The 57,671-nt window shown below is 61.5% G+C and carries 46 protein-coding genes, 6 tRNA genes and 4 pseudogenes (1 of these 56 running past the window's edge); 43 read left to right on the forward strand and 13 right to left on the reverse strand.

The features are described 5' to 3' along the window. On the forward strand, positions 1-1,198 hold the 3' portion of the coding sequence (gene trpE, locus ACEUKI_RS04545; RefSeq protein WP_080784761.1) for an anthranilate synthase component I. 359 nt of this gene lie to the left of the window's left edge; the window shows 1,198 of its 1,557 coding nt (coding positions 360-1,557); its start codon lies beyond the left edge, outside the window; the stop codon is at positions 1,196-1,198. Positions 1,199-1,262: 64 nt separating this feature from the next. Here the strand turns inward: trpE and ACEUKI_RS04550 are convergent, their stop codons facing one another. The 3 genes and pseudogenes from ACEUKI_RS04550 to ACEUKI_RS04560 form a co-directional block, all read right to left on the reverse strand. Then, positions 1,263-1,466, reverse strand: a complete 204-nt coding sequence (locus ACEUKI_RS04550; RefSeq protein ID WP_251847826.1) for a peptidase — start codon at positions 1,464-1,466, stop codon at positions 1,263-1,265. After that, the gene (locus tag ACEUKI_RS04555; protein ID WP_260847459.1) at positions 1,454-1,765 is read right to left on the reverse strand and encodes a 5-oxoproline transporter, DUF979 family subunit; all 312 of its coding nucleotides are present in this window, start codon (positions 1,763-1,765) and stop codon (positions 1,454-1,456) included. Before ACEUKI_RS04555 ends, ACEUKI_RS04550 begins: the two co-directional genes overlap by 13 nt. 58 nt (positions 1,766-1,823) lie before the next feature. Continuing rightward, positions 1,824-1,991 (reverse strand): annotated as a pseudogene (locus ACEUKI_RS04560) (5-oxoproline transporter, DUF969 family subunit); the annotation flags it as partial. Positions 1,992-2,086: 95 nt separating this feature from the next. Here ACEUKI_RS04560 and ACEUKI_RS04565 point away from each other — a divergent pair. From ACEUKI_RS04565 to ACEUKI_RS04575, 3 genes and pseudogenes are all read left to right on the forward strand, one after another. Continuing rightward, positions 2,087-3,688: an ABC-F family ATP-binding cassette domain-containing protein gene (locus tag ACEUKI_RS04565; protein WP_251847806.1), complete on the forward strand. Its 1,602-nt coding sequence runs from the start codon at positions 2,087-2,089 to the stop codon at positions 3,686-3,688. A gap of 18 nt (positions 3,689-3,706) precedes the next feature. Further along, on the forward strand, positions 3,707-4,414 hold the full coding sequence (locus ACEUKI_RS04570) for an SDR family NAD(P)-dependent oxidoreductase (RefSeq protein WP_007054307.1): 708 nt from the start codon (positions 3,707-3,709) through the stop codon (positions 4,412-4,414). Positions 4,415-4,484: 70 nt separating this feature from the next. Further along, positions 4,485-4,856 (forward strand): annotated as a pseudogene (locus ACEUKI_RS04575) (metallopeptidase family protein). A 53-nt stretch (positions 4,857-4,909) separates the two neighbouring features. Here the strand turns inward: ACEUKI_RS04575 and ACEUKI_RS04580 are convergent. The 3 genes and pseudogenes from ACEUKI_RS04580 to ACEUKI_RS04590 form a co-directional block, all read right to left on the reverse strand. Further along, complete coding sequence (locus tag ACEUKI_RS04580) at positions 4,910-5,581, reverse strand: hypothetical protein (protein ID WP_374156558.1); 672 nt, start codon at positions 5,579-5,581, stop codon at positions 4,910-4,912. Then, positions 5,578-6,351, reverse strand: a pseudogene (locus ACEUKI_RS04585) (ATP-binding cassette domain-containing protein); the annotation flags it as partial. The pseudogene ACEUKI_RS04585 and the gene ACEUKI_RS04580, both read right to left, overlap by 4 nt. 289 nt (positions 6,352-6,640) lie before the next feature. Next, positions 6,641-7,288 carry an MptD family putative ECF transporter S component gene (locus ACEUKI_RS04590; protein WP_080784766.1) on the reverse strand — a complete coding sequence of 216 codons (648 nt, stop codon included), beginning with the start codon at positions 7,286-7,288 and terminating at the stop codon, positions 6,641-6,643. Positions 7,289-7,490: 202 nt separating this feature from the next. Between ACEUKI_RS04590 and ACEUKI_RS04595 the strand changes: the two genes are divergently transcribed. From ACEUKI_RS04595 to ACEUKI_RS04665, 15 genes are all read left to right on the forward strand, one after another. Continuing rightward, positions 7,491-9,104, forward strand: a complete 1,614-nt coding sequence (locus tag ACEUKI_RS04595; protein ID WP_080784767.1) for a DUF3375 domain-containing protein — start codon at positions 7,491-7,493, stop codon at positions 9,102-9,104. Continuing rightward, entirely contained in the window at positions 9,101-9,775 is a 675-nt protein-coding gene (locus tag ACEUKI_RS04600; protein WP_251847809.1) for a DUF4194 domain-containing protein, read from the forward strand. Before ACEUKI_RS04595 ends, ACEUKI_RS04600 begins: the two co-directional genes overlap by 4 nt. Beyond that, entirely contained in the window at positions 9,772-13,320 is a 3,549-nt protein-coding gene (locus ACEUKI_RS04605; protein WP_374156559.1) for an ATP-binding protein, read from the forward strand. The genes ACEUKI_RS04600 and ACEUKI_RS04605 overlap by 4 nt, the downstream gene beginning before the upstream one ends. Positions 13,321-13,515: 195 nt before the next feature. Then, positions 13,516-16,551 (forward strand): excinuclease ABC subunit UvrA, encoded by a 3,036-nt coding sequence (gene uvrA, locus ACEUKI_RS04610; protein ID WP_080784768.1) that lies wholly within the window; start codon positions 13,516-13,518, stop codon positions 16,549-16,551. A gap of 148 nt (positions 16,552-16,699) precedes the next feature. Next, on the forward strand, positions 16,700-19,066 hold the full coding sequence (gene uvrC / locus ACEUKI_RS04615; protein WP_374156560.1) for an excinuclease ABC subunit UvrC: 2,367 nt from the start codon (positions 16,700-16,702) through the stop codon (positions 19,064-19,066). A 108-nt stretch (positions 19,067-19,174) separates the two neighbouring features. Beyond that, positions 19,175-20,146 carry a shikimate dehydrogenase gene (locus ACEUKI_RS04620; protein ID WP_080784770.1) on the forward strand — a complete coding sequence of 324 codons (972 nt, stop codon included), beginning with the start codon at positions 19,175-19,177 and terminating at the stop codon, positions 20,144-20,146. Next, complete coding sequence (rapZ, locus tag ACEUKI_RS04625; protein WP_080784771.1) at positions 20,146-21,132, forward strand: RNase adapter RapZ; 987 nt, start codon at positions 20,146-20,148, stop codon at positions 21,130-21,132. The genes ACEUKI_RS04620 and rapZ overlap by 1 nt, the downstream gene beginning before the upstream one ends. A gap of 198 nt (positions 21,133-21,330) precedes the next feature. Continuing rightward, on the forward strand, positions 21,331-22,281 hold the full coding sequence (whiA, locus tag ACEUKI_RS04630) for a DNA-binding protein WhiA (RefSeq protein WP_080784772.1): 951 nt from the start codon (positions 21,331-21,333) through the stop codon (positions 22,279-22,281). A 168-nt stretch (positions 22,282-22,449) separates the two neighbouring features. Further along, positions 22,450-23,655, forward strand: coding sequence for a phosphoglycerate kinase (gene pgk / locus ACEUKI_RS04635; RefSeq protein ID WP_080784773.1), 1,206 nt, complete (start codon positions 22,450-22,452; stop codon positions 23,653-23,655). Between the two features lie 57 nt (positions 23,656-23,712). After that, positions 23,713-24,516 carry a triose-phosphate isomerase gene (gene tpiA, locus ACEUKI_RS04640; protein ID WP_080784774.1) on the forward strand — a complete coding sequence of 268 codons (804 nt, stop codon included), beginning with the start codon at positions 23,713-23,715 and terminating at the stop codon, positions 24,514-24,516. A 63-nt stretch (positions 24,517-24,579) separates the two neighbouring features. Further along, on the forward strand, positions 24,580-24,828 hold the full coding sequence (secG, locus tag ACEUKI_RS04645; RefSeq protein WP_003829342.1) for a preprotein translocase subunit SecG: 249 nt from the start codon (positions 24,580-24,582) through the stop codon (positions 24,826-24,828). Between the two features lie 101 nt (positions 24,829-24,929). Then, the gene (locus ACEUKI_RS04650) at positions 24,930-25,880 is read left to right on the forward strand and encodes an L-lactate dehydrogenase (protein ID WP_080784775.1); all 951 of its coding nucleotides are present in this window, start codon (positions 24,930-24,932) and stop codon (positions 25,878-25,880) included. After that, entirely contained in the window at positions 25,877-26,728 is an 852-nt protein-coding gene (locus ACEUKI_RS04655; protein WP_374156561.1) for an HAD family hydrolase, read from the forward strand. Before ACEUKI_RS04650 ends, ACEUKI_RS04655 begins: the two co-directional genes overlap by 4 nt. A gap of 110 nt (positions 26,729-26,838) precedes the next feature. Continuing rightward, on the forward strand, positions 26,839-28,395 hold the full coding sequence (locus ACEUKI_RS04660; RefSeq protein ID WP_374156562.1) for an aminotransferase class I/II-fold pyridoxal phosphate-dependent enzyme: 1,557 nt from the start codon (positions 26,839-26,841) through the stop codon (positions 28,393-28,395). Positions 28,396-28,398: 3 nt separating this feature from the next. Beyond that, entirely contained in the window at positions 28,399-28,842 is a 444-nt protein-coding gene (locus tag ACEUKI_RS04665) for an MATE family efflux transporter (protein WP_374156563.1), read from the forward strand. A 181-nt stretch (positions 28,843-29,023) separates the two neighbouring features. Here the strand turns inward: ACEUKI_RS04665 and ACEUKI_RS04670 are convergent, their stop codons facing one another. From ACEUKI_RS04670 to tkt, 4 genes and pseudogenes are all read right to left on the reverse strand, one after another. Further along, the gene (locus ACEUKI_RS04670; protein WP_374156564.1) at positions 29,024-30,133 is read right to left on the reverse strand and encodes a hypothetical protein; all 1,110 of its coding nucleotides are present in this window, start codon (positions 30,131-30,133) and stop codon (positions 29,024-29,026) included. Between the two features lie 275 nt (positions 30,134-30,408). Next, a pseudogene (locus ACEUKI_RS04675) lies at positions 30,409-30,768 on the reverse strand (branched-chain amino acid transport system II carrier protein); the annotation flags it as partial. 129 nt (positions 30,769-30,897) lie between these two features. Next, positions 30,898-32,001, reverse strand: coding sequence for a transaldolase (gene tal, locus ACEUKI_RS04680; RefSeq protein WP_374156565.1), 1,104 nt, complete (start codon positions 31,999-32,001; stop codon positions 30,898-30,900). Between the two features lie 120 nt (positions 32,002-32,121). After that, positions 32,122-34,230, reverse strand: a complete 2,109-nt coding sequence (tkt, locus tag ACEUKI_RS04685) for a transketolase (protein WP_080784780.1) — start codon at positions 34,228-34,230, stop codon at positions 32,122-32,124. Positions 34,231-34,600: 370 nt separating this feature from the next. Here tkt and hrcA point away from each other — a divergent pair, with 370 nt between their 5' ends. Then, positions 34,601-35,719: a heat-inducible transcriptional repressor HrcA gene (gene hrcA, locus ACEUKI_RS04690; protein ID WP_080784781.1), complete on the forward strand. Its 1,119-nt coding sequence runs from the start codon at positions 34,601-34,603 to the stop codon at positions 35,717-35,719. Positions 35,720-35,774: 55 nt separating this feature from the next. Continuing rightward, positions 35,775-36,920 carry a molecular chaperone DnaJ gene (gene dnaJ, locus ACEUKI_RS04695; protein ID WP_144169455.1) on the forward strand — a complete coding sequence of 382 codons (1,146 nt, stop codon included), beginning with the start codon at positions 35,775-35,777 and terminating at the stop codon, positions 36,918-36,920. 47 nt (positions 36,921-36,967) lie between these two features. Here the strand turns inward: dnaJ and ACEUKI_RS04700 are convergent, their stop codons facing one another. Next, on the reverse strand, positions 36,968-37,759 hold the full coding sequence (locus tag ACEUKI_RS04700) for a fructosamine kinase family protein (protein WP_080784783.1): 792 nt from the start codon (positions 37,757-37,759) through the stop codon (positions 36,968-36,970). A gap of 145 nt (positions 37,760-37,904) precedes the next feature. Here ACEUKI_RS04700 and uppP point away from each other — a divergent pair, with 145 nt between their 5' ends. Then, positions 37,905-38,789 carry an undecaprenyl-diphosphatase UppP gene (gene uppP / locus ACEUKI_RS04705; RefSeq protein ID WP_080784784.1) on the forward strand — a complete coding sequence of 295 codons (885 nt, stop codon included), beginning with the start codon at positions 37,905-37,907 and terminating at the stop codon, positions 38,787-38,789. Positions 38,790-38,943: 154 nt separating this feature from the next. On the opposite strand, the gene ACEUKI_RS04710 is transcribed toward uppP, so the two are convergent. After that, on the reverse strand, positions 38,944-39,777 hold the full coding sequence (locus tag ACEUKI_RS04710) for a PAC2 family protein (protein WP_179133400.1): 834 nt from the start codon (positions 39,775-39,777) through the stop codon (positions 38,944-38,946). 159 nt (positions 39,778-39,936) lie between these two features. Between ACEUKI_RS04710 and ACEUKI_RS04715 the strand changes: the two genes are divergently transcribed. The 18 genes from ACEUKI_RS04715 (at position 39,937) to ACEUKI_RS04800 (ending at position 53,372) form a co-directional block, all read left to right on the forward strand. Then, positions 39,937-40,009, forward strand: a tRNA-Gly gene (locus ACEUKI_RS04715). Positions 40,010-40,036: 27 nt separating this feature from the next. Further along, positions 40,037-40,107 (forward strand) — tRNA-Cys (locus tag ACEUKI_RS04720). Positions 40,108-40,148: 41 nt separating this feature from the next. Next, positions 40,149-40,220: transfer RNA gene (locus ACEUKI_RS04725), tRNA-Val, on the forward strand. 48 nt (positions 40,221-40,268) lie between these two features. After that, a tRNA-Val gene (locus ACEUKI_RS04730) sits at positions 40,269-40,341 on the forward strand. 31 nt (positions 40,342-40,372) lie between these two features. Beyond that, positions 40,373-40,448 (forward strand) — tRNA-Gly (locus tag ACEUKI_RS04735). 148 nt (positions 40,449-40,596) lie between these two features. Further along, positions 40,597-42,630, forward strand: a complete 2,034-nt coding sequence (gene thrS, locus ACEUKI_RS04740) for a threonine--tRNA ligase (protein WP_115770716.1) — start codon at positions 40,597-40,599, stop codon at positions 42,628-42,630. Between the two features lie 138 nt (positions 42,631-42,768). Beyond that, positions 42,769-43,353 (forward strand): HIT domain-containing protein, encoded by a 585-nt coding sequence (locus tag ACEUKI_RS04745; RefSeq protein ID WP_080784787.1) that lies wholly within the window; start codon positions 42,769-42,771, stop codon positions 43,351-43,353. A gap of 138 nt (positions 43,354-43,491) precedes the next feature. After that, positions 43,492-44,247, forward strand: a complete 756-nt coding sequence (locus ACEUKI_RS04750) for a YebC/PmpR family DNA-binding transcriptional regulator (protein ID WP_115770717.1) — start codon at positions 43,492-43,494, stop codon at positions 44,245-44,247. 5 nt (positions 44,248-44,252) lie between these two features. Next, positions 44,253-44,837: a crossover junction endodeoxyribonuclease RuvC gene (gene ruvC / locus ACEUKI_RS04755; protein WP_007052856.1), complete on the forward strand. Its 585-nt coding sequence runs from the start codon at positions 44,253-44,255 to the stop codon at positions 44,835-44,837. 57 nt (positions 44,838-44,894) lie between these two features. Continuing rightward, positions 44,895-45,521, forward strand: coding sequence for a Holliday junction branch migration protein RuvA (ruvA, locus tag ACEUKI_RS04760; RefSeq protein WP_115770718.1), 627 nt, complete (start codon positions 44,895-44,897; stop codon positions 45,519-45,521). Further along, positions 45,521-46,585: a Holliday junction branch migration DNA helicase RuvB gene (ruvB, locus tag ACEUKI_RS04765; protein WP_080784789.1), complete on the forward strand. Its 1,065-nt coding sequence runs from the start codon at positions 45,521-45,523 to the stop codon at positions 46,583-46,585. Before ruvA ends, ruvB begins: the two co-directional genes overlap by 1 nt. 79 nt (positions 46,586-46,664) lie before the next feature. Continuing rightward, positions 46,665-47,084 carry a preprotein translocase subunit YajC gene (gene yajC / locus ACEUKI_RS04770; RefSeq protein WP_080785025.1) on the forward strand — a complete coding sequence of 140 codons (420 nt, stop codon included), beginning with the start codon at positions 46,665-46,667 and terminating at the stop codon, positions 47,082-47,084. Positions 47,085-47,147: 63 nt separating this feature from the next. Beyond that, complete coding sequence (locus ACEUKI_RS04775) at positions 47,148-47,729, forward strand: adenine phosphoribosyltransferase (RefSeq protein WP_115770719.1); 582 nt, start codon at positions 47,148-47,150, stop codon at positions 47,727-47,729. Positions 47,730-47,825: 96 nt separating this feature from the next. Then, positions 47,826-49,028 carry an ADP-forming succinate--CoA ligase subunit beta gene (gene sucC, locus ACEUKI_RS04780; RefSeq protein WP_115770720.1) on the forward strand — a complete coding sequence of 401 codons (1,203 nt, stop codon included), beginning with the start codon at positions 47,826-47,828 and terminating at the stop codon, positions 49,026-49,028. Further along, positions 49,028-49,939 carry a succinate--CoA ligase subunit alpha gene (gene sucD / locus ACEUKI_RS04785; protein ID WP_080784792.1) on the forward strand — a complete coding sequence of 304 codons (912 nt, stop codon included), beginning with the start codon at positions 49,028-49,030 and terminating at the stop codon, positions 49,937-49,939. The genes sucC and sucD overlap by 1 nt, the downstream gene beginning before the upstream one ends. Positions 49,940-49,958: 19 nt before the next feature. Continuing rightward, entirely contained in the window at positions 49,959-51,338 is a 1,380-nt protein-coding gene (locus ACEUKI_RS04790; RefSeq protein WP_080784793.1) for a DUF6350 family protein, read from the forward strand. Continuing rightward, positions 51,286-52,923: a bifunctional phosphoribosylaminoimidazolecarboxamide formyltransferase/IMP cyclohydrolase gene (purH, locus tag ACEUKI_RS04795; protein WP_115770721.1), complete on the forward strand. Its 1,638-nt coding sequence runs from the start codon at positions 51,286-51,288 to the stop codon at positions 52,921-52,923. Before ACEUKI_RS04790 ends, purH begins: the two co-directional genes overlap by 53 nt. Positions 52,924-53,069: 146 nt before the next feature. Beyond that, positions 53,070-53,372, forward strand: coding sequence for a hypothetical protein (locus ACEUKI_RS04800; protein ID WP_012471861.1), 303 nt, complete (start codon positions 53,070-53,072; stop codon positions 53,370-53,372). Here the strand turns inward: ACEUKI_RS04800 and ACEUKI_RS04805 are convergent. After that, a complete protein-coding gene (locus tag ACEUKI_RS04805) occupies positions 53,271-54,239 on the reverse strand; it encodes an MIP/aquaporin family protein (protein ID WP_144169449.1) in 969 nt (322 codons plus the stop codon). The genes ACEUKI_RS04800 and ACEUKI_RS04805 overlap by 102 nt on opposite strands. 195 nt (positions 54,240-54,434) lie before the next feature. On the opposite strand from ACEUKI_RS04805, the gene ACEUKI_RS04810 reads away from it, so the two are divergent. The 3 genes from ACEUKI_RS04810 to ACEUKI_RS04820 all read left to right on the forward strand — a co-directional run bounded on the left by ACEUKI_RS04810 (position 54,435) and on the right by ACEUKI_RS04820 (position 57,469). Continuing rightward, entirely contained in the window at positions 54,435-55,205 is a 771-nt protein-coding gene (locus tag ACEUKI_RS04810) for a pseudouridine synthase (protein ID WP_144169448.1), read from the forward strand. Beyond that, positions 55,202-57,331, forward strand: coding sequence for a bifunctional cytidylate kinase/GTPase Der (der, locus tag ACEUKI_RS04815; protein WP_144169447.1), 2,130 nt, complete (start codon positions 55,202-55,204; stop codon positions 57,329-57,331). The genes ACEUKI_RS04810 and der overlap by 4 nt, the downstream gene beginning before the upstream one ends. Positions 57,332-57,395: 64 nt before the next feature. Further along, positions 57,396-57,469, forward strand: a tRNA-Pro gene (locus ACEUKI_RS04820). Positions 57,470-57,671 lie beyond the last annotated feature (202 nt).

The raw sequence follows: 57,671 nt of genomic DNA on the forward strand, positions 1-57,671 counted from the left end.
GGCCCCGCATGTGGAAGGCCTGCCGAACCTGACCAGCGGTCTGGTCGGCACAGTCGGTTGGGATGCTATCCGCCACTGGGAACCGACCCTGCGCGCCGAAGCTCCGGACGAGACCGGCCAGCCTGAGACCGTGCTTGCCCTGGCCACTGATATCGCCGTGGTCGACCACGTATCCGGTTCGGTGTGGCTCATCGCCAACGCGGTGAACGTGGATGATAAATCCACCCGCGCCGACGTCGCCTACAACGAGGCCGTCGCTCGACTCGACCAGATGCAGCGCGATGCCGCCACCCCGGCTCCGGGCGAGTCCCGCGTCAACATCCTGGACGAAACGGTCGCCCAGCCTGAGCTGCGCTTCCGCACTGAGAAAAGCCACTACGAGCAGGCCGTCGAACGCGCCAAGCAGCACATCGTTGACGGCGACGTGTTCCAGGTGGTCATCTCCCAGCGTCTCGGCATCGATTCGCCTGCCGACCCGTTCGACGTGTACCGTGTGTTGCGCACGCTGAACCCGAGCCCGTACATGTATTTCATGGCGTTGACCGACGCTCAGGACCGCGACTTCAACGTGATCGGCTCCAGCCCGGAAACCCTCATCAAGGTGGACAACGGCCACGCGATGACCTTCCCGATTGCCGGATCCCGCCCTCGCGGCGCCACCCCTGAGGAAGACGAAAAATTCGCCAAGGAATTGCTTGACGATCCGAAGGAACGCAGCGAGCACATCATGCTCGTCGACCTGTCCCGCAACGACCTGAGTAAGGTGTGCGTGCCGCAGTCCGTGGAAGTCGTGCAGCTCATGGACATCAAGCGTTTCAGCCATATCATGCACATCTGCTCGACGGTCACCGGCAAGGTCGACCCCTCGCTGACCGCATTCGATGTGTTCAAGTCCGCGTTCCCGGCCGGCACGCTGTCCGGCGCGCCAAAGCCGCGCGCAGTCGAAATCATCGACGAACTGGAACCGGCCGACCGCGGCATCTACGGCGGCACCGTCGGCTACTTCGATTTCTCCGGCAACATGGACATGGCCATCGCCATCCGCACCGCGTTCCTGCGCGACCATGAGGCGAGCGTGCAGGCCGGTGCCGGCATTGTGCTCGACTCCGTGCCCGCCACCGAATGGCAGGAGACGCGCAACAAGGCCGAGGCCAGCGTCGAATCCATCCAGATCGCCGCCCAGTTGCGCGAACTGTAACGTTCAACGCATAGCGATGCCCCCGCTGACAGAAGTTGTCAGCGGGGGCATCGCTGTCTGTACGTTAGTGGGTTTCGCCCATGATGTCGGTGGCGCCGGTCTCGGTGCTCACAGCGGCTTCGATGGCGGCTTCGATGCCGCGCGCCATGGTCGCGATTTCCATGGTCGGCGTGCCGTTCGGTTTGCTCACGCCCTGTGCGGTCGCATACGGCACATGAATGAAGCCGCCCTTGACGCCGGGGAATTTGTGGTCAATCAGATACAACACGTTATACATGATGCTGTTGCACACATACGTGCCTGCCGTCCCACACCGAATACGATGATGCCCAGCGTGACGTTGCCCTTCGGAATAATGCCGCCGACCAGCGTGGCGATTACGTCGCCGACACCTGCGGCTGTGAAAATCGCGCCGAGACTGGCCAGCAGCATCGGCAGCATGCAGAGCGCACCCATGGCAGACAACAGGCGTTCCGAATCGTTGAGGAATACGAGCGGCGCACCGGCCGTACCTACGAACAGCACCTGGCCAAAGAACCATGCGACGTTCTCCATGCCGGAAGTCATGCCCCTTGAGCTCTTCCACATACTCGTCGTTCGGCTCGTGACCGGACGCTTCAATCGCACCCACCGCCATCGGCATAATGACCGGACGCACGAACCCGGCCACGCCACCAAAACTCACGTTGAACGCGGCGAACACGAGACGCATCACACCATACAGGGCGATCACCATACCGGGCGTCGCATTCTTCATCTTGCCGATCAGCTGTGCGTAAGCGTATGGACGCATGAGCGTCGGCTGAGCCCGGTCGGCATGGTGTTCGCTATGATGGACAGTCGGACTTTGATAAGAAACAGTATTCGTAACAGGCAAGTAGGTTATTCATGGCCATTGAGGTGCAGGGACTTGAAATTCAGATCGGCGCGCGCACGCTGCTTCACCCCACCAACTTCCATGTGGCCAAGGGAGACAAGATCGGTCTGGTGGGCCGCAACGGCGCCGGCAAGACCACGCTGACCCGCGTGATCACCGGCGACATGCTGCCCACCGCCGGCAAGGTGCGCGTCTCCGGCAAGCTCGGCTACCTGCCGCAGGACACGCACGCCTCCGATCCCACGCAGACCGCGCTCGACCGCATGATGAGCGCGCGCGACATCGCCACCATCATCAACCGCATCCGCAAGGCCGAAAAGGATATGACCGACCCGGATCCGGACGTGATGAGCAAGGCCATGACCCGGTACGACAAGGCCATGCAGGACTTCGACAAGGCCGGCGGATACGCGGCCCAGTCCGAGGCGATCTCCATGGCCGCATCGCTCGGCCTGCCGCAGGAGGTCATGGAGCAGCAGCTCGGCACGCTCTCCGGTGGCCAGCGCCGCCGCATCGAGCTGGCGCGCATCCTGTTCTCCAATGCCGACATCCTGATCCTCGACGAGCCGACCAACCACTTGGATGCCGATTCCATCGAATGGCTGCGCGGCTACTTGAAGAAGTACGAGGGCGGCTTCCTGGTCATCTCCCACTCCACTGAACTGCTGGACGAAGTGGTGAACAAGGTCTGGCATCTGGACGCGCAGCTCGGCCAGATCGACATGTATTCGCTTGGCTGGAAGGCCTACCTGCACCAGCGCGTGGTGGACGAGGAGCGCCGCCGCCGCGAACGCGAAGTGGCCGAGAAGAAGGCCGACCGTCTCATGAAGCAAGGCATTCGACTGCACGCCAAGGCCACCAAGGCCGTGGCGGCGCAGAACATGATGCGCCGTGCCGAAAAGCTGCTGGAAAACACCTCCGAGGCGCAGAAGGCCGAGAAGGTGGCGGACATCCGTTTCCCCGAGCCCGCGCCCTGCGGCCGCACGCCGATCATGGCCAAGGATATTTCCAAGGCCTACGGTTCCAACATCGTGTTCGCCGGCGTGAACCTGGCCATCGACAAGGGCTCGCGTGTGGTGATCCTCGGCTACAACGGTGCCGGCAAGACCACCACGCTGCGCCTGCTGGCCCACATCGAGGAGTCGGACACCGGTTCCGTGGAATACGGTCACGGCTGCAAGATCGGCTACTTCGCGCAGGAGCACGACACCTTGGATCTGAACGCCACCGTGTTGGAGAACCTGCAGCATGTGGCGCCCGAGCTCGATAACACGCAGGCCCGTTCGATTCTCGGCTCGTTCCTGTTCTCCGGTGACGACGCGATGAAACCGGCTCACGTGCTTTCCGGCGGTGAGAAGACCCGTCTGGCTCTGGCCACGCTGGTCACCTCGCGAGCCAACGTGCTGCTGCTCGACGAGCCCACCAACAACCTCGACCCCGCTTCCCGTGAGGAGATTCTGAAGGCCATTGCCAAGTATGAGGGCGCCATCGTGCTCGTCACCCACGATGAGGGCGCCGTCGAGGCGCTCAACCCCGAGCGCGTGCTCCTCATGCCCGACGGCGACGAAGACCTCTGGAATGATTCGTACCTCGAACTCGTAGCCGAAGAATAGTAGTAGGAGAGGTCTGCCATGCCAACCACAACAGGTAAGAAAATCGCCATCGTCACCGGCAGCGCGCTGGGCTTGGGCTACGAGCTCGCCAGCCAGCTCATCGCCAACGGCTGGCTGGTGGCCGGCGTCGACTTCAATGCCGAACGTCAGGCCGAACTGACCGCGCAGTGGCCCGATGACTCCTACCGCGCCTTCGTCGGCGACATCACCGACGAAGCGTTCGTGAAGGAATCCGTGGCGGATATCGCCACGCTCGGCCACATCGATTTGCTCATCAACAACGCCGGCCAGCCTTCGTTCAAGGTGCCCACCGCCTACGAGGCCGCCGACGTCGACAAATGTCTCAAGGGACTCAAAGGCATGATTCTATGGACGGTGGAAACCCTCAAGGCCTGCGGCGAACAGAATGTGAAAATCGCTCAGATTATGAGCACCGCCGCCACGCGCGGCAACGCGAACGAAAGCGTGTACTGCGCCACCAAGTGGGGTGAGAAAGGCTACACCAAGAGCCTGCAGGCCGCATACAAGGGCACCAGTGTCAAGGTGGTCGCCGTCTATCCGGGCGGCATTGATACCGCTTTCTACCGTGACAGTCGCGACTACGTCTCCGAGGCCAAGCAGCACACCTTCATGCAGCCCGGTCCGCTGGCCGAAGTCATCCTCTTCAACCTGATCAACGAGGCCAACCTCACCGTCACCGACATCGAGATCAACCGCAACAGCTGAGCCTGCTAGTCTGAGATTTCAGCGCCTTGGAACATACTTGGTGCCAAGGCATTTCGCGTGTGGAGAGCGAATGCACATCAGTGACGATGAGTTTGAACGGGCCATTGAACAGGTGTTGGATGATTTGCCTGAACGGTTTGCGCGGGTGCTGGAGAATGTCGGCATCGTCGTTGCGGACGAACCCAATGAGCGCGAACTGGCCACAATGAGCAATCCGTGCGGTGAGCTGCTCGGACTGTATGAGGGCATACCCATCACGAAGCGAACTACGGGCTACAGCGGCGTGATGCCGGACGTCATCACCCTGTTTCAAGGGGCCGCATGAACGCGTATGTGCTCAACACAGGCCGAGCTGCGCCAACAGATCCGCAAAACCGTGTTGCACGAGATCGGCCATTATTTCGGCTTCGATGACGAGTATCTGCACTCGCACGGCTACTGAAGCGATGCTGTTTCACTAGCGGGGAGCCGTCATACTGCCGTATGTTGCCAGGTCTACTGCAAGTGGTGCAACGCACGGATGATGGCGCAACGGTCCTCGACGGTTCCCTCGTTGGCGCACATGGTGGCGTACCAACGCGGATTGCGCAAGGTCTCGGCGCCGGTGACCTCATCCGTGGCGACGAGCGTGTGCAGATCGTTGGCGTACTGGAAATGCAGGTGGCTGAGCAGCCCGCCCTCGGCGAACGCCTTGCGCGGAGGCAGCGGATTGATGGCAAGCAGCCAGCGGAACGGGCTGTCTTCGGCGGCCGGATCGGTGGTGCGGAACACGAAGGTGGGGGAACCTTCGAGACCGTGCTCGATGACATGGTCGATGGTGTATTCGTAGGTGTCGAGGCTGGTGTCGTCCTCGGCGAACCATTCGATGGCGAGCGCGGCATCGTCCGTGGAGCCGGATTCGGCGGCCGGCTCGTTCACACGCCAGTAGCCGATATGGATGATGTTCTCCGGTCTGGTGGTGGAGCAGGCCATCGACCAGAACGTCCTGATGCCGCGCGCGGTCATCGGGGCCATCTTCGGGTTGGCGAGCACCGCCTGCTCGGCGGCTTCCCAGGTCTGCTGGATGGCGGCGTCATCCGAATCAATGTAATGCTCGAAGCTTTCCCATTCACCGAGCCAGTCGGTGATGTCGAAGGCCGTGGAATCCGTGGTGTTGCTGGCGGTCATTGCGCGTTCCTTTCATGGGTGGATGCGGTGGCGAAATTGGTAGAGGCATTAGGGCTGGGGCTGCTGGCATCTGGGTTACTGACATGCGAGCCGTTGTTCCCGGAATCGTCGGCGCCAAGATTGACAATGCGGTCGCACCAGCCGGCGGCGAGCTCCTCATCGTGGGTGACCACGAGAATCGCCTTGCTTTGGCTCGCCAGTTGCCGCAGCAGTTCGCCGACCTGCTCCATGTGGTAGCGGTCGAGTCCGCTGGTGGGCTCGTCAAGGATGATGAGGTCCTTGCCGCACATCAATGCCGAGCCGATGGCAACCCGCTGCTTCTGCCCGCCGGACAGGCTCATCGGATGCCGTTCGGCGAACGCTGCAAGGTCAAGATCGGCCATGACCTGATTGGCTTGAGCGGTGATGCCGGCATCCGTCTCGTCGAGTCCGATGAGCAGTTCCTCGCGCACGCTGTCGGAGAACAGTTGGTAGTTGACGTCCTGCATGACCAGGAATCCGGCGCGGGTGAAGCCGTCCTTGCCTTTGTATCCGATGGTGAGGTTATGGGTGCCGAGCAATACTGAAGTGCCATCATCCGCGGCCGGGCTTGAAGCCAGGGCCGCAATCCGGCGCCGATACGGTTCCAAGTCCAACGCCCGCAATCCCATGGCGGCCACGCAGCCGGGGGAGAGGGACAGAAATTCATCGGCCCCGTAATCCTGCACGATATGCCCGCCGTCGAATACCACGTACCGGTCGGCCACGCCGTTGAGCCATGCGAGTCGGTGATGAAACAGGGCAGCATCATCGTGACCCCCACGGCCAGCGCGGAGACCACATGCAGCCACGGCAGTCCCAGGGCATCGGGGTCGAGCATCCTCAGCGCGGTGAGTACGGCATAGGTTACGCCGAAGTTCAACGCGGTTCGCCATCGGGCGGCCGCCAGCAGGGGCAGCAGGAACAGCACGACCATGACGATTTGCGTGGCGAACCCTACATGGAAGAACAGCATGAGGTTCGCCACCAGCAGAAGGTAGAGTTTCGCGCGCGGATCGAGCGTCCGGCGGGCAGGATTCATCAGGCGATACCGGCCTTGATGAAGTGCTTCTTCATCATGCGCTGGCCGAACCAGCCGCCGAGAACCGCGCACACCAGAATCGCGATCATCGAGATGAAGAACGTGCCGGTGTTGATGTTGGCGAATACGCCGTCGATGTAGGCTGCATCCTTGCCGCGCGCCTGCAGGCTCGCCACGTAGGCGTCCTTCATGAACCACAGGGGCAGGATCGGGCCGGTCAGGCCGTAGGAGAACACCACGTAGCTGACGAGCAGTAGCGCCTTGCTCTTATACTTGCCGGCGCGCGCGATGAGGTCGGCCGCCACCGGGAACACGATGCTGGCGATGAACGAAAGCACGAAATGTCCGGAAATGAACAGGAACAGTCCGATGATCACGCCCATGACGGTGATGCCGCCGAATTTGCCGAGGCGTGCGGCCAGCAGCATGTACACGCAGCCGGAGATGGGGGCCGCGATGGCGGGCAGGAAGATGGAGCCGAAGCCGCCGGTGAACAGGGTGCTCACCAGTGTGGCGATGCACACCATCACGAAGTACAGGGCCGCAAACACGCCGATGGTGATGAGGTCGGAGACCTCCAGTTTGCCGGATTTGGCGGGCTTGTTGGGCTGGTCAGAGGTTTCGGCGGGCGTGTTCGGTGCGGTCACGATGTTTCCCGTTTCGTATGCATTGACAATATTCCTCTCGCCAATCTAACGATGATTTCCCGCAAAGGCAATAGTCTGTCTGTGATTTTTTAGCACGGCTTGGCGCCCCTCCCTGGGGGGGGGGCGAAGGGCGTGGCGCGGGCGGGGTGTGGTTCGCGGCTATCGGCTAGTATGGTGCGGTCACGACAGAGGGAGGCATGCTGTGACCGATGTGATGCGGGAGCTGGAACGGCTGCGACCGGTGTATGAGACGGGCGTCCTGCGGTTGCTGTTGCGCCAGAACGCGATGCTGTACGTGTCGCTGCTGCGTTCCACGTTCGACCCGCTCACCGGCGAGCTGCCGCGCGAGACCGTGGAGGAGCGGTTCGCGCAAAGTCTGAGCAGTCTGGCCGACGCCGGCGAATATGCGCCGCGCGAGGACCAGACCTTCGCCGAGGCCGCCCATCAGATCCTCGCCGACCTGACCCGTGAAGGCGAAGGCGACTACGCCTGGCTCGCCAACTCGCATGATGCGGCCTCACACCGATTCCTCTACCGTTTGACGGCCCGTGCCCACCGCGCCATCGAGGCGCTGAGCAGGCTCGAAGACGAATCACGCGCCCTGTCCGGCGCGCAGGCCAACAGCATCATCATGGAAATCGAGCACGCGCGCATGCAGCTGACCGCCGACCCCGGCGAGCGCATCAAACTCCTCAACCGTGAAATCAAGGAACGCAAGCACGAGATCAAACGCATCCAACAGGGCAAGCAGCACGCCACGCTGAACGAAGCCCAGGTGGAGGACGTGATCGCCGTGATCCACAACACGCTGCGCGGCGTGCCCATCGACCTGCGCGAACTCGTGCTCGACGAGCGGGACAACGGCGACGCCTTGCGCCGGCGCATGCAGGCCGGCGACATCAGCGTGGACGAGAACCTGACCCGCTACCACGACGAATACCGCCGCTCGTTCAGCGAATCAGACAGCGGCCGCCGCTTCGAGGACGCCTTCCAGGTGATCATCACCGACGAGGGCCGCCAACAGATCGACGAAGCCCTGCGCGCCATCGCCAAAACCCCGTATCTGGCCGGCGAATCCGGCGTGCTGCTCGGCCAGATCCGCGACGAACTGGCCCGCATCTACGACGGCATCGAAGCCGTGCGCCGCCAGATGCGCGTCTCCGACGAAGCGATCAGCCGGCTCGTGCGCCAGCAAACCGACACTCGCTACCGTACGATGCTCACCCGCTTGAACCGACTGTACGCGCGCCTCAACGCGGATGCGAAAACCCATATGGGAGACGTCTCGCGCCCGTACGACACGGCCACCGCGGACGCGCTGTTCGCGCCATTGCCGATGCGTCCGGCCAAATCCATGACCCGCGCCACCGCACCCGGCCTGAGCGACCTCGCCGCCGAAGCCCCGCAGGCGACTCCGGTGGCTGATCTGCGGGACATGGTCAACAGCGGCGGCCCCCGGCTCCTGCGCATGGTCAGCCTCATCCGGCGCAACCCGGTGACCGTTGACAGGTCCGGCGCAACCCTCGTGGACATCGCCGCCAGCTTCAACCGGCTGCCCGAAAGCGAACGCCGCGAAAGCGAGATCGTCGGCTTCTTGGGCGGGCTGGGAGCCGTAAGCGGCAGCGCCATCGCCGACGAGCCGTCCACTGACGGCGTCGGCATCGACAGCGACATCGCCACCGAGCCGGCCCCGGCGCAGCGCGGCGATACCGCGACCTGGCATTGCGTATCGATCGACGGCGAGCCCCGGCACTGGATCACTAGACCGGTGCTGGCCGACATGGACGAGCTGAACATCATTGTGGAGGAAGGATGACCGTGGCCGAGGAACGCGAGGAACACGAGGAGCACATGGACAACGCCAACCCGTACGCCCTGTTCGAAGGCGACACCGGCGACATGCCGGCCGAGGCGCGCATGGCCGCCATCGCCCTCAAACGCGACCGCTATATCAGCGGGCCCACCTATGACACCGTGCTCGACAACCGCGATGCCGTCGTACGTTCCCTGAACAACGACCTGCTCGACTTGGTGATCAACGAACGCTACCGCATCATGTACGCCACGCCCGTGGCCGGCGACGACGTGACCCTGCGCTCGCTCAAAACCCGTGTCAGCCTCAAACGCGAGGAGGCCGCGCTGCTCGCCTTCCTGCGCATCCGCGTCCTCGAATACGAGAACGTGCACGCCGACCCCGCCGACTGGCTCGTCAGCTTTGAGGAGATCCGCGCCGCGCTCGCCACCGGCGCCGGCTATCTGGCCGCCCGCAATGACGAGGAAGGCGTGGCAAAGCAGATCGGCGCCATCGTCTCCGCGATGATCACCTACGGGTATTTGGTGCGCCTGGACGACGAAGCCATGTACCAGATCACGCCGCTCGTGCCCGTGGTGCTCGACCGCGAACTGGCCGACACCTGGCTCGACGTCGCGGAACACGGCGACGGCGACACGGAAGATGACGATGACGACGAGAGGGGAGCCGAATGATGCAGGCGACAGACGTGCAGATGATTGCGGACCGGTGGATGCTGGAATCCCGCCGACTCATCAACTGGGGCTCCTATGAGGGCTACCACGAATTCCGCCCCTCCACGGACCACAAGCTGCCGGTGACCCTGCTCGCCGGCGCCAGCGAATCCGGCAAATCCACGCTGGTCGACGCGCAGATCTCCCTGCTGTACCCAACCGGCACGCCGTTCAACAAGGCCTCGAATTCCGGCCGCTCCGAACGCAGCGACTACACCTACCTGCGCGGCATGGTCGGCGTGGGCAGCACCGAAACCGGCGACGAGCCGCTCTACCTGCGCGGCCGCGACGAGAACGGCGCACCGCAACCCGTGTGGGGCGCCATCGTGGACACCTATCGCAACCAGACCACCGGCCAGGTGCTCTCCTGCGCCAAATTCCTCTACCTGATGCCCGGCGACGGCCGCGGCGACGTGCGCCGACAGTACGTGGTCTGGGGCAAGCCCGTGGACCCCAGGCGCATGGACCAATACCGTGACGCCCCGTTCACGCCGGCCCAGCTCAAAGCCACCTACCCCGACTGCCTCACATTCCCCAGCGCCGAAGCGTTCCACACACACATCTGGAGCGCAATGGGCCTGAGCGAGGCCGCCTGCCGACTGCTGCACAAGATCCAGTCCGCCGACGCGCCCTCCCGGCTCGACGACATCTTCAAACAAGGCGTGCTCGGCGTGCCCGAAGCCCTGGACCTGGCCCGCACCACGGTCGAGGACTACGAACGTTACGATGAGAACTTCCACGCCATGGACGAGAAAACCCGCCGCATGGACACGCTGCGCGGCGTCCAACAGGCCTACGGCGAATACGCCGCCGCACGCGGCAAGGCCCGCGCCTTCGAACCGGTCAAGCCGGCCGTCGACGGCACGGTGCCGGCCGTGCTGCGCGACTGGGCATTGGCCCGCATGCGCGGCGAAGTCGCCGTCCAACTGCCCGCCGACCGCGCCGAACAACAGAACAGCGAAGCGGAAGCCAAGCTGCTGCGCCGCCGAACCGAAGACCTGCACACCCGCCTCGACATGATCCGAGGCCAGATGCAGGGTCTGGACGGCGGCAACCTGACCCGACTCGAACTCGAACTCGACCAGGCCCGCCGCACCCTCGAAGACGTGCAAGCCAACCGAACACGAATCGAACAAACGTTCGCATCCATCGGCGAGACGCTGCCCGGCAACGAACAGGCCTGGAACGAACGCCGCATCAACGCCGTGAACTTCAAACGCGAATACAACAAACGAGACAGCGAATGCGAGGAAGCCCTCACCGCCGCCATCAACGCACGGGCCGGCGCACGCGGCGACCTCGAACGACTGCAACGCGACTTCGACCGGCAACGCTCCCAGCGCACCCGCATCTCCCAGCAGATGGACGAAACCCGCGCCATGCTCTGCCGCGCCACCGGACTTGCCCCCGCCGAACTGCCGTACGTGGCCGAACTCATGGACGTGAACGAACACGAGGAAGACTGGCGTCTCGCCATGAACGTCGCCTACGCGCCCATCGCCCAGACCATCCTCGTCGACAAGCGCCACGAACAGGGCTTCGCCGCCAAAGTCAGCACCATCGACCCGCGCACCATGCCCCGACGCACCTGGCAGTTCGTGGACACCGCACGCCACTACGACGACACCGGCGCGCACGCGAACATACTCACCGGAGAACAGGACGGCGACTGGCTGTCCGGCAAACTGCGCTACCGCGACGACTCTCCCTTCGCCGACTGGCTGCGCTCGCAGACCCAGGCCGAACGATTCGACGCCCTATGCGTCACCGCCATCGACGACACCGACCGCACCAACCGTCAGGTGCAGGCCGACGGTCAGATCAAATCCGGCGCACGCGGCCAGCACGGCACCAAAGACCGCGCCCAGGTCATCGGATTCGTCAACGAAACCTACCTCAACGCGCTCGCAGCGCAGGTCGACGCCGCCCGCGACGCGCTCAGCCAAGCCGACACCGACTACACGGCCGCCAAAACACAGTCCGATAACCTCCACCGCGAACTCGAACTGGCCAACCAGCTCGCCTACACGTCCTGGGAGCGCATCGACATCGCCGGCGCGCAACGGACCATCACGGACACGCAGGACGCCATCGCATCCATCAAAAACGATCCCAAACTCGCCGAACTCGCCAAACAACGCGACGAACTGAACGCCGAACTCGACCGCTTGGAACGCCAGCGCGTCGAATTCGACCAGGCCGCGGCCCGCGCCGGCAGCGCCGTCGAGGCGGCGCTCATCTGGCTACACGACCATGCCGACACCGGTGCGACGGACGTCGCCGGTGCCACCGCCGACAATGACGATGACGCCGCGTCCGGCCCGCTGCCGGACGAAGTCACGGCGGCGCTCGCCGAATCCTACGACAACCGATTCGCCGGACTGGCGGACGCCGCCATGCGCGCGCACATGATCATCGGCGCGGGCGCGGCAGGAACGCAGGCGCCGGGGGAGAGCTTCCCCGAACGCACCATCGCCGGCATCGGCAAGGACATGGCCTCCCGCATCAACCTGCTGAACGGCCAGGCCGATGCCGCACGCACCGGCGTCGAATCGAAAATGAGCACCTACATCGCGCTCTACGCGGCCGACGATGATTCGCTGACCGCCAGCGTGGAGGACTACCGGTACTATCTCGACGAACTCGCCAGCCTCACCCAGCTGGCCGCGGTTGCCGCCACCGACGCCGAATACCGGCGCTGCCTCGAACAGCTGCTCAGGAGCTTCCTGACCATCAAACGCGCCATCGACACGGATGCCAGCGACATCCACGACCAGCTTGACCGCATCAACGCCATGCTCAAAGGCCAGCAGTTCGGTCCCAAGCACGGCAGCCTGTCCCTGCATGCGGACGTGCGCCGTCCCGAGCGCACCTTCTGGGCGCAGCTCATCCGCGTCATCGGCACCCTGAACGATTGGAAATCCGCCGACGTCAACGATTCCGACGCCTCGCGCAAGGCTTTCGCGGCCTGCGCGCCGATGGTCGGGCTGCTGCGCGCCGAACTCGCGCAGGTCAAGGACGCGAACGGCGTGAAAAGCTACGGCGCCCGCAATCTCGACCCGCGCTGCCGCTCGTCCTTCTACGCCATCGTGCATCATGCCGACGGCCCGGACGAACGCATCACCTCCACCGGCGGCCGTTCGGGCGGCGCCTTGCAGGAGCTCACCTCGTTCGTATACGGTGCGGCGCTCATATACCTGCTTGGCGGCGGCCTGACCAGCGAGCCCTCGTACACCACGCTGTTCCTCGACGAGGCGCTCATCAAGGCCGACGGCCGTTACACGCAGCGCGCCCTCACGGTGCTGCCGCGCCTCGGATTCCAGGTCATCGTCTCCGCCCCGGAAAGCAAGACCGGCGAGATCCTCGAGGTTTCCACCAAGGCCTTCGTGACCTACAAGGACCCCGACACCGGTCTCACCTCCCTGCGCGAGGCCGTGCTGCATCAGAATGACATGGGCGATGAATCATCGTCGGATATATTGAAGGATGACGGGGTTGCCGAATGAGCAATCCCGGCGTCGCCGGTATTAAGACGTTTCGGTCCACTGATGGTCCGGAATTTTGCATACTATGGTCCGGTTTTCCGGCCTGACACGCCATCGAACAAGCGTTCGAATTTGGTCGTGTGTTCGGGTATCCTTGGGACAGATTTGGCGCGCGCATAACCGTGCGCGCGGGAACGGTGAGATGGAAGGTGGGGTGTGGCTGTGGCGGCAACGCGGACTGGCGCAAGGCGCGCAACAAGCGCAACGGGCGCGAAAACCAGCAAGGGCAAGAACGGTGAGGTCATCGTCGAAAAGGTGATGACCAGCGACTCCTTCCTGAGCCGGGAAATCAAAAAGGCGCCGCTGATCGAACACGATGGTTCGCTGGTAGCTGATATCTCGCACATCCCGAACGATCTCAAGATCACGATTCAGGGTGCGCGCGAACACAACCTCAAGAACGTCGACCTAGCGATTCCGCGCAATCGCATGGTCGTGTTCACAGGCCTGTCCGGTTCGGGCAAATCCTCGCTCGCGTTTGACACCCTGTTCGCCGAAGGCCAGCGACGCTACGTCGAATCCCTATCCGCCTACGCCCGCCAGTTCCTGGGTCAGATGGACAAGCCCGACGTTGACTTCATCGAGGGCCTGAGCCCGGCCGTCTCCATCGACCAGAAGACCACCAACCGCAACCCGCGTTCGACCGTCGGCACCATCACCGAAATCTACGATTACCTGCGACTGCTCTTCGCCCGCACCGGCATCCCGCACTGCCCTGAATGCGGCGAGCCCGTCGCCTCCCAGACCCCGCAGCAGATCGTCGACACGCTGCTCGGCTACCCGGAACGCACGCGATTCCAGATTCTCGCGCCCGTGGTCAAGGGCCGCAAGGGCGAGTTCGTGGACATGATCGAGCTGCTGCGCTCCGACGGCTACGCCCGCGCGCTCATCGACGGCGAGATGACGCAGCTGTCCGACGACATCAAACTCACCAAGCAGAAGAAGCACACCATCGAGGTCGTGGTCGACCGACTCGTGGTCAAGGACGGTATCCGCCAACGTTTGACTGATTCGGTGGAAACCGCCCTCAAGCTCGCCAACGGCAGCATCGTCATCGACTTCGTGGACGAAGAGGAAGGCAGCCCGGCCCGCCGCCAGCCGTTCTCCGAACACCGCAGCTGCCCGAACGGGCACACGCTCGAACTCGATGAGGTCGAGCCGCGCACCTTCTCCTTCAACGCCCCCTACGGTGCCTGCCCCGCCTGCACCGGTCTCGGCTTCAAACTGGAAATCGACCCGGACCTCATCATCTCCGACCCGGACAAGTCACTGGCCGACGGCGTCATCGAACCGTGGAGCGGCACCAAGATGACCTCCCAGTACTACGGCCACATCCTCGAAGGCTTGGCCGAGGAAGTGGGCTTCTCCATGAAGACCCCTTGGAAGGACCTGCCGGACGACGTCAAGCACGACATCCTCTACGGCCACGACTTCAAGGTCAACGTCTCCTACCGCAATCGCTGGGGACGCCTGCGCGAATACTCCACCGGCTTCGAAGGCGTGATTCGCACGCTCATGCGACGCCACGACGAAACCGATTCGCAGTCCATGCGCGAATACTACGAGTCGTACATGCGCGAAGTGCCCTGCCAGGTCTGCCACGGACGCCGTCTGAAGCCCGAGGTGCTCTCTGTCACCGTGGACGGCAAATCCATCTTCGACGTATGTGACATGCCCGTCGTACGCGAGCTCGCCTGGATCAACGGCCTGAAACTCGAAGGCTCGGCGCAGCTGATCGCCGGCGAAGTGCTCAAGGAGATCAAGGCCCGACTCGGCTTCCTGAACGACGTCGGCCTCGACTACCTGACCCTCTCGCGCGCGGCCGCCACCCTGTCCGGCGGCGAGGCGCAGCGCATCCGACTCGCCACGCAGATCGGCTCCGGTCTGGTCGGCGTCATGTACGTGCTTGACGAGCCGTCCATCGGCCTGCACCAGCGTGACAACGAACGCCTCATCGAAACCCTGCACCACCTGCGCGATCTCGGCAACACACTGATCGTCGTCGAACACGACGAGGACACGATACGCCGCGCCGACTGGGTGGTCGACATCGGCCCCGGCGCCGGCGAACACGGCGGCGAAGTCATCTACTCCGGCCCCGCCAAGCACCTCATAGAAGCCAAGCGCTCCATCACCGGCGACTACATCGCCCACCGGCGAGAGATCGCCGTGCCCGCCAAGCGCCGCAAGATCCACAAGACCCAGGTGCTCAAAGTCGTGGGTGCCCGCGAGAACAACCTCAAGAACATCGACGTGAGCTTCCCGCTCGGCGTGCTCACCGTGGTCACCGGCGTCTCCGGCTCCGGCAAATCCTCGCTGGTCAACACGATCCTCTACCCGGTGCTCGCCGACAAGCTCAACGGTGCACGCATCGTACCCGGCCGCCACAGGCGCGTGGAAGGCGTGGACCAGGTGCGCAAGGTGATCCACGTCGACCAGAACCCGATCGGCCGCACGCCGCGATCCAACCCCGCCACCTACACCGGTGTGTGGGACAAGATCCGCACCCTTTTCGCCAAGACTCCCGAAGCCCAGGTGCGCGGCTACGGCCCCGGCCGCTTCAGTTTCAACGTCAAAGGCGGCCGATGCGAGGCCTGCCACGGCGACGGCACGCTGAAGATCGAAATGAACTTCCTGCCCGACGTCTACGTGGACTGCGAGGTCTGCCACGGCAAACGATACAACCGCGAGACCCTTGAAGTCACGTACAACGGCAAAACCGTGGCCGACATCCTCAACATGCCCATCGAGGAGGCCTCCGACTTCTTCAAGGCGTACACCGGCATCTCCCGATACCTGAAGACCCTCGTGGACGTCGGCCTCGGCTACATCCGACTCGGCCAGCCCGCACCCACCCTGTCCGGCGGCGAATCGCAGCGCGTCAAGCTTGCCACCGAGCTGCAGCGCCGATCCGACGGCAAAACCGTGTACATCCTCGACGAGCCGACCACCGGCCTGCACTTCGAAGACGTGAACAAGCTGCTCAAGGTGCTGCAGTCCCTGGTGGACAAGGGCAATACGGTCATCGTCATCGAACATAATCTGGATGTGATCAAGGAGGCCGACTGGCTGATCGATCTCGGTCCGGAGGGCGGCGACGGAGGCGGCACCATCGTCACGCAGGGCACGCCCGAACAGGTTGCCGAATGCGAATCCTCATGGACCGGCAAGTTCCTCAAGCCCATGCTTTAGCCTTCCATTGCAGCTGACCTCGGGTGGGTTGGGGTGGTATGTTGCTGGACACGCTCCGGGCCGCTCAGGCCAAGTCTTTACGGTCCAGCAACACACACCAACCCGCCCAATCCCTGATGATTGGTTTTACTTAATAGCGAGGAGGATTATGACGAACGATATTGAGCGGCATAGTCCGGATGAGTGGCGGAAGACCGCGGCGGCGTTAATGCCGGAAAGCGTAGCTGTGGGCGCCGGGGAAACGACGGCGAAGGTGAATGCGAATGGGGCACCTTTGCTGGGGGATTCTCGCGACCTGTTCCGACCCAAGACCTCGGATATTCCCGCCAAACCCGGTGTGTACAAATGGCGCGACGGGGAAGGGCGCGTCATTTATGTGGGCAAGGCGAAGAACCTGCGCAACAGGCTCACCAATTATTTCCAGCCGCTGTATCTGCTGCATCCGCGCACCCAGACCATGGTGCTGACCGCACGCAGTCTGGAGTGGACGGTCGTCGCCACCGAACTGGAATCACTGACGTTGGAATACACGTGGATCAAGGAATTCGACCCACGGTTCAACGTGCAGTTCCGCGACGACAAGACCTATCCGTATCTCGCGGTCAGCACGGGGGAGCGAATTCCGCGCGTGTGGGTCACGCGGTCGCGCAAACGGCGGGATACCCGGTATTTCGGCCCCTATGCCAAAGTGTGGGAATTGCGGCACAGTCTTGACCGGTTGCTGCGCACGTTCCCGGTACGCACCTGCACCACCAACGTGTTCCATAAGGCGCAACTGACCGGACGGCCATGCCTGTTCGCCTCCATCGGCAAATGCTCCGCACCCTGCGTGAACCGTATCGAAGCGGACGAACACCGGCGGCTGTGCGAACAGCTGGTCGGCGTGATGACCGGACGACTCGGACGGCCCTACATCGCCCAGTTGACCCGTGACATGAAAGAGGCCAGCGCCGAACTCGAATTCGAGAAAGCCGCCCGACTGCGCGACCAGATCCAGATGCTGGAAACCGTGGTGCAACAGAACGCCGTCGTCTTCGACCAGGATGTCGACGTGGACGTGTTCGGCTTCGCCAGCGACGAGCTCGAAGCATCCGTGCACGCCTTTTATGTGCGCGCCGGCTCTATTCGCGGCGAACGCAACTGGAGCGTCGAACGAGTTGAGGACATCGATGACGCCGACTTGATGGCCGACCTTCTGGTGCAGGTGTATTCGGACGCCGCCGGGGACAATCACCCCCAGTCGGCCGCGACCATCTCCACCAATCGCGAAGCCATCGGCTCCACACAGACCATCACGGCCACGGACGCTGTGGCACGCGCCCAGGCCACCCGAGAACGCAACACCCGTCAGGAGACCACCGGACGCGCGGACCTGCTGGCACCCATCGCACCGGTACCGCGCGAAATCATCGTGCCCGTCGAACCGGCCCGCCGCGAGGAACTCGAAGGCTGGCTGACCAATCTGCGCGGGGGCGCGGTGACCATCCGCGTGGCCTCGCGAGGCGACAAGAAGCAGCTTATGGACCGCGCCAACGAGAACGCCAGCCAAGCACTGCAACGCAGCAAGATGAGCCGCATCTCCGACATGGGCGCACGCACCCAGGCCATGAACGATGTGGCCAAGGCATTGGGACTTGCGGAAGCCCCGCTGCGCATCGAATGCTACGACATTTCGAACACTGTGGGCGGTGCCTTCCAGGTGGCCTCCATGGTGGTGTTCGAAGACGCGATCGCCAGGAAATCCGAATACCGACGCTTCGCCATCCGAGGCAAGGACGGCAAAGGCGCGGTGGATGATCTGTCCGCGCTTTACGAGACGCTCACCCGCCGCTTCAAGCACGGCAACATCGCCGGCGACTCCGGCGAAAGCATCGACGCGGAACAGCGCGCGGCCTCGGCCGCCGGCAAGATGACCACTGCCGTGGCGGCGGAGACAATCGCTGCGAACGGTAACGACAATGGTGAGGGCGGTTCCGACATCAGTGGCAAGGGGCACGTGGTGCCGGTCGGAGTGCAGAACGATGCACGGGAGACTTCGCCCGACATCGTCCAGCAGAACACAAACCGGCATCACTTTGCCTACAAGCCGAACCTGGTGGTGGTCGACGGCGGCAAGCCGCAGGTCATGGCCGCCGCCAAGGCGCTTGAGGACTGTGGCGTGAACGACGTGGCCGTCTGCGGACTGGCCAAACGCTTGGAAGAGGTGTGGGTGCCGGACGACGACTATCCGATCATCCTCAAACGCCAGTCCGAAGGCATGTATCTGCTGCAGCGTGTACGCGACGAATCCCACCGCTTCGCCATCACCTACCACCGCCAACAGCGGCGCAAAGGCGCCCTGCGCAGCGCGCTCGACGAGATTCCCGGCATCGGCGAAAGCTACCAGAAGCGGCTGCTCAACCACTTCGGCTCGGTCAAAGCCATGCGCGAAGCCAGCGTCGAGGACTTCGAGAAGGTCAAAGGCATCGGCCACGCCAAAGCCGAAGCGCTGTACAACGCGCTGCACGAGCAGTGAGCCGGCCCGGTCCAGCAGCCCAGAGTGAATTTTCGGTTGCGGGGCCTGTGGTTGACATATTCGAAGCAAGGTGTCGGCTAGCATGGGAACAGACATCAAGGAGGGGATATGGCCAATCATCGTTGCGCTGTACTCGGCAAACCCGTCGCGCACTCATTGTCACCCGTGCTCCACAACGCGGCTTATCGTTCGCTGAAACTCGACGATTGGCTGTACGACAAGCACGAAGTAGGAGAGGATGACCTCGACGCTTTCCTCAAAGGCCTTGACTCGACGTGGGCTGGCCTGAGCCTGACCATGCCGTTGAAAAAGACCATCCAACCGTACGGTGTTCCGGAAAATCTGTGGGCCAAGGAACTGAAGGTGGCGAATACCGCGGTATTCGACTGGAGCGTGGCTACCGATGATCCCGCTTGGCCGAATGGCAAGCCGGGCATCAAGCTATACAACACCGATGTCATCGGCATCCAACTCGCCTTCGACCACGCCAATCGCGAACTCGGCGAACACCACACCGCATCGAGAAGCGGCGCCGCGCTGATCATCGGCAATGGCAACACCGCCACTTCGGCGTTGGCCGCATGCTGCATGATACCCGAAATCGGCCATATCATCGTCGCCGCCCGCCACCCTGGGAAAAACACCGGGCTTAAACCAGTGGCCGAAAAGTTCGTCAACGTGCATAACCCGTACAGCGAAATCGAATTAGGCGACGATCAGGCCCTGCTCGAGGCAGCCCGCAACGCCATCTATGTCATCAACACGATTCCCGGACATGCGGCCGACAACGTCGCGGATGCCCTCACCAATGCCGGAACCGAGCCATTCTCCGGACTGCTGCTGGACGTGGTCTACGATCCACGCCCCACCAAGCTCATGGAAGCCTGGCGCGCTCATGGCGGTCACGCCATCGGCGGCGAAGAAATGCTGCTGTACCAAGCTCTCGTACAGGTATTGCTGATGACCGGTATCTGGGATGACGACCCGCCCAGTGATGCCGACCAGCGTCTGCAGGACACCGCCACCGAAGACGACCAGCTGGAGATCGCGATGCGCAAAGCTCTTGAGGAGGCGTTGTAATGAGTCAACAGACAACAATCCGCGATACCGGCGAGGCGGCCGCCACGAATGCGCCGGCGAATTCCGCGACATCCACATCGCCTCCGGACAACCAGCCGACCCCGCTTGATGCCTTCGAAGTGCTGCTCATCACCGGTATGTCCGGCGCAGGCCGCTCTCATGCCGCTGACTGCGTGGAAGACATGGGATGGTATGTGGTCGACAACCTGCCTCCCAAACTGCTTATCCCGCTTGTCGACATGATGACCACCTCCGGTTCCGAATCGGGGTCAGGCGTCCACAAGCTTGCCGCCGTCATCGACGTGCGCTCCAGCTATTTCGACGAACTGGCCGCCGTGCTCGGCCATCTGGATGATCTCGGCGTCAAAACCCATATTCTGTTCCTCGACGCCAGCAACGAAGTGCTCATCAAGCGCTATGAATCCGTGCGCCGCCCGCACCCGCTGCAGCACGGCAACCGACTGATCGACGGCATCCTTGAGGAACGTCACCTGCTGGAAGACCTCAAGGAGCGAGCCGACTGGGTCATCGACACCAGCTCCCTGAGCATCCACCAGCTGTCCACCAAACTCTACGAGACGATGCTCGGTTCCGGCCCCACCACCGTGGCGGTACACATCTTCAGCTTCGGCTTCAAATACGGTATGCCCATCGACGCCGATTTTGTGGCCGACGTGCGTTTTCTGCCCAACCCGTTCTGGGTTCCCAACCTGCGCGAGCTTACCGGGCACGACAAGCCGGTCGCCGACTACGTGCTTTCCAGCAAGGGTGCCAAGGAATTTCTCGACGCTTATGAGAAAGCTATCGAGATTGCGTTGGAAGGATACGCCCAGGAAGACAAGCACTATGTAACCATCGCCGTCGGCTGCACCGGTGGTCAGCACCGGTCGGTGGCGATGAGCGAAGAGCTGGCTCGCCGCTTACGCGCACATGGGCTCAACGTAACCGTTTCCGCGAGAGAACAGCATAAGCGTCACTCATCGTAAGCAGGCGTCGAGCGGTCATCGGGCAAGCGTTCGGTGACCACACTGCGAGAAAGCAAAGCCCATAATACGTATCAAACGGGTTCGCTTGTCCACCAGATTAGGTATCACAGAAAGCCGATGGCTTCCGACCGTATGACAGCAAATAACGGCACGAAGCGCCTGAAGCATTGAGAAGAACGGGACTGTAGGAGGTAGATCTTGGCTCTTCTGGGCGATGTCAAAAGCGAGTTGGCGGCCTTTGAAGGCGATTCGCCAGCCGCGATCAAGGCCCAAGCTGCGGCCATGATCCGTTTTGGCGGCGGTCTTCGACCGGTACAGAATACATACGTTATCCAAGCCGTATTCACCTCGCTTGACGTTGCAGAATGGCTGAAGAACACGTTGAGGAACACGTTTGGGCACGAAGCCGAGGTCAACCACCTCACCCGTCAGACCCCGAACGGCCCTGTCGAGACCTACGTGGTGCTCGTCACCCGCAACGTAGTGGCCTTGGCTTTGCAGACCGGACTGGTCGACCGCCGCAAGCAGCAGGTCCGTGGACTGCCGTCTGAAGTGGTCAACGGATCCATCGCCCAAATCAAAGCGGCATGGCGCGGCGCCTTCATGGCCCGTGGCTTCCTATCCGATCCCGGTAAGGCCAGCTTCCTGGAAATCGCTTGCCCCACGGAAGAGGCCGCCATGGCCCTGTGCGGCGTGGCCCGTCGTCTCGGCATCCAGGCCAAGCATCGCACGCTGCGTAGCTCCGAGCGCGTGACCCTCAAGGATCCCGACGCCATCGAACGCATGCTCAAGCTCATGGGCGCCACCCGTTCGGCCCGCGAATGGACCGGCAAGCGTTCCGACGGCGAGGCCCGAGGCAAGGCCAACCGTCTGGCCAACTTCGATGACGCCAATATGCGCCGTTCCGCCAAGGCCGCCGCCGAAGCCAGCGAAAAAGTGCAGCATGCTTTCGAAGTACTCGGCGATAACATTCCGGACAACCTCCGTCAGGCCGGCCAGCTGCGCATCGATCACGTGGACAAGAGCCTCGAGGAGCTCGGCAAGATCGCCGAACCGCAAATCACCAAGGATGCGATTGCCGGCCGCATCCGCCGACTGCTTCAACTTGCCGAGAAGACGGAGAAGGCTCGCGCAGCCGAAGGCAAGTAACCCGACAATCCGATTTGCCGTGCCTATTCGGCAAAACATGACAACGACGTAACGAAACACCGCATTCAGTCAGTAGACGAATGCGGTGTTTTGTTCCGGAATGCCTGTAATATGCAAAGTGGCAAAATTGGCCACTTTGACGTGCGATTCGTCAAGGAAAGGATATTCATGAAGACACTCAAGGACCTTGGAGATCTCAAGGGCAAGCGCGTTCTGGTTCGCGCTGATTTCAATGTTCCGCTGGACGGCACCACCATCACCGATGACGGTCGAATCAAGGCTGCTCTGCCGACCATCAAGACCCTGCGCGAAGAAGGCGCCAAGGTCATCCTCATGGCCCACCTTGGCCGCCCGAAGGGCAAGGTCGTTCCTGAGCTGAGCCTGGCCCCGGTTGCCGCCCGCCTCGGCGAGCTGCTCGGCACCAACGTGCCGCTGGCCAAGGACACCTACGGCGAGGACGCTCAGGCCAAGGTCGCCGCCATGAACGATGGCGACGTTGTGCTGCTTGAGAACGTTCGCTTCAACCCGGAGGAGACCTCTAAGGACGCCGCCGAACGCGCCGCTTACGCCAAGAAGATCGCCGCCCTCGGCGAGGCCTTCGTTTCCGATGGCTTCGGCGTGGTCCACCGCGCCCAGGGCTCCAACTACGACGTTGCCGCCGATCTGCCGGCCGCCGCAGGCCTGCTGGTCGAGAAGGAAGTCAAGGCCCTGTCCAAGGCCACCGAGAACCCGGAGCGTCCGTTCACCGTGGTGCTCGGCGGTTCCAAGGTCTCCGACAAGCTCGGCGTCATCGAGAACCTGCTCGACAAGGCCAACCGTCTGGTCATCGGAGGCGGCATGGTGTTCACCTTCCTCAAGGCCAAGGGCTACGAGGTCGGCACCTCCCTGCTTGAAGAGGACCAGCTTGAGAAGGTCAAGGGCTACATCGAGACCGCCGAGAAGAACGGCGTTGAGCTCGTGCTGCCGACCGACGTCGTCGTGAACGCCGGCTTCCCGGCCGGTGACACCCCGGTTGCTCCGGAAGTCGTTGCCGCCGACGCCATCCCGGCCGACAAGATGGGTCTGGACATCGGCCCGGAGTCCCAGAAGCTCTTCCACGACAAGATCGTCGACTCCAAGACCGTCGTGTGGAACGGCCCGATGGGCGTGTTCGAGGTTCCTGAGTTCGCCGCCGGCACCAAGGCCGTGGCCCAGGGTCTGGTCGACGCCACCGCAGTCGGTGCGTTCACCATCGTCGGTGGCGGCGACTCCGCCTCCGCCGTGCGCAACCTCGGCTTCCCGGAGGACGGCTTCTCCCACATCTCCACCGGTGGCGGCGCTTCCCTCGAGTTCCTCGAAGGCAAGGAGCTCCCTGGCCTGAAGGTGCTTGAGTAATCCATTTTCCAGCTCCCCTCCTTGAGGGGAGTTACGTATTTTTTAGAAGGGGAACATATGGCGTCCAAACACATTCCGTTGGTGGCCGGCAACTGGAAGATGAATTTCGACCATCTTGAAGCCACTTACTTCGTGCAGAAGCTGGTATGGCTGTTGCGTGACGCTCGCTTTGACTTCAAACGCTGCGAAGTCGCGCTTTTCCCCTCGTTCACGTCATTGCGCAGCGTACAGGTGCTGGTCGAAGCCGACAAGCTCCATGTCGCCTACGGCGCACAATCCGTTTCCGTGACCACCCAAGGTGCCTTCACCGGCGATGTGTCCGCGGACATGATCGCCCATCTCGGCTGCTCGTACGTCATCGTCGGCCACTCCGAACGCCGCAAATACCATCCTGAAGATGACGCCAATATCGTCGATCAGGTACGTGCCGTGCTCGCCGCCGGCATGCAGCCGATTTTGTGCGTCGGCGAAAGCTTCGAGGAACGACGTCAAGGCATTGAACTCGATTTCGCCGTGGGCCAGGTACGAGACGTCACCCGCGATCTCAACGAAGAACAAGCCGCCAAACTCATCGTGGCCTACGAACCTGTCTGGGCCATTGGCACCGGCATGGTGGCCACTCCGCAATCCGCCCAGGATGCCGCAAACGCCATCCGCAACGATTTGAAGACCATTTTTGGCACGAAGGTATCCGATAGCGTACGTATCCTGTACGGCGGATCGGTCACCTCGAAAAACGCGGCGGAACTCATTTCCCAGCCCGACGTCGACGGCTTCCTGATCGGAGGGGCGGCCCTGGACGTTGAAGAACTCGCCAAAATCGCTCGACTGGCACTGAAATCCACGAAGTCACGGAACTAATACCACGGTTTTCCCGTGTGTGCGCTATGCTGGTCAACAGTCCAATCAATCCGGAGGTACCCTGTGACCGCTCTTAAGATCACGCTGCAAGTCATCGTCGTGCTGCTCAGCTTCGTGCTGACCCTGCTCATTCTTATGCACAAGGGCAAGGGCGGCGGATTGTCCGACATGTTCGGCGGCGGTCTGACCCAGAACGCCGGTACTTCCGGTGTCGCCGAGAAGAACCTGAACCGTTGGACCGTTATCATCGCTCTGGTGTGGGTGGCCTTGATCATCGGCCTCGACATGATGACCAAGTTCAACCTCGGCTGATCGGCTTGCACGCCATATAGACTTGTCGCTCGCGACCCATGACCGTTACCGTCGGTCATGGGTCGTATGCGTTCTATCGAGTATTACGAAAGGACATCACCATGGTCACTATGAACCGCAACAAAGTCGTTATCGTCGGCACCGGCCAGGTCGGTGCCACCGCCGCCTTCGGCATCGTCACGCACGGCCTGTGCAATGAGCTCGTGCTCATCGACCGCTCCGCCGCCAAAGCCCTGGGGGAGGCCCGCGACCTCGATGACGGCAGCGAATTCCAGGACCGCCACGTCAAGGTGCGCGCCGGCGACTACGCCGACTGCAAGGATGCGGACATCGTCGTCATCACCGTGGGCCGCAAGCCGCCGGCCAACTCCAACCGCATGGCCGAACTCGGCTTCACCGTGGGCCTTGTGGGCGAAGTGGTCGACAACGTCATGGCCTCCGGCTTCGACGGCGTGATCGTCATGGTCTCCAACCCGGTCGATGTGATGGCCTGGTATGCCTGGAAACGTTCCGGCCTGCCGCGCACCCAGGTGCTCGGTACCGGCACCGCGCTCGACACCTCGCGCCTCAAGACCATCATCGGCGAAGAGACCGGCCTTGACCCGCGTAACGTGGGCGGCTTCGTGATGGGCGAACACGGCGACTCCCAGTTCACCGCATGGTCCACCGTCTCGCTCGGCGGCAAGCCATTCGCCCGCTTCCTGGCCGACAACCAAGACCGTTTCGCCTCCGTGTCCACCACCGAAATCGAAGAGAAGACCCGCACCCGTGGCGATGAGATCGTCGCGGCCAAGGGCGGCACCAACTTCGGCATCGCCTCCACCGTGGCCGGCATCGTGCAGACCATCCTGTGGGACGAACGCCGCATCGTGCCCGTCTCCACCCTGTTGGACGGCGAATACGGCGAACATGACGTGTTCCTCGGCGTCCCCACTGAACTGCGCGCCAACGGCGCCAACGAGATCGTCGAACTCGATCTGAGCGAGGACGAGCGGACCAAACTGCACCATTCCGCCGAACTCGTGCGTGAACACTGCGAGGGTCTGCTGTGATTCTCGACGCCATCACGCCGAAACAACCCCGACTGCTGGTCGCCGACCTCGACGGCACGTTGCTGCACGACGCCGAGGTATTCGAGGACCGGTTCATCACCCAGCGCAGCATCGACACCATCAACCGCGCGCACGATGCCGGACTGCAATTCGCCATCGCCACCGCGCGGCCGGTGAGTACCGGCCTCCAGTTCGCCGAAAAACTGCCGGTGGACGCCGTGATCTATCTGAACGGCGCCCTCATCGATTTCGACCCGGCCCACTCCGACTTCGACCTGCTCACCTCAGGGGCCACGCCGGCCGATGAGAACCATTTGATCAAGATTGGCTTCTCCTCACGGCGTGCCTGCGAAGTCTGTCTGTTCCTGCTCGATCGTATACCCGGCCTGAAGCTCGGCATCGTGATGAACGACGTGCGCTACACCAACTTCGATGTACGCGTGTATTGGAAAACTCAGGCCTTCCAATACACGAACTTCCACGACGTGCCCGAAGGCGTGGCGGATAAGATCACCATCTTCCCCGAGCCTGAACAGTGGAACGAGCTGCGTGCGCTGATTCCGCCGGACTTCGACATCTCCATCAGCGAAGGCGTGATGTGGATGCTCATGAACCCGCAGGCCAACAAGGAGCACGCGCTGCACCTGCTGTGCGAGCGACTGGACGTGCCGCTCGAACAGACCGCCGCCTTCGGCGACGACCTCATCGATATCAACATGATGAGCGAATCCGGCCGGGGTGTGGCCGTGGCCAACGCGAACCCCAAGGTGTTGTCCATCGCCGACGAGATCTGCCCGCCCAACAACGAGGACCGCGTCGCCCAATGGATTGAAGCGCAGTTGGGTTGAACCGGCCGAGACTCGAGAACACGCCAAAATTGAACTTGTGTTGAACCGGGAGTATGCTTTGAACCGTTGTTCAAAAGGTAAATTGAACTCCCGGTTGGAGGCATAAGGATATGAGCGTATCGGTGTTTGCGGAACGTCTGCGCAATGCGATGAACAGTAGGGGATTGAAGCAGGTCGATTTGGTGCACGCCGCTGGGCACCGTGGTGTGAAGATGGGCAAGAGCCATATCAGCCAATACGTGGCCGGCAAGACCATGCCCCGCGAGGACGTGCTCGAATTCCTGGCCAGCGAACTGGACGTCGACGCGAACTGGCTGCGCGGCGAGGAATCCACCACGCAATTGAACTCGGACGCCTCCAACAGCGTCACGGACGGCGAACACGCCGCCACACCGCTTGCCACGGGTGCCGCCAAGCCCCAGACGGACAGCGAGATTCCCGTGGGTCGCCGCCGTACCTTCGGCAAATCGCACAAGCTCGACAACGTGCTCTACGACGTGCGCGGCCCGGTCGCCGACGAGGCGATGCGCATGGAGGCCAACGGCACCCACATCCTGAAATTGAACATCGGCAATCCGGCACCCTTCGGCTTCCGCACGCCGGACGAAGTCGTCTATGACATGGCCCACCAGCTCACCGACACCGAAGGCTACTCGCCGTCCAAGGGCCTGTTCTCCGCGCGCAAGGCCATCATGCAGTACGCGCAGCTGAAGAACATCCCGAACGTCACCATCGACGACATCTACACCGGCAACGGCGTCAGCGAGCTCATCAACCTGTCCATGTCCGCGCTGCTCGACACCGGCGACGAAGTGCTCGTGCCCTCCCCGGACTACCCGCTGTGGACCGCCTGCGTGAACCTGGCCGGCGGCACCGCCGTGCACTACCTGTGCGACGAACAGTCCGAATGGTATCCGGACATCGATGACATCCGTTCCAAGATCACCAGCAACACCAAGGCGATTGTCATCATCAACCCGAACAACCCCACCGGCGCACTTTACCCAAAGGAAGTGCTCCAGCAGATCGTCGACATCGCGCGCGAACACCAGCTCATCATCTTCTCCGACGAAATCTACGATCGCCTCGTCATGGACGGCCTGCAGCACATCTCCATCGCCTCGATGGCCCCGGACCTGTTCTGCGTGACCTTCTCCGGCCTGTCGAAATCGCACATGATCGCCGGCTACCGCATCGGCTGGATGATCCTGTCCGGCAACAAGCGCATCGTCAAGGGCTACATCGAGGGCCTCAACATGCTCGCCAACATGCGCATGTGCTCGAACGTGCCCGCCCAGTCCGTGGTGCAGACCGCGCTCGGCGGCCACCAGAGCGTCAACGACTACATCGTGCCGGGCGGCCGCGTGCACGACCAGCGCGACCTCGTTTACGACATGCTCAACCAGATCCCCGGCATCACCGCCGTCAAGCCGAAGGCCGCGTTCTACATCTTCCCGAAGATCGACGTCAAACGCTTCAACATCCACTCGGACGAGCAGTTCGCGCTCGACCTGCTGCATGACAAGCACATCCTCATCAGCCACGGCGGCGCGTTCAACTGGCATCGCCCCGACCACTTCCGCGTGGTGTACCTGCCGCGCATGGGCATGCTGCGCGAAACCATGGGGGAGATCTCCGACTTCTTCAGCTACTACTGGCAGAGATGATCCTTGGCGCAGGCGAACACGATTGATGCCGGGCTGGGCACCAAGCCGGTGCCCCGTCTGGCCCTGACCATGTCGGTCCCCACCATCGTGGCGCAGGCGGCGAACGCCTCGTACACGATCATCGACCGACTGTTCAACGTGGTGTTCAACGTGGGGCTGCAACGCTACGGCGGCGACGATTATGTCACGTCGATCACCATCATCACCTCGCTGATGCAGATCGTGAGCGTCTTGACCAGCGGCTTCCAGCAAGGCATCCAACCGATCATCGGGTTCAACTTCGGCGCCCGGCACATGGAGCGCGTCCGCCAGGCGATCCGCATGGCCTTCGTCACTCAGATCGTCTCCGCCACGGCACTGGTGTCGGTGCTCGCCGCATTCTCCGGCATCGTGGCCGGCTTCCTGTTCTATGCCACCTACCGCAAGATTCGGCGAGATATGGTCTAGACTCCTGATTCAATGGATGTGCCGTCTCATGCGTTGCGAAACACGGGACGGATGGAATACCTCGCAAAACGGATGCCCGTTGTTTCGTGATATGAAGGAGATCTTATGCCGGTGGTGTCGCGTCGTGCGCAGGAAGCGCTGTATCCCAGCGATTGCGCGAACCGCGACATGGTGGTCCACGCTATGCCAAGGTGAAGGCGATGACGAAGGCCGTGGCGGACAGTGCGGTTGCCAGGAGCAGATAGCACACGGCGGCTGAATTTCGAGAGCCATCGGCATTGGCAGCGTTACCGCCGTTATTTGCGTTGCGTGCAGCCAACGTGATGGCCGTAATCGCCGAAAGCAGGGAGAACAATGGCAGCACGCACGACACGACGGTCAGCAGTCCCAAAGCTTCATGGCCGATGCAATAAGCGACAAGACCTGCATTGTCAGTTGCCGATAGCGCTGGGCAGAAATCGGTGTGTCCACCAGTGTTGTAGCTGTAGGTAAAGAACGTGATACCTGACCAGAACAGGGCAACGGGAACAGAGCAATTGCGTATGGCGGATGCGTTGATGCTGATGGTGTGGAACAGGTCGTGCAAGGAGGTAGCCCGTATACCACTGCGTTCTGGCGTGATTCGATTACTGTTGTTTTGCGAGTCGATGGTAAGAGAGGCGCATCGCACCAGCGCATATGCCGCAAGTCCAAGTCCGCAAGCGATGGTTGCGCCGCCGCTGAAGTTGACCTCGTCGGATACTGAATATTCGGTGACGAATACCGGCATCACGCCAATCTGCCATACGAACAACAGTCGCGCGATTCGTATCCAACCGTTGCTCAGATATGAGGTGACTATGGCGTGCACCAGCCACGTCACCGCATACATCGCCCACAACGTTACAATCTTGGTATTCGCACTCAACACCAATATGATCGCAACAGCCACTGCCGCAATAAGAACACTAAACACCGAACGGAGCCGATGGCGCGAAAAGCCCTGTACTCCCGCAACAGTCAGACAGAGAATCGCGACAACACTCAGCGCAGTCACCGTCATAAACCACAGTGGTGAGGTGACGCAGGCTTCATAATCGTCAGTTGCTTGGCCCGAGAGATAGTAGGTCATTCTGCCAATCGCCGGACAATTCGGATGCAACATCATGCCGCCCCAAATGCGCTCATATAGTGGAGCGAACGATACACCGGCACCGCTGAGCGTCGCAACAACCGCCATCACCATGGCCGGAATCAGCCCAAGCTCGCGATTCCGGCCGGTTTCCGCTATCTGTCTATCACTGGTGTCCATGACTCACCCCACCTTATGCCGTTATCGCCGTCGTCGATGATGCCAGTATAACTCTGGCAGATGGGCGGAGACCAGCGGCATACAGGAATTCTGTATGCCGTTTTATAGGAGGGATACTGCGGCAGCCGCCATCACCGACCGACCGCCAGACTCCGGCACAGACCGGGAACCTACCGCCGCGGAGCATCGGCGATACCAATGGCGACGCCGAGGATGGCCGGCATGACCCAGCCAAGCTGGTATTGCTGCAAAGGCAGCATAGCCAGCGCCGCGTCCAGCCAGCCATAGGAGGACGGTACGAAAGGAGCCACCATCATTTCGAATGAGGTGGTCGCCGTACGCGGAATCGCAAAGCACGGGCCGATGGTGAGCATGATCGCCACGCCGAGGAACAAGGCGAATTTGGGGGAGACCCGGCTGGCGAGTTTGTCGAAACCGCCGGCGAAGGTGACCGCCAGCACGCCGAGAATCGGCAGACCGACTGCGGAGACGATGAAACCGATGGCCGCCGGTATGGTCGCGGAACCGGCCTGAGCGCCGACAAACGGCGGGAAGATCAGGTTGCCCGCTCCGAAGAACATCGAAAAGAAGATAAAGGTCATCACCAACCGCTGGCGTGCGACAAGTTTGTCCATTACGGTTCGGCCTTTCTCTCATGCGCCCGTACCACTGTAGCAACAAACGCAAGAAGCCCCGACCGGTTGGGGTCGGGGCTTCTGTGAGCTAATCAACTAGTGCGCTAAACACGCATCAGTCGTCAAATCTCAGGCGTTCACGCGGTCGATGCCGGACTGGACGTCAGCCAGCACGGAATCCCAGGACTTGATGAAGGCGGCGACACCGTCGGCCTCCAGCTTGTCGGTGACGTCCTTGAGGTTGATGCCGAGCTCAGCCAGCTTGTTGATGATGGCGTGGGACTCTTCGTAGGTGCCCTCGATGGACGGAGCGCCGTTGCCGTGGTCGGCCAGAGCGTTCAGGGTCTTCTCCGGCATGGTGTTGACGATGTGCTTGGCAACGAGCTCGTCAACGTACTTGCAGTCGGAGTAGGCAGCGTTCTTGGTGCCGGTGGAAGCCCACAGCGGACGCTGAACCTTGGCGCCCTTGGCAGCCAGGTCGGCCCAACGCGGATCCTCAGCGAACTTCTTCTCGAAGAGCTCGTAAGCCAGGCGAGCGTTGGCCACAGCGGCCTTGCCCTCCAGAGCCTTGGCCTCGTCGGAGCCGTTGGCTTCCAGCAGCTTGTCGACAGCGCTGTCCACGCGGGACACAAAGAAGGAAGCGACGGAGCCGATGTGCTTCAGGTCGTGGCCGTTGGCGGCAGCCTGAGCGATGCCCTCGATGTAAGCGTCGATGACCTGCTCGTAGCGCTCGAGCGAGAAGATCAGGGTGACGTTGACGGAGATACCCTTGGCCAGGGTGGCGGTGATGGCCGGCAGGCCTTCGAGGGTTGCCGGAATCTTGATCATGGCGTTCGGACGGTTGACCTTCTCCCAGAGTTCCACAGCCTGCTTGGCGGTGTTCTCGGTGTCGTGGGCCAGACGCGGGTCGACCTCGATGGAGACGCGGCCGTCGACGAAGTCGGTAGCCTCAGCGATCTCGCGGAAGATGTCGGCGGCGTTGCGCACGTCGGTGGTGGTGAGCTCGCGGACAGCGGTCTCAACGTCAACCTTGCCGAGCTCCTTGAGCTGAGCGTCGTACGGGCCGACCTGGCTCAGGGCCTTCTGGAAGATGGACGGGTTGGTGGTCACACCGACGACGTTCTTGTTGGCGATGAGGTCCTGCAGGGAGCCGGACTCGATGCGGGAGCGGGACAGGTCGTCCAGCCAGATGGAAACGCCGTTGTCAGACGTACGCTGAGTTGCTTCAGTCATTTATTTTTCTCCTTATATTCCGTATTGGAACAAATCTTTAAGTAGACCCCCTCTAACGAGAGGGCCGATTAGGTGGAGTCTTGAGTACAAGCCTCCCTCGTCAGAGGGAGGCTAGGGGACTCACTTGGCGGCTTCGACTTCGGCGATGGAGGCCTTGGCGGCTTCCACCACGTGCTCGGCGGTGATGCCGAGGTCGATCATGTTCTGAGCGCCGTCGCCCTGCAGGCCGAACTGCTCGATGGAGACGGGCTTGCCGTAGGAGCCGAGGTACTTGTACCACGGCATGGCAACGCCGGCCTCGACGGAGACACGAGCCTTGACAGCGGCCGGAAGCACGGCCTCCTTGTACTCGGCGTCCTGCTCCTCGAACCATTCCATGGACGGCACGGACACGACGCGGGCCTTGACGCCCTCGCCGGCCAGGGTCTTGGCGGCAGCCACAGCCCACTGGACCTCGGAACCGGAAGCCATGAGGATGACGTCCGGGGTGCCCTCGGTGTCGACCAGAACGTAAGCGCCCTTCTTGACACCGTCCTTGGCCTTGGCAGCGGTCTCGGCAAGAACCGGGACACCCTGACGGGTCAGAACCATGGCGCCAGGCAGGGTGTTCTTCTTCTCGAAGAAGTAACGGTAAGCCTCGGCGGTCTCGAAGGCGTCGGCCGGGCGAATGACCTCAAGCTGAGGAATCGCGCGGAAGGAAGCAAGGTGCTCAACCGGCTGGTGGGTCGGGCCATCCTCGCCGACGGCGACGGAGTCGTGGGACCAGATGTACAGGTTCGGGATCTCCATGAGGGCGGCCAGACGAACGGCGGAACGCTCGTAGTCGGAGAACATGAAGAAGGTGCCGCCGAACGGACGGGTGTGGGAGCCCAGCAGGATGCCGTTGGTGATGCAGCCCATGGCGAACTCGCGCACGCCGAAGTGCAGCTGACGACCGAACTCGTTGCAGTTCGGCCACTGCTTGGTGGCGCACTCGGCCGGAGCGAAGGTAGCAGCGCCCTTGAGGTCGGTCTTGTTGGAGCCACCGAGGTCGGCGGAGCCGCCCCAGAGTTCCGGCATGACAGCGGCGATGGCGTTGAGCACGGAGCCGGAGGCGCCACGAGTGGCGACACCCTTGCCGACTTCGAAGGTGGCCTCAAGGTCGTCAAGGGCCTTGTCGAAGCCTTCCGGCAGTTCGCCGGCCTTCAGACGGTCGTACAGGGCAGCCTTGTCCGGGTTGGCCTTGCGCCAAGCGTCGAACTTCTCGTCCCATTCCTTGTGGGCTTCGAGACCGCGCTCGGCAACCTTGCGAGCGTGAGCCAGAGCCTCTTCGTCAACGTGGAAGTTCTCTTCCGGATCGTAGCCGAGGGCTTCCTTGAGGCCGGCAACAGCCTCGGCACCCAGCTTGGAACCGTGGGAGGACGGATCGTTGGTCTTGCCCGGGGTCGGCCAAGCAATCAGGGAGTGAACCTTGATGAGCTTCGGCTGGTCCGGAGCGGCCTTCTCGGCCTTGGCGATGACGTCAGCCAGACCCTCGATGTCCTCCTTGTAGGAGCCGTCGGGCTGGATGAAGCTGAACTCGTCGGTGTACCAGCCGTAGGCCTGGAAGCGCTTGAGCACGTCCTCGGCCAGCACCAGGTTGGTGTCGCCTTCGATCTGGATGCGGTTGGCGTCGAAGATCACGGTCAGGTTGCCGAGCTTCTGGTTGGCGGCCAGGGAAGCGGCCTCGCCGGAGATGCCCTCCTCGATGTCGCCTTCACCGCAGATGGCCCAGATCTTGTGGTAGAACGGGGAATCTTCCTTCGGGGTCTCCGGGTCAAGCAGACCGCGCTGGAAACGCTCGCCATAGGCAAAGCCGATGGCGGAGGCGAAGCCCTGGCCCAGAGGGCCGGTGGTCATTTCGATGCCCGGGGTCAGGCCGTACTCCGGGTGGCCCGGGGTGCGGGTGGCAGCGCCGCCACGGAAGTTCTTAAGGTCGTTCAGGGTCACGCCGTAGCCGGAGAAGTACAGCTGGACGTACTGGGTGAGGGAGGCGTGACCACCGGAAAGGATGAAGCGATCGCGGCCTTCCCAGTCGGGATCATTCGGATCGTGCTTGATGAAGTGCTGGTACAGCGTGTAGGCGACGGGCGCCAGGGAGACGGGGGAGCCGGGGTGGCCGGAGCCTGCCTTCTCAACCGCGTCAGCCGAAAGGACCTTCGCCATCTTGATGGCGCGCTCGTCGAGCTCGGTCTCCTTGAATTCGGTCATGGATTACTTTCCTTCCAATTGGTCGGGCCGCGTATCCGGCTTGTGCCGGGCGCTTGACGCCCTCACATTGCGATTACCATGCTAGCGTCGGTTTGCGACGTTGTGGAGCAATTTTGGCGTGTTTTGGTAGTTTGTGTTCTGTTAGCGTTCACAGTGAACATTGCTACGCTGCAAACGAACGCATTAGCACTCAAGCTTAAGGAGTGCTAATACAATGTTCTAAGGTGAAGTGCGCCACCTGCACGTGGCGGAGCCAAGAAAGAGGCAATATTTCTGGGCTCCCGCGTGTCGCAGCGTGGCGAACCGACCGTCGGGGTACGCCCTGAGTGAACCGTGACTGATATGAATATGTATATATAAGGAGGCGCGCATGACGCAATCAAGACGCATGCTGGTGCTGCGCGCCGTGGTGGAGGATTACATCCGTTCTCAGGAGCCCGTGGGCTCCACTTCGCTGACGCGCGACCATGATCTCGGCGTCAGTTCGGCCACCATCCGTAACGACATGGCCGCTCTGGAGGACGAAGGCTATCTGATTCAGCCGCACACTTCGGCCGGTCGCGTGCCCACCGAAAAGGGCTATCGATACTTTGTGGACCGACTTGCTACCGTGGTGCCGCTCAGTGAGGCGCAACGCCGCGGCATCAACAGCTTCCTGTCCGGATCGGTGAGTCTCAAGGATGCGTTGCAACGTTCGGCACGACTGTTGTCCGAAATCACCGGTCAAGTGGCTGTAGTCGCCTCGCCATCGCTGGCCAAGGCCACATTGCGGCACGTGGAGATGGTGCCCGTTGCCATGACCACGTTGCTCGCCGTGGTGATTACCGACACCGGCCGCGTGGCCCAGCACGGCCTGACCATCGCATCCATGCCCGCCGTGGACGAGATCAACCGGCTCTCCAACACCGTCAACGAACAATGCGACGGGCTGTCCCTATCGAAATCCGCGGAGACCGTGCGATCCATCGCCGCCAGCGCCGGCTACGAGTCGGTGCGTGGCGTGGCCGACGCGCTGGCCGACGCCTTCGAATCGATGGCATTGGACGAACGCGCGAACGAACTGTACATGTCCGGCACCTCGCACCTGGCCCACTCCCGGTCCCTGGCCGATCTGGCCCCGCTCTTCGACGCGCTGGAAGAACAGGTCGTGCTGATGAAGCTCATGAGCAACCTGAGCGAGGAGACGAATGCATCCGGCGTGGGCGTGGCCATCGGCTCCGAAATGCACACCCCCGGACTACTGCATGCTTCCGTGGTCAGCGGTGGCTATGGGCGCAGCGGAGCGGCGGGCGAACCGGCGGGGAACGATCCCGTAGGCGAACCCGAAACCGAATCCGAGACGGAGAGCCAGACGGACGATACGGAACCCATCGCCTTCGTTGGCTCCATAGGGCCGACCCACATGGACTATGCGGCCACTATGGCCGCCGTCAGGGCCGTAGCCAGATATTTGACCGCCTTCCTCTCCGAGGGCCGGACCCAAGACTGACCGCCGTCTGTGGCACAATGACCCGCAGACCAAACGAACACAAAGGATCAATCAAGTGGCAGATTATTACGAGACGCTGGGTGTGGAACGCGGCGCCAGTGAAGACGAGATCAAGAAGGCATACCGCAAGCTCAGCCGTAAATACCACCCCGACATCGCGGGCCCCGAATTCGAGGACAAGTTCAAGGAAGTGAACAACGCCTACGATGTGCTGTCCAATCCGGACAAACGCCGTATGTATGATTCGGGAGTCGACCCGAACAATCCGAACGCAGGTGCCGGCGGCTTCTCCGGGGCGGGCTTCGGCGATATGAGCGACGTGTTCTCCACGTTCTTCGGTTCCGCGTTCGGTGGTGGCTCACAGGGCCCGGTGCCGCGTACCCAGCCCGGCCGCGATGCCTTGGCCTCGGCGTCCATCGATTTGAAGACGGCGGTGTTCGGCGGCACCGCGCATGTCAAGATCAATACGTTCTCCCTGTGCCAGGAGTGCGGTGGCTCCGGTGCCCAGGGCGGCGCACAGCCGGCCACCTGCCCCGACTGCCACGGACAGGGATTCATGCAGAAGGTCGTGCGCACCATGCTCGGCCAGATGATGACCTCCGCCCCCTGTGAACGTTGCGAGGGCCACGGTACCATCATCCAGAACCCGTGCCCCAGCTGCATGGGCCACGGCCGTGTGCGCACCACGCGTACCGTGGGCGTTACCGTGCCCGCCGGCATCAACGACAACGCGCGTCTGCGGTTGGCCAACCAGGGCGAAGTGGGTGAGGGCGGCGGCGCTGCCGGCGACCTGTACATCGACATCCGCATCAAGGCGGATAAGCAGTTCACTCGCGATGGCGACGACCTGCACTGCTGGATTCAGGTGCCGATGAGCTGGGCCGTGCTCGGCCACGATCTGTCCATTGATACGTTCGATGGTGAGAAGACCGTGTCCATCCCGGCCGGCTGCCAGCCTGAGGACACGGTGACGCTGAAGGGACTGGGCGTCACGAACATCCGCAACAAGGACGAGCGTGGCAATCTCATCGCCCACGTCAATGTGCTTATCCCCACCAAGCTCAACGAAACCGAGCGTGGCCTCATCGAACAGTTCGCCGCCTCGCACGATTCAGGTGCCACGCACGTCTCCCAAGCCTCCCGCCCACAGGCCGGTCAAAAGAAAGGCTTCTTCAGCAAGTTGAAGGACGCACTGAGCTGAGAGTGGATGCGTTCTTGGCTCCCCTCAGAGAGGGGGAGCCAAGTCTGTCACTTCAGCAGGGAGCGGCACATGGAGCGGTATTCGTTGACGTAGCCGCCGCCGAAGAAGACGCAGTGGCCGGCGATGGGGTAGAGCTGCCAGAGCGTGATGCGCTCCTGCCACCCGGCCTTCAACGGATGTACGGACTGGTAGCCCTCGGTGATTTCGCTCAGATAGCTCATACCGAACAGGTGCAGCATAGCCAGATCCTCCTCGCGATGACCGCCATGTGCCGCCGGGTCGATGAGCACGGCCTCGGACTGCCCGGAATCGGCGGTCCACATCACATTGCCGCTCCACAGATCACCGTGGATGCGCGCCGGCTTGTCGGACGCGGCGCGGCCCATCAGATCCGGCAGCGCTTCAATCACACGCTCAGTCAGCTCGACATCGCGCTTATCCAGCTCGCCACGCCTCACACCAAGGTTGACCATCGGGCGCAGACGTCCATCAGCGAAATAGCTGATCGGGTCGGTCCACTCGCCGGTATCCATTTTCACCGGGTCCTGCAATGGTCCGAAATAGCATGTGCCGTTATATCCGTCAGGCGCAGACCCGAAATATTCGGCACCCGCATCATGCATATGGGCCAGAGCCGCGCCAAAAGCTCGTGCCGCCTGAGGCGTGGGGGACGCGCTACCCACACGTTCGATATCCAGATAATCCTTGCCCCAGCCGTATACCTGCACCACGCGCGGGCCGCCCTGCGCATGAGCCGCTCCCAACCATTCGAGTCCTCGACCCTCGCATTCGAAGAATCCTTCCGGTGCGAATGCCCTGCTTTTGCGATACGTGGCCATAATGCTCCCTTCGTCGCTGACGTACTATATCCACTTTCATTGTAGAAGCCGTGGATGTTACCGATTCTTAGTGTTGTTCTACACCCCCCTTGGATAGGGTGTTCATCGTCATAACACATCAAATACTTAGAAATCACGAGGGGTTATGAATTTTTTCCAAGCGATCATTCTCGGCATCGTTCAGGCGCTGACCGAATATCTTCCTGTATCCTCCAGCGCGCATATCCGTATTTTCGGCGATTTGATGCTGGGCTCTGATCCCGGTGCGGCGTTTACCGCCATCATCCAAATCGGCACCGAACTTGCGGTGATTCTGTATTTCCGTCACGACATCATCAATATCCTTACTCACTGGTTCAGCTGCCTGTTCGGCAAGAACGGCAAGGATTGGAAGGCCCGCATGGGCCGCGGCGACAATTACGCCACACTCGGCTGGAACATTATCGCCGGCTCGATTCCGATTATTATCCTCGGCTTCACTCTGCAGAACGTCATCGAAACCTCGTTGCGCAACCTGTGGATTACGGTAACCGTGCTGTTGGTATTCGGCATTCTGCTGTGGATGGTGGATGCCAAGGCTCGCCAGAACAAAACTATGAATGATATGACGTATCGTGATGCATTCCTCTTCGGTTTGGGCCAGTCCATGGCGCTGATTCCTGGTGTGTCCCGCTCCGGCGGCACCATCACCGTCGGTCGCGCACTGGGCTACACGCGTGAGGCCGCTGTGCGTCTGAGCTTCCTGATGGCCATCCCCGCGGTGTTCGGCTCAGGCTTGCTCGAAGCCATCAAGGCCGTGAAGAATTACAAAACCGATGCGATGTTCCCCGGCTGGGGGCCGACCCTCGTAGCCATGGTCATCAGCTTCGTACTCGGCTACATCGTAATCATCGGATTCCTGAAGTTCGTATCGAACTTCTCCTATAAGGCCTTCGCCATCTACCGCATCGGTTTGGCTGTGGTCGTCGCCTTGCTGCTGATTGTGGGCGTGCTGCCGGCCATCGATCCCTCCGTGGTGGCTGCGGCATAAGACGGGTCAATAGGCGACTCAATATAATGGTGCTCCCGCCGGCGGGAGCTGTCAGCGAAGCTGACTGAGGGTGGTCACTGGAATATGCCAGCGGCCACCCTCAGTCTCGATACGCGAGCCAGCTCCCGTCAGCGGGAGCATTGTGCATATAAGGCTAATTGCCCATCTGGCGTAGAAACGCTTCCGCTTCTTTGACTAGTTGTTCAGCCTGGGGCGCTCCCAAGGAAGCCTCCGCCTCGGCCTTCTGCTGCAAGTCGTAGTCGTGCTCCAAATGCTCCACATAATCATGAAGCTGGTCATTGCAACGAACCAGTATCGATGCCTGCGCCTTCCACTGTTCGGCTTTCTGTTTCAGGTCTGCCGTATCGAAGGTGAAGCCGATATGCTTGCCCAACGCATCCAGCAATCGTATAGTGCCGGCTGAGCATTCGTCACTGCCCAAATATTGGGGGATGGACACCCACATCGAGGAATGAGCAAAACCTTGCTGCGCGGCGGCCACATCCAAAACGGTAGGAATGCCTACCGGGCCGTTGTACGACCGGTCTCCTTCGCATTGACAGTCTCCGTCGCTGACGGCGATGGGCAACGGACGGGTATGCGGGCAATCGGAGAACATCGAACCTAACGTAATGATCCGATTGACATCCAGCTCATCGGCAATGGCCAGACTCTGGCTACAGTATTCCTTCCACCGATAGTTCGGTTCGGGGGCGATCTGCGCATAGATATGCTCGCCTGCGTCCAACGTGATGTCGTAGAACGTGGTCTGCGGCCAGATAAGATTGGTGCGACCCGAAACATGGCACAGCATAGGACGGGCAACCTGATAGTCATAGAAATCATCACATCTAATATGACGAATCTCGCCGGACTCATATCGCTTGACCAGATGGCGCACCACGTTCGTCGCCGCCTGACAGGCGTCATTCCATCCCTCGAATGCGGCGATCAATACTGCGCCGGTGTCCTTCGCTGCTTCACTCATACCTCTAGAGTAACTGGAGTTCATTGCCCGAAGCGCACGCTTTAGCCATAAGCGAGAGTATGCAATTACAGGCGACACGCCGCAGCTGGACGAACTACACGCATATGTGTATAGTAAACACCCGTGCTTCGGCAGGGAGACCTCGCCAAGGAAACACACGCGGACATAGCTTAGTTGGTAAAGCGCAACCTTGCCAAGGTTGAGACCGCGGGTTCGAGTCCCGTTGTCCGCTCTAGGTCCGTGAGTTGACAGACCTTACGGTGGGTTAGCCAAGCGGTTAGGCAGCGGCCTGCAAAGCCGTATAGACGAGTTCGACTCTCGTACCCACCTCTCAGACCAGCGAAGCGATTCAATGGAATGAAATATGACCCGGGCGGTTGGCGCAGTGGTAGCGCACTTCCCTGACACGGAAGGGGTCACAAGTTCGAATCTTGTATCGCCCACGAAAGTCGAAGCAATTCGACTGGATATAACTGAAGAACCGAATATTCGGGCGATTGGCGCAGCGGCTAGCGCACTTCGTTCACACCGAAGGGGTCGTAGGTTCGATTCCTACATCGCCCACTGGATTCCGCTTCTCACGGCGGATTCCTTTGCGGACATAGCTTAGTTGGTAAAGCGCAACCTTGCCAAGGTTGAGACCGCGGGTTCGAGTCCCGTTGTCCGCTCCACAACGAAACCTCGCTTCGGCGAGGTTTTTTCGTACTGGTTCAGATGCTGGTGGTATTTGTCGCACGCCCAACCTATCGTGTCCTACGTTGATTAACCAGTCCAGGCCTGCACATTAGTACCGCGGGCCCCGATAGCAAAGGACAAATCATGGCGCAAGCTACCATCTCCATAACCGTCAACGGCGAAGCGAAGGAGGTGGAAGCAACCACCACCGGCGTAGAACTGTTCGCGGAAGACAAGAACATCATCGCGGTCAAGATCAACGGCGAGAACCGTGACCTGTACACGCCGCTGAACGATGGCGACACCGTCGACCCCATCGCCCTCGACTCCGAAGACGGCCTCGCAATCATGCGTCACTCGGCCACCCACGTCATGGCCCAGGCCGTGCAGGAAGTCTACCCGAACGCCAAGCTCGGCGTCGGCCCCGTCATCAAGGACGGCTTCTACTACGACTTCCAGGTCGACCAGCCCTTCACCCCGAACGACCTCAAGGACATCGAGAAGCGCATGCAGCGCATCATCAAGTCCTCCCAGTCCTTCCGCCGCCGTTCCGTGACCGAGGAAGAGGCTCTGAAGGAAGAGGCCGACCAGCCCTTTAAGATCGAACTGATCGAAGACAAGGAAGCACACCTCGACCCGGCCGCCGCCACCGAGATCTCCGAAAAGGAGCTCAGCTTCTACGACAACGTAGACCGTGATGGCAATGTGGTTTGGAAGGACCTGTGCCGCGGCCCGCACCTGCCGAACACCCGCTACATCAAGGCCTTCAGGATCGAGCGTTCCGCCGCCGCCTACTGGCGTGGTTCCGAGAAGAACCCGACCATGCAGCGCATCTACGGCACCGCATGGGCCACCAAGGAAGACCTCAAGGCCTACCAGACCCGTCTGGAAGAAGCCGCCAAGCGCGATCACCGCAAGCTCGGCGCCGAGATGGACCTGTTCTCCTTCCCGGATGAAATTGGCCCCGGCCTGGCCGTGTTCCACCCGAAGGGTGCCGCCGTGATCAACGCGATGGAGGACTACTCCCGTGAGATGCACCGCAAGCACCACTACAGCTTCGTGCAGACCCCGCACATCACCAAGGGCGGCCTGTACGAGACCTCCGGCCACCTGCACTGGTACAAGGACGGCATGTACCCGCCGATGCACCTCGACGAGGAGAAGGACGCGGACGGCAACATCACCAAGCCGGGCGCCGACTACTACCTCAAGCCGATGAACTGCCCGATGCACAACCTCATCTTCAAGTCGCGCCAGCGCTCCTACCGTGAGCTGCCGCTGCGCCTCTTCGAGTTCGGCACCGTGTACCGCTACGAGAAGTCCGGCGAGGTCCACGGCCTGACCCGTGTGCGCGGTCTGACTCAGGACGACTCCCACATCTACTGCACCCGCGAGCAGATGAAGGACGAGCTCACCAGCCTGCTCACCTTCGTGCTGAACCTGCTCAAGGACTTTGGCCTGGCCGACTTCTACCTCGAGCTGTCCACCAAGGACCCGAACAAGTACGTCGGCTCCGACGAGATCTGGGAGGAGGCCACCAACACGCTCGCCGAGGTCGCCAAGGAATCCAACCTCGAGCTCGTCGACGATCCGTGCGGCGCCGCCTTCTACGGCCCGAAGATCTCCGTGCAGGCCCGCGACGCGATCGGCCGCACCTGGCAGGTCTCGACCATCCAGCTCGACTTCAACCTGCCGGAGCGCTTCCAGCTCGAGTACATCGCGAAGGACGGCACCCACCAGCGCCCGGTGATGATTCACCGCGCCCTGTTCGGCTCCATCGAACGCTTCTTCGCCGTGCTGCTCGAGCACTACGCAGGTGCCTTCCCGGCGTGGCTGGCCCCCGTGCAGGTGCTCGGCGTGCCGGTTGCCGACGAGTTCGCCCCGCATCTGGCCGGCTTCGTCAAGTCCCTTGAAGATGAGATGGTCCGTTGCGAGATCGACTGCTCCGACGATCGCTTCGGCAAGAAGATTCGCAACGCCTCCAAGTCCAAGGTGCCGTTCATCCTCATCGTCGGTGAGGAAGACATGAACAACAACGCGGTCAGCTTCCGCTTCCGCGACGGCAGCCAGCTCAACGGTGTGCCGGTGGACACTGCTCGCGAGCAGGTTCTCACCGTCATCAAGAAGCGCGTCCAGGTGAACTCCGCCGACGACTTCAACGCTGCTGTGGCTGAGTGATGTGAATGGTACTGGCTCCCTCTCTGAGGGGAGCTGACGCCGTAGGCGACTGAGGGGAGTTCTGCATGGCTCGCACTCCCCTCAGTCCGTTTCACGGACAGCTCCCCTCAGAGAGGGGAGCCAAGAAAGGGTGCGAAAATGACTGACGTGCGTGTCGATAATCCGGCGGACTTTCCGCCTCAGGAGGACACGGTCGAACGACTGTGGACTCCGCAGCGCATGACCTATGTGCTGCGCAACAGCGAGGATCGCCCAACCAAGCCCAAGACGAAGGAATGCCCGTTCTGCGCCGGACCCAAAAAATCCGACGAAGACGGCCTCATCGCCTGGCGTGGCACGCACGTGTTCGCCATCATGAACCTCTACCCATACAATGTCGGGCATCTCATGATTTGCCCGTACCGTCACGTCGGATTCATCACCGAACTCGACGATGCCGAACTGTTCGAATTCGAGAAGGCCACCACCCTCGCCATGAAGGTGATGGAGACTGTCTCCCGTCCGGACGGATACAATATCGGCATCAATCAGGGCGAGGTCGCGGGTGCCGGAGTCTCCGCGCACCTGCACCAGCATGTGGTGCCGCGTTGGAATGGCGATGCGAACTTCATGCCCATCGTCGCCCAGACGCGTACCATGCCTATTCTGCTGTCCGACCAGCGAGACGCCTATGCCCAGGCATTCGAACAGCTGGCCCCGCAGTATCATTTGCCGCTTGCCTGACCGGGTGCGGCACCCGCGCAACCGGTTTTATCGGTACGCGCAATAAGACAATCATCGTAAACGTTACGGGTATGTCTGATTAACGGCTTACAATCGTTTCGTTTGACATCATCCGTTTCAATAATTGCTAGGAGCATTATGTCAGGTCATTCCAAGTGGGCGACCACCAAGCACAAGAAGGCCGCCATCGACGCCAAGCGCGGCAAGCTCTTCGCCAAGCTCATCAAGAACATCGAAATCGCCGCCCGCCTCGGCGGCGGCGACCCGGACGGCAACCCGTCCCTGTACGATGCCATCTACAAGGCCAAGAAGGCCTCCATGCCGGCCGACAACATCGCTCGCGCCGTCAAGCGTGGTGCCGGTGCTGAAGATGGTGCCGCCAACTACGAAGACATCGTCTACGAGGGCTACGCTCCTGCCGGCGTTGGCCTTATCATCGAATGCCTGACCGACAACCGCAACCGTGCGGCCGCCGAAGTCCGTTCCACCCTGACCAAGGGCAACGGCTCTCTGGCCACCTCCGGCTCCGTGTCCTTCAACTTCGAGCGCAAGGGCCAGATCGTGGTGCCGTCCGAGGGCGTGGACTTCGACAAGCTGTTCGAAACCGCCGCCGAAGCCGGTGCCGAGGACGTTACCGATGACGGTGAAGTGTTCACCGTTGTGACCGGTTCGTCCGACCTGTTCACCGTGCGCAAGGCTCTGCAGGAAGCCGGCTTCGACTACGATTCCGCCGACCAGGTCATGCAGCCGAAGAACGAGGTCGAGTTGAGCCTTGAGGATGCCCGCAAGGTGTCCAAGCTCATCGACAACCTCGATGACCTCGACGATGTGCAGAACATCTACTCCAACTGGACCGCTTCCGACGAGGTGATGGCCCAGCTCGACGAGGAGTAATCCTCGTGATTATCCTTGGCGTCGACCCCGGGCTCACACGTTGCGGGGTCGGCGTGATCGAAGCCGGCGAGCACCGCCGGCTTTCGTTTATTCACGTGGACGTGGTGCGGTCCTCGCCGGATATCACCCAGGATCTGCGTCTACTGGCCATCTACAACGGCCTGTCCGAGAAAATGGATCGCTTCGCACCCGATGCCGTATCCATCGAACGAGTGTTCGCACAATCCAACCGCAACACCGTACTCGGTACCGCACAGGCCGCCGGCCTCGCCATGCTCGCCGCCGCGCAACGCAATATTCCCGTGGCGTTGCATACGCCTACCGAAGCCAAGCTGGCTATCACCGGTAACGGGCAGGCGCAGAAGATTCAGGTGGAGCGTATGGTGACACGTATTTTGAACCTCACCAAAATGCCGACTCCCGCCGATGCCGCCGATGCCTTGGCTTTGGCCATTTGCCATGCGCTGCGCCCGGCAGGCGCATTGCAGGGCGGCGAACGCGAACAACATCTGACCGCCGCGCAACGCCAGTGGGCTGAGGCCGCACAGAACTCCACGCGCCGCCGCATCAACCACGACCGAGGCATGTAGTATACTTTCGAACAGTTGTTCGAGTCTTGAATCCTGGAGCCCTGAAGGAGTACCTGTATGATCGGCATGCTGACCGGGCGGGTTGAATCGGTCGAAACCGATACCGCATTGATTGATGTTGGGGGAGTAGGCTACGAAGTGCGCATGTCCGCCACCGACCTGAGCCGTCTGCACGCCGGGCAAGACACCCGCGTCTTCACCTATATGAACCTCTCTCAGGATGCCATTACCCTGCATGGATTCCTGGATCGGGACGCCAAGAAAACCTTCCTGCAACTCATCAAGGTCTCCGGCATTGGGCCTAAAGTGGCCCAATCGTTACTCTCCACACTGACGCCGAGTCAGCTGGCCCACGCCATCGCCGACAACGACGCCACCGCGCTGGCCAAGGCTCCGGGGCTGGGTAAGAAGGGCGCACAGAAGATCATCCTCGAGCTTAAGGGCTCTATTGATTTGAGTCAGATCGAGGGTGCTTCCGCTCAGGCGGCAACATCCAAGTCTCCGGTGGATACCGGTACGGAACAGGTTGTCGAAGGACTGATTTCGCTTGGCTGGCGTCAGCAGGACGCCCAGCAGGCCGTTGCCGAGGCTTGCGCCAAAAACGACATTCCCACGCCGCTTGCCACCGACGATGTGCCGCGTGTGCTACGTCTGGCTTTGGCGCTGATGGATAGGGGTCGCTGATGAGCGAGACAACGGATTACGGCACCTCCAACACCGGTGCCAACGAAGAGTCGCTGCGCATGGTCTCCTCCCAGCCGATCGGCAACGAGCCGGTCAGCGACGAGGAGCTGCGCCCCCATGTTCTCGAAGGCTTTATCGGACAGCCACGGCTCAAGGCCCAGCTGCAACTGTTCCTGGACGCGGCCCGCAAACGCGATGTGCCACCGGATCATATTCTGCTTGCCGGCCCTCCTGGCTTGGGCAAAACCACGTTGGCCATGATCGTTGCCAATGAGCTTGAAGTGCCGATTCGCGTGACTTCCGGCCCTGCGGTTCAACATGCCGGTGATCTTGCTTCGATTCTGAGCTCCCTCGACGTCGGCGAAGTGCTGTTCATCGACGAGATCCATCGTCTGCCGCGCGCCGCCGAAGAGCTGCTGTATATCGCGATGGAGGACTTCCGCGTCGATGTGATGGTCGGCAAAGGCCCAGGCGCAAGCTCCATCCCGCTGACCCTGCCGCGATTCACCGTCATCGGTGCCACCACGCGCGAAGGTATGCTGCCAAGCCCGTTGCGCGCACGCTTCGGCTTCACCGCACATCTCGACTTCTATCCGCACGAGGAGTTGGAAAAGCTCATCGAACGTTCGGCCAACGTACTGGGCGTAAACCTCGATACGGGTTCCGCCCATGAGCTTGCGTTGCGTTCGCGCGGCACGCCGCGTATCGCCAACCGATTGCTACGCCGTGTACGCGACTGGGCCATCGTCCACGACCTGATCGTGGTGCGGCCGGACGACGTCAAGGAGGCGCTGGCCCTGTACCAGATCGACTCCGAAGGCCTCGACCGGCTGGACATCGCCGTGCTCAATGCCATCGTGTGCAACTTCAACGGTGGACCCGTGGGCCTGAACAATCTGGCGGCCATGGTGGGCGAGGAATCGGAAACCGTGGAAACCGTGTGCGAGCCGTATCTCGTGCGCGAAGGTTTTATGATTCGCACGCCCAAAGGCCGTGTGGCTACCGAGAAGGCATGGCAGCATTTGGGGATTACGCCCAAAGATGATGTCAGCAAGCTCTTCTAGACTTTCTCCTGTTTGCACACTTGGCGGCGTTTCGTCAATGTCGCTCGTTTGAAGGAGTTGTTTCGTGGAACAGTACATTATGCTCATTGTGATCGTCGTCGTGTTCGGCGGCATGATGTGGTGGCAGTCCAAGAAGGCCAAGCAGCAACAGCAGGAGAAGCAGGACTTCCGTCGCAATCTGCAGCCCGGCACCGAGGTCATCACCATTGGTCAGGTGATCGGCAAGGTCGTCGAAGTCGACGAGCAGTATGAGGAGATCGTCATCGACTCCGAAGGCTCCAAGCTGCGTTTCGGCTTCAATGCCATCGCCCGTGAGTACATCCGCCCGGCCTATGTGTCCGATGATGAGGTCGACGAGAACGGCAACCCGCTGCCCGACGAAGGCACCGAGGCTCCGGCTAACGATGAGGCTGGTCAGGTTCCGATCGAGGCGTCCGTCGTGTCCGAGGAAGACACCGCTGACGAGACCGGTGACGACAACGAAACCAAGACGAAGTAAGCTGTTTGATCCGGTAGCACCATCCGCGTATCGCATCGCAAAGGCATAAAAGGGGCGAGCACTATGGCACAGTCGGACATCACCATCGACGCATTGAGCAAGGTAGGGCAACAGGACGCCGAATATCTGGTGTCCTTGGTGCGTTCCGTACCGGGGTTTCCCAAGGAAGGCATCATCTTCCGTGATTTCATGCCAGTGCTCGCCGACCCCAAGGGCTTGAAGATTCTGCTCGAAGCACTTGAAGAGGCCCTGCCGGTGTCCCCGAACGAATTCGACGCCATTGCCGGTCTCGAATCGCGCGGGTTCCTGTTCGGCCCGGCCATGGCCGCCCATTTGGGTAAGGGTTTCATCGCCGTGCGTAAGGCCGGCAAGTTGCCGCCTGAAACCATCGGTGAATCCTATGACCTCGAATACGGCACGGCCAGTGTCGAAATCGAAACCGACGCCGTACAGGCAGGGGAGCGAGTGCTCATCGTCGATGACCTCATCGCCACGGGCGGCACCGCCAAAGCCGCCACCGACCTTATCGAAAAGGCCGGTGGCACCGTGGCGGGCTTCAGTTTCGTGATGCGGCTCGATGGCCTCGACGGTCTGGATAAGCTCGGCGGCAAGCCCAGCAGCTCGCTGATCGCGATGCCGGCCTGAGATTTCGTCTCACCCAACGTACAGTCAGTTTTCAAGGTCCGGCATGTACTGTGTACAGTTACATGCCGGATCAATTACATAGTCAGGGAAGGATCGATGGATCTTTACGAATACCAGGCGCGTCAGCTGCTCGAGGAACAGGACATTCCCACCCCGGACGCCATCTTTGCCCAGAACTCCCATGAAGTCGCCGAAGCGGCGGACAAAATCGGCTATCCCTGCGTAATCAAGGCGCAGGTCAAGATCGGTCATCGTGGTCAGGCCGGCGGCGTCAAGATCGCCCATAACCGCGACGAGGCGATTCTTGAATCCGAGTCCATCCTGCCGATGACCATCCACGAGCACAAGGTTTCCGGCGTGCTTGTGGCCGAAGCCAAGAACATCCTGCACGAATACTACGTGTCCATCTCCGTGGACCGCACCTCGCGCGACTTCGACGTGCTGGCCACTGCCAACGGCGGCACCGAAGTCGAGGAAATCGCCAAGGAACATCCGGAGGCCGTTAAGCGCCTGCACATCGATGCGCTCGGTGACTTCGACCTGGCCGCTGCCACCGAAATGGCACAGAGCATCGGCTTCTACCACGCGGACGTCGATCAGGCTGCACAGATTCTGCTCAAGATGTGGCGCTGCTTCAAAGACAACGATGCCACGCTCGTGGAAATCAATCCGCTCGCCAAGATCGGCGACCCGGATGACGAATCCACCAAGCAGCTGAGCGCCTTGGACGCCAAGATCTCCTTGGATGACAACGCCTCCTTCCGCCATGACGGCTGGGTGTGTTTCGTGGATCCCATCGTTCCCGACCCCTTCGAACAGCGCGCCCGCGAACACGGCCTGCACTACGTGCACCTGCACGGCGAGGTCGGTGTGATCGGCAACGGCGCAGGACTCGTCATGAGTTCCCTGGATGCCGTCTCCGGCGCTGGCGAGGAACAGGGCACCAACATCAAGCCCGCCAACTTCCTGGACATCGGCGGCGGCGCCTCCGCAGCCGTCATGGCCGAAAGCCTGGAGATCGTACTGTCCGACCCTCAGGTCGAATCCGTGTTCATCAATGTCTATGGCGGCATCACCTCCTGCGTGGAAGTCGCCAACGGCATCCTCGAAGCGGTCGCCAAGCTCGGCGGTTCCAAGCCGATCGTTGTGCGCTTCGATGGCAACGCCGCCGCCGAGGGTCTGCATATCCTCGCCTCCGCCAATAACCCGAATGTCCATGTGTCCGAAACCATGGAAGGCGCGGCAGCCAAGGCCGCGCAGCTCGCCGGTGAGGCGACCCAGTCCAAGGAGGTTCGCTGATGCTGTTCATCGAAGACGGCGCTCCCGTTATCGTCCAGGGCATGACCGGCCATCAGGGCATGACCCATACGGCTCGCATGCTCAAGGCCGGCACCAATATCGTCGGCGGCGTGAACCCGCGCAAGGCCGGCACATCCGTCACCTTCCCCGGTGCCAAGAACGGTGCCGACGCGGACATCCCCGTGTTCGCCACCTGCGGCGAAGCACGTGAAGCCACCGGTGCCAAGGCCAGCGTGGTGTTCGTGCCGCCGAAGTTCGCCAAGTCCGCCGTGGTCGAAGCCGTCGAAGCCGGCATCGAACTCATTGTGGTCATCACTGAAGGCATTCCGGTGGCCGATTCCGCATACTTCGTCGAACTGGCGCTCAAGAAGGGTGTGCGCATCATCGGACCGAACTGCCCCGGTCTCATCACGCTCGGCAACCCCGGCGTCAATCTGGGCATCATCCCCGACGGCATCGTCGGCCGCGGCCCGCTCGGACTGGTCTCCAAATCCGGCACCCTCACCTACCAGCTCATGGGCGAATTGTCCGATATCGGCTTCACCGCATGTCTCGGCGCCGGCGGCGACCCGATCGTCGGCACGACGCTGCTGGAAGCCCTGCAGGCATTCGAAGCAGACCCCGACACCAAGGCTGTCATGATGATCGGCGAAATCGGCGGCTTCGCCGAACAGGACGCCGCCGCATGGGCCAAAGAGCACATGACCAAGCCGGTTGTCGCCTACATCGCCGGCTTCACCGCCCCCGAAGGCAAGCAGATGGGCCACGCCGGCGCCATCGTCTCCGGCGGCAAGGGCACCGCCCAGGACAAGAAGAACGCGCTCGAAGCGGCGGGTATCCCCGCGGGCAAGACCCCGGGCCAGGCCGCCGAAATCATGCGCGACGTACTCGCCAAGGCCAACATCGACTGATCGGTTCCAACCAATCGTGATGAAAGCCGTGATTCGCCAATGGGTGCGGGGAGCCATAGTCGCCCTCGCATCCATGGCCATCTATACCGTTGCATTAGGCTGCTATACAGCGCTGATGTTATTGGTCGTCTCCATGGAAGAGGGCGGCGACAATCTCACCGTCGGCACAACCTCGTTGACACAAGCCGTTGTGCTGCTGAGTGAGGGATCGGGCTTTAGAACCGATTCGTTCACCCTCACCATTACGCCATTGCTGTTGACCATACTGCTGATATGGCTGATCAATGCGCTCACCATGCGAATCAAAGCATACGGGCCGCATGCGTATGTTGCCGGATTGATTGTTTGGCTCGGGTTGAACGAGGCATTCCGGCAATCCGTGCACCTAGGTCTTGTCGATGACCAGTGGCTGGTGTTGCTGAAAGCAGCCATCGTATTCTCGATCGGTTTCCTATGCGCAGCCGTACCGGAATCAGCCAAAATGCGAGCATTCAGGGACTGGACTCGCAAGCAGGTGCCGGTGGACATACGCCACTGCCTGAAAATCGGCGTCGCCTTGGCCGTCGCGATACTGGGCATATACCTGGCAATTGGATTGATTACCGTCATCGTATGGTCGGTACGCAACCATGCCGCTGTCGTATCGTTGTTCGAATTGTCCGGGATGGAAACCGGTTCACGAATTCTCACCACCGTCGCCATGCTGATCTGGCTACCCAACGTCATGCTCTGGGCTGTTTCCTGGCTCTTCGGCGGCGGATTCGCCATCGGTGATTTGGCCAGTTTCACGTTATGGCTCGGCCAATCCAAAGAGCTTCCTGCAATTCCGGTATTCGGTATTCTGCCCGAACCGGTCAGCAGCGAACTATGGCGTACCGTTGCCTTGAACGCGCCTCTCGTCATCGCTGCGCTCGTGGGCCTGCTGGCTGTATTCCTACCGCAAGGATTCGCCTGCAGACCGTTGAATATACGGAATACGTCCACCCGCGGCCCAGTACTGGTTTCGCTGATCTACTCCGCCGGGGCATTCTGCCTGAGCGCGATGCTGATCTCACTGGCATCCACATTGCTGTTCGTTCTGTCCAATGGATCGCTTGGCAATCATCGTCTCGCTCACATAGGCGTCGACGTCATGGCCTCCACCAGAGTCGTCGGTCATTCGACCGCACTGGGATTTACCGCGGCATGGCTGCTCGCGCTGATTGGCACAGCGCTCGTTTTTCCGATAGTCTGGTTGGTTGAGAGAATCAAGGATTCCCGCACCACCGCCGCGACCTCGAAGACCGCCACCATTCGTCAGGCGCGGTTCCTAGCGTCACAACCACAAGAATCCAAGGAGGAACAGGATGACAAACACGAACCGACCGATACGTCGAGCACTGGTCTCGGTCTTTCATAAGGAAGGCATCGAAGTACTCGCGGAAGCGTTCGTGAAGGCCGGCACCGAAGTTGTTTCCACTGGTTCGACCGCCAAGAAGCTTGCCGAACTGGGCGTCAAGGTAACCGAGGTGTCCGATGTCACCGGATTCCCCGAATGCCTCGACGGCCGCGTCAAGACGCTGAACCCGTACATTCACGCCGGCATTCTGGCTGATATGACCAACCCCGAGCACGCCAAGCAGCTCGAGGAGTTCGGCATCAAGCCGTTCGACCTGGTGGTCGTCAACCTGTACCCGTTCGCCGACACCGTGCGCTCCGGCGCCAACGAGGCCGATACCATCGAGAAGATCGACATCGGCGGTCCCTCCATGGTGCGCGGCGCGGCCAAGAACCACGCCACCGTGGCCATCGTCACCGACCCGGCCGATTATGCACTGGTCGCCTCCCGCGTGGCCGACGGCACCGGCTTCTCCTTGGACGAGCGCAAGTGGCTTGCCGCCAAGGCCTTCGCGCACACCGCCGCCTATGACGCCACCATCAACGAGTGGACCGCCAAGCACTGGCCCAAGCCGGCCTCTCTGGACGCCGTCGAAGTGGACAAGGACGATCAGGGCACTGAAGTCGATTCCGCCAAGTTCCCGGCCCAGTTCACCCGCACCTGGGATCGTGCGCACACCCTGCGCTACGGCGAGAACTCCCACCAGCAGGCCGCCCTCTACATCGACCCGCTCAACCAGACCGGTTTCGCCCACGCCGAGCAGCTCGGCGGCAAGCCGATGAGCTACAACAACTACGTGGACGCGGACGCCGCCTGGCGCACCGTATGGGATATGGCTCCCGCCATTGCCGTGGCCGTAGTCAAGCACAACAATCCGTGCGGTCTGGCCATCGGCGCGACCGCGGCCGAGGCCCACAAGAAGGCTCACGCCTGCGACCCGATGAGCGCCTACGGCGGTGTGATCGCCTGCAACTCCAAGGTCACTCTTGAGATGGCCGAAAGCGTGCGCCCGATTTTCACCGAAGTCATCGTCGCCCCCGACTATGAGCCGGCCGCGCTCGAACTGCTGCAGACCAAGAAGAAGAACCTGCGCATCCTCAAGGTGGCCGAGCCGCCGAAGGGTCACGAGGCCATCCGCCAGATCGATGGCGGCCTGCTTGTGCAGGACACTGATCTGATCAACGCCGTCGGCGACGATCCGGACGCCTGGAAGCTCGTGGCCGGCGAGGCCGCCGACGCCGACACGCTGAAGGACCTCGTGTTCGCATGGCGTGCAATCCGCTGCGTGAAGTCCAACGCCATCCTGCTGGCCCACGACCAGGCCACGGTTGGCATCGGCATGGGCCAAGTCAACCGCGTGGACTCTTGCCATTTGGCCGTCGAGCGCGCCAACACGCTGGCCGATGGTGCCGATCGCGCCACCGGTGCGGTCGCGGCATCCGATGCGTTCTTCCCGTTCGCCGATGGTGCCCAGGTGCTTATCGACGCGGGCGTCAAGGCCATCGTGCAGCCTGGCGGCTCCATCCGCGATGAGGAGGTCATCGAAGCGGCCAAGAAGGCCGGCGTGACCATGTACCTCACCGGCACCCGCCATTTCTTCCACTGATCGGGACTCTCTGAGGGGAGCAGCTCAGCCAAAACGCATAAAGGTGGGATTCCGCCTGACCCGTCAACGGGTCCAAGCGGAATCCCGCCTTTTGCTATTCACCTGCTATTGTGGTCACGTAACCGTTCGGCAGAAGGAATCGCAACATGCACAACCATCCCTATGTATCCGAAGCACATGAGGGCAAGCCATGGTTTGAATGGTGCGTACTCGGCGTCGTCGCCGTCATCACACTGCTGGTTGCTTTCGGATATACGATGGCCGCCACGGTCATACTTGCCGTGACGGCCATCATCACCGGGCTTGTTCGCCTGATTCTTCAGGACAAAAGCCCATGGAAAGTGCGCTCAGTGGCGTTCGACTCCTTCATCGGCATCGCCTTGGGAATCGGCCTGCTGATTACCTACTTCAGCTTCTTTGGACTCTTCGGCAACATCTTTTTCCGCTGAATCGCCATCAGACGAGGCGGCCTGATCGAAGAATTCGCCATCGTCGGGCGTGTCCGTGTTTGCATCGGCATCCGTCTGCGGAAGATCGGCGGCAGCCGGCACTTTGGGAGTGGTCATCATCTGCGCGATAATCATGACCAACGCCACCACAGCGGCGGCCAAGACCGGGCTAATCCAGAATACCCACAGCTGCTGCAGCGGATTTTGCGTAAGACCCTCATTCATCGCGGCCAGTGCGATACCGGTGGAACGGGCGGGATTGAGACCGGCACCGGTAACCGGGTAGCTGATGGCGGTGGCCAGACCATAGGCAAGACCCATGGCAATGACATGACGGTCCGAGGACTCGCCGTGATCACCCAGGGAAGACATGGCGGTGGCAACGACAATCAGAGAGGCAACGACCTCGACGACAATCGCCAGCGTAATCGAGAACGTAATGCCATACTGGGTCAGCAGCGAGTAAGACACGGAGCCGTTTTCGAAACCGTTAACGGCCGGAGTCAGCCACACTTTGGCAGCTACCTGCTCGGATGTGGGCAGCAGCTTGACCACGGCGAAGCCGGCGGCGATGGCACCGATGACCTGAGCGATCACATAGAGGATGCCATCCAGGATTTTCGTCTTGGAAACCAGCACAGAGGCTACGGTGATGGCCGGATTCAGCTGGCCACCGGACACGCGGGAGAAGATGGCGGTGACTGCGGCATATGCCAAGCCGGTAGCCAACGCGAAGAACACGATATTGATGCCATACACGGCCGAACCCCATGTGGAGAAGGCGTAAATGGCAAAGCACAGCAGGAAGCTGCCGGCCAATTCGGCGCACACGCGCAGAGCCAGCGGCTGCTGATTGGTTTCTTCCATGATTGTTCATTCCTTTTCATCTGTTGGAAGACGGGCGAACCCGCACAAACGGTTGCCAGTCTAGCAGCAGTCCTACGTTGCGGTATGATATATAGGTTGGAATTGGCTGGGATTCCAGTCCGCCAACTCTGAAGTATGTATACAAATCGACAGTCTCTGCGATGACAGAATCTGTCCGGCCACGTTGGGAGAACGATGCCAAACGAATATTCCCGCGCTGCGAAAGCGCAAGACGATTCCAATTCCATTCGACTCCAGAAGCTGCTTGCCCAAGCGGGATTCGGTTCCCGCCGCAAGTGCGAGGACATGATCACCGAAGGCCGTGTCGAGGTCGACGGTGAACTGGTCACCGAGCTCGGAACTCGCGTTGACCCTCATAAGCAGCAGGTGCGCGTAGACGGTTCGCGCGTACGCGTCAATCCGAACCACGTCACTCTGGCGCTGAACAAGCCCCGCAAGGTGCTCTCCGCCATGGACGACCCGAAGGGCCGCTACACGCTGCGCGACATCGTGGGCGACAAGTACGAGCGCATCTTCCACATGGGCCGTCTCGACTACGATTCCGAAGGCCTGATCCTCATGACGAACGACGGCGAGCTCTCGCAGCACGTCATGCACCCCAAGTACGAGGTCGAGAAGACCTACGTCGCCACGCTGGAAGGCAAGATCTCCGGCACCGTGTGCCGTCGACTCGTGACCACCGGCGTGCAGCTCGACGATGGCTGGATCAAGCTCGACCACTGCGCGATCATCGACTCCTCGCGTGACCACACGATGGTCAAGGTCGTGCTGCACTCCGGCAAGAACCGCATCGTGCGCCGTATCTTCGGCTCAATCGGCTTCCCGGTCAAGCGCTTGGTGCGCACCCAGATCGGCCCGATCAAGCTCGGTGATTTGAAGTCCGGTTCCTACCGCGTGCTGTCCCAGACGGAAGTCCGTTCGCTGTCCAAGGAGGTTGGTCTGTGATTCGCGTTGCCATCGACGGCCCCGCCGGCGTGGGCAAGTCGTCCACGTCCAAGGCGCTGGCCAAGTATTTCGGATACGCCTTCCTTGACACGGGCGCGATGTATCGTGCCTGCGCTTGGTGGTGCCTGAAGCAGGGCATCGATCTGGACGCCGAAACCGTGGATGAGCGTGTCATCACCGAAGCGGTGGGCGAGTTCTTCACCGGCGACCATTTCGATATCTCCGTGGACCCGGACAACCCCCGCGTATTCGCCGACGACGAGGACATCTCCGAGGCCATTCGTTCCTCCGAAGTCTCCAGCCATGTCTCCAAGGTGTCGAACGTCATCCCGGTGCGCAACGTGCTCATCGCCGCCCAGCGCGCCTACATCGCCCGCGAGGCGTCGGACGACTCCTTCTCCGGGGGTTTGGGCATCGTGGCCGAGGGCCGCGATATCACCACCGTGGTGTCCCCGGACGCCGAGGTGCGCGTGCTGCTGACCGCCCGTGAGGAGGTCCGTCAGGCTCGTCGCACCGGCCAAGCCGTCAAGGGCGTGGGTGCTGAGGATGTGGCCGCGCGCGACAAGGCCGATTCCAAGGTCACCAGCTTCCTGACCGCCGCCGATGGCGTTACCACCATCGACAATTCCGATTTGGACTTCGCCCACACGCTCGATCTGCTCATCGGTCTGGTCGAGGACGCCATCGAGAACCAGGAATACGAGCAGTATGCCGCCAATCTCGAAGGCTATGAGCTGGACGAAGGCGATGAGGATCTGATTTCCGGCCGCGGTTTCACGGAAGGCGCGCGCAAGTCCGGCCCCAAGCCGGTGGGCGTGCTGGCTGTTGTAGGCCGTCCGAACGTGGGCAAATCATCCCTGGTCAACCGTATCCTCGGCCGCCGTGCCGCCGTTGTGGAAGACACGCCGGGCGTTACGCGAGACCGTGTGAGCTATGACGCGGAATGGGCCGGTACCGACTTCAAGCTGGTGGACACGGGCGGCTGGGAAGCCGACGTGGAAGGCATTGAATCCGCCATCGCCTCACAGGCACAGGTTGCCGTGACCTTGGCCGATGCTGTGGTATTCGTTGTCGATGGTCAAGTGGGCATGACCACCACCGATGAGCGCATCGTCAAGATGCTGCGTGCCGCCGGCAAGCCGGTCGTGCTGGCCGTCAACAAGATCGACGACCAGGCCAGCGAATACCTTGCCGCCGAATTCTGGAAGCTTGGCCTCGGCGAACCATACTCGATTTCCGCCATGCACGGCAGGGGAGTGGGCGACCTGCTGGACGTCGCGCTCGACAAGCTCAAGCAGGCCGAGAAGACTTCCGGCTACCTCACGCCTTCCGGCCTGCGCCGCGTGGCTCTGGTGGGCCGCCCGAACGTGGGCAAGTCGTCTCTGCTTAATCAGCTGGCGCGCGAAGAACGTGCCGTGGTCAACGATTTGGCCGGCACTACGCGCGACCCCGTCGACGAAATCGTCAACATCGATGGCGAGGACTGGCTGTTCATCGACACGGCCGGCATCAAGCGCCGCCAGCACAAGCTCACAGGTGCGGAATATTATTCCTCTCTGCGCACGCAGGCCGCCATCGAGCGCTGTGAATTGGCGCTGATCCTGTTTGATGCTTCGCAGCCGGTATCCGATCAGGATTTGAAGGTCATGTCCACCGCTGTGGATGCAGGCCGTGCGATTGTGCTCGTGTTCAATAAGTGGGATGCGATGGACGAGTTCGACAAGCAGCGTCTCGAACGCCTGTGGAACACCGAATTCGACCGTGTGATGTGGGCCGAGCGTGTGAACCTGTCCGCCAGGACCGGCTGGCACACCAACCGTCTGACGCGAGCCATGGATAAGGCCTTGGAATCCTGGGATCAGCGTATTCCTACAGGCAAGCTCAACGCCTTCCTCGGCAAAATTCAGGCCGCCCACCCGCACCCGTTGCGTGGTGGCAAGCAGCCGCGAATCCTCTTCGCCACGCAGGCATCCACGCGCCCGCCGCGTTTCGTGATCTTCGCCACCGGCTTCCTCGAGCACGGCTACCGCCGCTACATCGAGCGTTCCCTGCGCGAGGAATTCGGCTTCGAAGGCACGCCGATTCAGATCTCCGTGAACATCCGCGAGAAGAAGAAGCGGAAGTGACACGCGCGTAATTTGCCAGATTTCATATATCTGGTAGATTATCTACTCGGTGCTTTTGCACCATCGGGCCGTAGCGCAGTTTGGTAGCGCACTTGACTGGGGGTCAAGGGGTCGCGGGTTCAAATCCCGCCGGCCCGACCGATTAGCCCCGGAATTCCGCCACTTTTGAGTGGTTGTCTTCCGGGGTTTTTCCGTTTTCAGACAACATGACGACGGACTTACCTTTGCAAGCCATTCGTAATGGATTAAACGGACTTCATCTTGGCGTGTTATTGGAATTATCACCGACAATTCACCGCCTCCGCACCCCCGTCGTATGCGTTTGCCCCAAACAGGGGCT

Source organism: Bifidobacterium sp. 2450, assembly GCF_041900695.1.
Taxonomy (GTDB): Bacteria; Actinomycetota; Actinomycetes; order Actinomycetales; family Bifidobacteriaceae; genus Bifidobacterium; species Bifidobacterium longum.

Excerpts from the sequence above, each read along its gene's own strand:
- thrS (WP_115770716.1), top strand. The coding sequence starts at position 40,597 with ATGGCGCAAGCTACCATCTCCATAACCGTCAACGGCGAAGCGAAGGAG.
- ACEUKI_RS04790 (WP_080784793.1), top strand. The coding sequence starts at position 49,959 with ATGAAAGCCGTGATTCGCCAATGGGTGCGGGGAGCCATAGTCGCCCTC.
- ACEUKI_RS04710 (WP_179133400.1), bottom strand. The coding sequence starts at position 39,777 with ATGAGTGAAGCAGCGAAGGACACCGGCGCAGTATTGATCGCCGCATTC.
- ACEUKI_RS04605 (WP_374156559.1), top strand. The coding sequence starts at position 9,772 with ATGATGCAGGCGACAGACGTGCAGATGATTGCGGACCGGTGGATGCTG.
- tkt (WP_080784780.1), bottom strand. The coding sequence starts at position 34,230 with ATGACCGAATTCAAGGAGACCGAGCTCGACGAGCGCGCCATCAAGATG.
- ruvB (WP_080784789.1), top strand. The coding sequence starts at position 45,521 with ATGAGCGAGACAACGGATTACGGCACCTCCAACACCGGTGCCAACGAA.
- ACEUKI_RS04805 (WP_144169449.1), bottom strand. The coding sequence starts at position 54,239 with ATGGAAGAAACCAATCAGCAGCCGCTGGCTCTGCGCGTGTGCGCCGAA.
- tal (WP_374156565.1), bottom strand. The coding sequence starts at position 32,001 with ATGACTGAAGCAACTCAGCGTACGTCTGACAACGGCGTTTCCATCTGG.
- ACEUKI_RS04565 (WP_251847806.1), top strand. The coding sequence starts at position 2,087 with ATGGCCATTGAGGTGCAGGGACTTGAAATTCAGATCGGCGCGCGCACG.
- ACEUKI_RS04700 (WP_080784783.1), bottom strand. The coding sequence starts at position 37,759 with ATGGCCACGTATCGCAAAAGCAGGGCATTCGCACCGGAAGGATTCTTC.
- purH (WP_115770721.1), top strand. The coding sequence starts at position 51,286 with ATGACAAACACGAACCGACCGATACGTCGAGCACTGGTCTCGGTCTTT.
- ACEUKI_RS04745 (WP_080784787.1), top strand. The coding sequence starts at position 42,769 with ATGACTGACGTGCGTGTCGATAATCCGGCGGACTTTCCGCCTCAGGAG.
- tpiA (WP_080784774.1), top strand. The coding sequence starts at position 23,713 with ATGGCGTCCAAACACATTCCGTTGGTGGCCGGCAACTGGAAGATGAAT.
- sucD (WP_080784792.1), top strand. The coding sequence starts at position 49,028 with ATGCTGTTCATCGAAGACGGCGCTCCCGTTATCGTCCAGGGCATGACC.
- ACEUKI_RS04660 (WP_374156562.1), top strand. The coding sequence starts at position 26,839 with ATGAGCGTATCGGTGTTTGCGGAACGTCTGCGCAATGCGATGAACAGT.
- ACEUKI_RS04810 (WP_144169448.1), top strand. The coding sequence starts at position 54,435 with ATGCCAAACGAATATTCCCGCGCTGCGAAAGCGCAAGACGATTCCAAT.
- ACEUKI_RS04620 (WP_080784770.1), top strand. The coding sequence starts at position 19,175 with ATGGCCAATCATCGTTGCGCTGTACTCGGCAAACCCGTCGCGCACTCA.
- ACEUKI_RS04670 (WP_374156564.1), bottom strand. The coding sequence starts at position 30,133 with ATGGACACCAGTGATAGACAGATAGCGGAAACCGGCCGGAATCGCGAG.
- sucC (WP_115770720.1), top strand. The coding sequence starts at position 47,826 with ATGGATCTTTACGAATACCAGGCGCGTCAGCTGCTCGAGGAACAGGAC.
- ruvA (WP_115770718.1), top strand. The coding sequence starts at position 44,895 with ATGATCGGCATGCTGACCGGGCGGGTTGAATCGGTCGAAACCGATACC.
- ACEUKI_RS04650 (WP_080784775.1), top strand. The coding sequence starts at position 24,930 with ATGGTCACTATGAACCGCAACAAAGTCGTTATCGTCGGCACCGGCCAG.
- ACEUKI_RS04580 (WP_374156558.1), bottom strand. The coding sequence starts at position 5,581 with ATGACCGCCAGCAACACCACGGATTCCACGGCCTTCGACATCACCGAC.
- rapZ (WP_080784771.1), top strand. The coding sequence starts at position 20,146 with ATGAGTCAACAGACAACAATCCGCGATACCGGCGAGGCGGCCGCCACG.
- ACEUKI_RS04750 (WP_115770717.1), top strand. The coding sequence starts at position 43,492 with ATGTCAGGTCATTCCAAGTGGGCGACCACCAAGCACAAGAAGGCCGCC.
- ACEUKI_RS04555 (WP_260847459.1), bottom strand. The coding sequence starts at position 1,765 with ATGACTTCCGGCATGGAGAACGTCGCATGGTTCTTTGGCCAGGTGCTG.
- uppP (WP_080784784.1), top strand. The coding sequence starts at position 37,905 with ATGAATTTTTTCCAAGCGATCATTCTCGGCATCGTTCAGGCGCTGACC.
- hrcA (WP_080784781.1), top strand. The coding sequence starts at position 34,601 with ATGACGCAATCAAGACGCATGCTGGTGCTGCGCGCCGTGGTGGAGGAT.
- ACEUKI_RS04600 (WP_251847809.1), top strand. The coding sequence starts at position 9,101 with ATGACCGTGGCCGAGGAACGCGAGGAACACGAGGAGCACATGGACAAC.
- ACEUKI_RS04800 (WP_012471861.1), top strand. The coding sequence starts at position 53,070 with ATGCACAACCATCCCTATGTATCCGAAGCACATGAGGGCAAGCCATGG.
- ACEUKI_RS04775 (WP_115770719.1), top strand. The coding sequence starts at position 47,148 with ATGGCACAGTCGGACATCACCATCGACGCATTGAGCAAGGTAGGGCAA.
- uvrC (WP_374156560.1), top strand. The coding sequence starts at position 16,700 with ATGACGAACGATATTGAGCGGCATAGTCCGGATGAGTGGCGGAAGACC.
- yajC (WP_080785025.1), top strand. The coding sequence starts at position 46,665 with ATGCTCATTGTGATCGTCGTCGTGTTCGGCGGCATGATGTGGTGGCAG.
- pgk (WP_080784773.1), top strand. The coding sequence starts at position 22,450 with ATGAAGACACTCAAGGACCTTGGAGATCTCAAGGGCAAGCGCGTTCTG.
- ACEUKI_RS04570 (WP_007054307.1), top strand. The coding sequence starts at position 3,707 with ATGCCAACCACAACAGGTAAGAAAATCGCCATCGTCACCGGCAGCGCG.